General features: G+C 65.3%; 40 protein-coding genes and 1 pseudogene. 17 read left to right on the plus strand and 24 right to left on the minus strand.

The genetic code is table 11. The features are described from left to right. Nucleotides 1–1408: 1408 nt before the first annotated feature. The 3 genes and pseudogenes from ACN4F8_RS11950 to ACN4F8_RS11960 all read left to right on the plus strand — a co-directional run. A pseudogene (locus ACN4F8_RS11950) lies at nt 1409–1693 on the plus strand (VC1465 family Xer recombination activation factor); the annotation flags it as partial. Between the two features lie 194 nt (nt 1694–1887). After that, the gene (locus ACN4F8_RS11955; protein WP_419473804.1) at nt 1888–2175 is read left to right on the plus strand and encodes a toxin-antitoxin system HicB family antitoxin; all 288 of its coding nucleotides are present in this window, start codon (nt 1888–1890) and stop codon (nt 2173–2175) included. Between the two features lie 18 nt (nt 2176–2193). Further along, nucleotides 2194–2565 carry a hypothetical protein gene (locus ACN4F8_RS11960; RefSeq protein WP_419473805.1) on the plus strand — a complete coding sequence of 124 codons (372 nt, stop codon included), beginning with the start codon at nt 2194–2196 and terminating at the stop codon, nt 2563–2565. A gap of 309 nt (nt 2566–2874) precedes the next feature. Here ACN4F8_RS11960 and ACN4F8_RS11965 read toward each other — a convergent pair whose 3' ends face one another. The 8 genes from ACN4F8_RS11965 to mltG form a co-directional block, all read right to left on the minus strand. Further along, nucleotides 2875–4386: a tripartite tricarboxylate transporter permease gene (locus ACN4F8_RS11965; protein ID WP_419473806.1), complete on the minus strand. Its 1512-nt coding sequence runs from the start codon at nt 4384–4386 to the stop codon at nt 2875–2877. Between the two features lie 15 nt (nt 4387–4401). Continuing rightward, nucleotides 4402–4890 (minus strand): tripartite tricarboxylate transporter TctB family protein, encoded by a 489-nt coding sequence (locus ACN4F8_RS11970; RefSeq protein WP_419473807.1) that lies wholly within the window; start codon nt 4888–4890, stop codon nt 4402–4404. A gap of 84 nt (nt 4891–4974) precedes the next feature. After that, nucleotides 4975–5655, minus strand: coding sequence for an ankyrin repeat domain-containing protein (locus ACN4F8_RS11975; protein WP_419473808.1), 681 nt, complete (start codon nt 5653–5655; stop codon nt 4975–4977). Nucleotides 5656–5668: 13 nt separating this feature from the next. Continuing rightward, a complete protein-coding gene (locus tag ACN4F8_RS11980; RefSeq protein WP_419473809.1) occupies nt 5669–6490 on the minus strand; it encodes a TatD family hydrolase in 822 nt (273 codons plus the stop codon). Between the two features lie 78 nt (nt 6491–6568). Next, a complete protein-coding gene (locus ACN4F8_RS11985) occupies nt 6569–6940 on the minus strand; it encodes a PilZ domain-containing protein (protein WP_300653038.1) in 372 nt (123 codons plus the stop codon). 98 nt (nt 6941–7038) lie between these two features. Next, nucleotides 7039–8082 carry a DNA polymerase III subunit delta' gene (locus ACN4F8_RS11990; protein ID WP_419473810.1) on the minus strand — a complete coding sequence of 348 codons (1044 nt, stop codon included), beginning with the start codon at nt 8080–8082 and terminating at the stop codon, nt 7039–7041. Then, nucleotides 8079–8738, minus strand: a complete 660-nt coding sequence (tmk, locus tag ACN4F8_RS11995; protein ID WP_419473811.1) for a dTMP kinase — start codon at nt 8736–8738, stop codon at nt 8079–8081. The genes ACN4F8_RS11990 and tmk overlap by 4 nt, the downstream gene beginning before the upstream one ends. 26 nt (nt 8739–8764) lie before the next feature. Further along, complete coding sequence (gene mltG / locus ACN4F8_RS12000; RefSeq protein WP_419473841.1) at nt 8765–9754, minus strand: endolytic transglycosylase MltG; 990 nt, start codon at nt 9752–9754, stop codon at nt 8765–8767. A 160-nt stretch (nt 9755–9914) separates the two neighbouring features. On the opposite strand from mltG, the gene ACN4F8_RS12005 reads away from it, so the two are divergent. Together ACN4F8_RS12005 and ACN4F8_RS12010 are read left to right on the plus strand one after the other, a co-directional pair. Continuing rightward, nucleotides 9915–10871: a YgfZ/GcvT domain-containing protein gene (locus tag ACN4F8_RS12005; protein WP_419473812.1), complete on the plus strand. Its 957-nt coding sequence runs from the start codon at nt 9915–9917 to the stop codon at nt 10869–10871. A gap of 13 nt (nt 10872–10884) precedes the next feature. Next, the gene (locus tag ACN4F8_RS12010) at nt 10885–11712 is read left to right on the plus strand and encodes an NRDE family protein (RefSeq protein ID WP_419473813.1); all 828 of its coding nucleotides are present in this window, start codon (nt 10885–10887) and stop codon (nt 11710–11712) included. Nucleotides 11713–11721: 9 nt separating this feature from the next. Here ACN4F8_RS12010 and ACN4F8_RS12015 read toward each other — a convergent pair whose 3' ends face one another. Then, on the minus strand, nt 11722–12585 hold the full coding sequence (locus ACN4F8_RS12015; protein ID WP_419473814.1) for a YbgC/FadM family acyl-CoA thioesterase: 864 nt from the start codon (nt 12583–12585) through the stop codon (nt 11722–11724). Nucleotide 12586: 1 nt separating this feature from the next. Beyond that, nucleotides 12587–13570, minus strand: a complete 984-nt coding sequence (locus tag ACN4F8_RS12020) for an alpha/beta hydrolase (protein WP_419473815.1) — start codon at nt 13568–13570, stop codon at nt 12587–12589. A gap of 152 nt (nt 13571–13722) precedes the next feature. Here ACN4F8_RS12020 and ACN4F8_RS12025 point away from each other — a divergent pair, with 152 nt between their 5' ends. The 8 genes from ACN4F8_RS12025 (at nt 13723) to ACN4F8_RS12060 (ending at nt 23450) form a co-directional block, all read left to right on the plus strand. After that, entirely contained in the window at nt 13723–14859 is a 1137-nt protein-coding gene (locus ACN4F8_RS12025; protein ID WP_419473816.1) for an iron-containing alcohol dehydrogenase, read from the plus strand. Between the two features lie 303 nt (nt 14860–15162). Further along, nucleotides 15163–15420: a response regulator transcription factor gene (locus tag ACN4F8_RS12030; RefSeq protein WP_419473817.1), complete on the plus strand. Its 258-nt coding sequence runs from the start codon at nt 15163–15165 to the stop codon at nt 15418–15420. Between the two features lie 44 nt (nt 15421–15464). After that, nucleotides 15465–16952 (plus strand): hypothetical protein, encoded by a 1488-nt coding sequence (locus ACN4F8_RS12035; RefSeq protein ID WP_419473818.1) that lies wholly within the window; start codon nt 15465–15467, stop codon nt 16950–16952. A 59-nt stretch (nt 16953–17011) separates the two neighbouring features. Continuing rightward, nucleotides 17012–18481 (plus strand): hypothetical protein, encoded by a 1470-nt coding sequence (locus tag ACN4F8_RS12040; protein ID WP_419473819.1) that lies wholly within the window; start codon nt 17012–17014, stop codon nt 18479–18481. A gap of 12 nt (nt 18482–18493) precedes the next feature. Further along, a complete protein-coding gene (locus ACN4F8_RS12045; protein WP_419473820.1) occupies nt 18494–19141 on the plus strand; it encodes a glycoside hydrolase family 19 protein in 648 nt (215 codons plus the stop codon). Nucleotides 19142–19169: 28 nt separating this feature from the next. Continuing rightward, nucleotides 19170–20321: a hypothetical protein gene (locus ACN4F8_RS12050; protein ID WP_419473821.1), complete on the plus strand. Its 1152-nt coding sequence runs from the start codon at nt 19170–19172 to the stop codon at nt 20319–20321. 266 nt (nt 20322–20587) lie between these two features. Next, nucleotides 20588–22876 (plus strand): winged helix-turn-helix domain-containing protein, encoded by a 2289-nt coding sequence (locus tag ACN4F8_RS12055; protein ID WP_419473822.1) that lies wholly within the window; start codon nt 20588–20590, stop codon nt 22874–22876. 28 nt (nt 22877–22904) lie between these two features. Further along, the gene (locus ACN4F8_RS12060; protein ID WP_419473823.1) at nt 22905–23450 is read left to right on the plus strand and encodes a GNAT family N-acetyltransferase; all 546 of its coding nucleotides are present in this window, start codon (nt 22905–22907) and stop codon (nt 23448–23450) included. Here ACN4F8_RS12060 and ACN4F8_RS12065 read toward each other — a convergent pair. The 5 genes from ACN4F8_RS12065 to ACN4F8_RS12085 form a co-directional block, all read right to left on the minus strand. Then, nucleotides 23382–24329, minus strand: a complete 948-nt coding sequence (locus tag ACN4F8_RS12065; RefSeq protein ID WP_419473824.1) for a rhodanese-related sulfurtransferase — start codon at nt 24327–24329, stop codon at nt 23382–23384. The two genes, ACN4F8_RS12060 and ACN4F8_RS12065, sit on opposite strands and share 69 nt — an antisense overlap. Nucleotides 24330–24394: 65 nt before the next feature. Beyond that, a complete protein-coding gene (locus ACN4F8_RS12070; protein ID WP_419473825.1) occupies nt 24395–25468 on the minus strand; it encodes a patatin-like phospholipase family protein in 1074 nt (357 codons plus the stop codon). A gap of 37 nt (nt 25469–25505) precedes the next feature. After that, nucleotides 25506–26357: an HDOD domain-containing protein gene (locus ACN4F8_RS12075; protein WP_419473826.1), complete on the minus strand. Its 852-nt coding sequence runs from the start codon at nt 26355–26357 to the stop codon at nt 25506–25508. 83 nt (nt 26358–26440) lie between these two features. After that, nucleotides 26441–27268 (minus strand): HDOD domain-containing protein, encoded by an 828-nt coding sequence (locus tag ACN4F8_RS12080; RefSeq protein WP_419473827.1) that lies wholly within the window; start codon nt 27266–27268, stop codon nt 26441–26443. A 138-nt stretch (nt 27269–27406) separates the two neighbouring features. After that, complete coding sequence (locus ACN4F8_RS12085; protein WP_419473828.1) at nt 27407–29815, minus strand: Tex family protein; 2409 nt, start codon at nt 29813–29815, stop codon at nt 27407–27409. Between the two features lie 294 nt (nt 29816–30109). Between ACN4F8_RS12085 and ACN4F8_RS12090 the strand changes: the two genes are divergently transcribed. From ACN4F8_RS12090 to ACN4F8_RS12105, 4 genes are all read left to right on the plus strand, one after another. Then, nucleotides 30110–31900, plus strand: coding sequence for a sensor histidine kinase (locus tag ACN4F8_RS12090; protein WP_419473829.1), 1791 nt, complete (start codon nt 30110–30112; stop codon nt 31898–31900). 2 nt (nt 31901–31902) lie between these two features. Further along, nucleotides 31903–32868, plus strand: coding sequence for a response regulator (locus ACN4F8_RS12095; RefSeq protein ID WP_419473830.1), 966 nt, complete (start codon nt 31903–31905; stop codon nt 32866–32868). Nucleotides 32869–32934: 66 nt separating this feature from the next. Beyond that, the gene (locus ACN4F8_RS12100; protein ID WP_419473831.1) at nt 32935–33987 is read left to right on the plus strand and encodes a DUF72 domain-containing protein; all 1053 of its coding nucleotides are present in this window, start codon (nt 32935–32937) and stop codon (nt 33985–33987) included. Nucleotides 33988–34210: 223 nt separating this feature from the next. Continuing rightward, nucleotides 34211–35998, plus strand: a complete 1788-nt coding sequence (locus ACN4F8_RS12105) for a monovalent cation:proton antiporter-2 (CPA2) family protein (RefSeq protein ID WP_419473832.1) — start codon at nt 34211–34213, stop codon at nt 35996–35998. A gap of 5 nt (nt 35999–36003) precedes the next feature. Here the strand turns inward: ACN4F8_RS12105 and ACN4F8_RS12110 are convergent, their stop codons facing one another. The 9 genes from ACN4F8_RS12110 to ACN4F8_RS12150 form a co-directional block, all read right to left on the minus strand. Further along, entirely contained in the window at nt 36004–36555 is a 552-nt protein-coding gene (locus ACN4F8_RS12110; RefSeq protein WP_419473842.1) for a methylated-DNA--[protein]-cysteine S-methyltransferase, read from the minus strand. Nucleotides 36556–36562: 7 nt separating this feature from the next. Then, nucleotides 36563–37468: an SDR family oxidoreductase gene (locus ACN4F8_RS12115; protein WP_419473833.1), complete on the minus strand. Its 906-nt coding sequence runs from the start codon at nt 37466–37468 to the stop codon at nt 36563–36565. 27 nt (nt 37469–37495) lie between these two features. Then, nucleotides 37496–37954 (minus strand): GNAT family N-acetyltransferase, encoded by a 459-nt coding sequence (locus ACN4F8_RS12120; protein ID WP_419473834.1) that lies wholly within the window; start codon nt 37952–37954, stop codon nt 37496–37498. Beyond that, on the minus strand, nt 37951–38886 hold the full coding sequence (locus ACN4F8_RS12125; protein WP_419473835.1) for a glutathione S-transferase family protein: 936 nt from the start codon (nt 38884–38886) through the stop codon (nt 37951–37953). Before ACN4F8_RS12125 ends, ACN4F8_RS12120 begins: the two co-directional genes overlap by 4 nt. Before the next feature lie 170 nt (nt 38887–39056). Continuing rightward, on the minus strand, nt 39057–40685 hold the full coding sequence (locus ACN4F8_RS12130; protein WP_419473836.1) for an isovaleryl-CoA dehydrogenase: 1629 nt from the start codon (nt 40683–40685) through the stop codon (nt 39057–39059). A gap of 16 nt (nt 40686–40701) precedes the next feature. Next, complete coding sequence (locus tag ACN4F8_RS12135) at nt 40702–41718, minus strand: NADP-dependent oxidoreductase (RefSeq protein ID WP_419473837.1); 1017 nt, start codon at nt 41716–41718, stop codon at nt 40702–40704. A 31-nt stretch (nt 41719–41749) separates the two neighbouring features. Continuing rightward, nucleotides 41750–42178 (minus strand): PaaI family thioesterase, encoded by a 429-nt coding sequence (locus ACN4F8_RS12140; RefSeq protein ID WP_419473838.1) that lies wholly within the window; start codon nt 42176–42178, stop codon nt 41750–41752. A gap of 117 nt (nt 42179–42295) precedes the next feature. Next, nucleotides 42296–43087 (minus strand): SDR family oxidoreductase, encoded by a 792-nt coding sequence (locus ACN4F8_RS12145; RefSeq protein WP_419473839.1) that lies wholly within the window; start codon nt 43085–43087, stop codon nt 42296–42298. Between the two features lie 52 nt (nt 43088–43139). Further along, nucleotides 43140–44438 (minus strand): RNA polymerase sigma factor, encoded by a 1299-nt coding sequence (locus ACN4F8_RS12150; protein ID WP_419473840.1) that lies wholly within the window; start codon nt 44436–44438, stop codon nt 43140–43142. Nucleotides 44439–44552 lie beyond the last annotated feature (114 nt).

Consider the following 44552-nt stretch of genomic DNA (forward strand, 5'->3'; position numbering starts at 1 on the left):
CATCCCCTATGCATAAATACAAAACCACCTCCCCAAAAACTTGAGGCTTGTGCGTTATATTAATATGCTTGATTTGAGGCCGTGCTAATTTTTTTGATATCCATCAAATATAGATTATGCATTCATAATGCTTGCTCGAATTGCATTCAGGCTTACTACGCAAGTCAATCTCGATTTCGCGTTTGACACCTAAAATTCTTTCGAAACCTCAAGATGGATTCGGGTCTATTGTCAATAGAAAATTTACCGCTAGCTCTATGCGAGATCGGTGCAGCTACTTAATAGAATTGCAAAACTCGGACGTTTCTGATACCCCTGCTACTCCAGTATCGATTATTCTGCAATTGACGTACAGATCTTATAATTGGTTCAAAACATCTTAAATGTCTCTTGGTTGCAAGTCCATTTTCAGCTGCACCCCGCTTCTAGATCAGAAATAGCTCTTGCTCTAGGCGGGCCACGTGCAGGGTAAAAAGTTATGTCAGCGCGTGCGCCAGACGGCTCACCGGTCTCGCCTTCAGTAAGAGGGTTTGGCGCTCGTTGATCCATCGAGAAGCAGCCTGACCTTCGAGTCGACTATGAGGGATTGGGCAGTGCTAGCCAGCGTGACTCGCAGAGGTCGCAGACGACTGCGCTCGTCTTCTCATAAGACCCCGTTGTATGAATTCCAGACGTGGGCCCAGCTTGTTTTGCCGTTACATAGCTTGAACGTAAACATCCGTGCCTCGTTGACCTGCGGGACGCGGTGCTACATCAACTCCGTCCAGAACGAATCGACAAGCTCACAGCCGAACGCAGAAGGAACCCATTCGTCTCTCCACGTTCAAGCAAAGGACGGCTATGCATTGGTACGAACTGGGCTGAAGCTGGATGCTGGATGCTGGATGCTGGATGCTGGATGCTGGATGCTGGTCGGAGTTTCCACCATCGAACGTTACAAACTTGGCAATTGGGCTTGAGCCCAGTTCGAGACGATTGCGCAGGTACCGGTCAGGTTGGGCTTCGTCACAGACAGGGGCTTAGTTGTCTTTGGTCGGGCAGCCCAGGTGCTGGTAGACAGGTGGGCTGATCACCTGCCGCTGAAGCGTCAAAAGCATCCAAGGGGTGCAAGCATGTCCGTCGGAACCTCCGGCACAGGGTGATGAACTCAGGCTCCAGCCTCACCGCAGCTGATCAAGAGCATCGCTGAGGACTGGTCGTTGCGTTGCCAAATTCACCAGTCTATGGCTCGACAAGTTGAAGATCACATTTGCAGGCTGAGGAATCGCCAACATTGTCTCTCTTGGCAAAGCGGCAAACTTGGCAGCGACTGTCAGATAAAGCGAACAAAATCAACGAGTTACCTTAAGCCACCACTTGCTGGAATTGCATAAGCTAACCAGCCGCTTCTGGGCTGCGCTTCAAATCCATGTGCTCCGGCGCTGGCTTCAACCTGGCCGATGTTGCGCAACTTCTTCACGTGTCGCCACGCACTGTACATAACTGGTTTTCGGGCGCCTGCGCGGTGCCGTACAGCTCCTGGCGGTTGATCCGAATCCTGGGCCGCTACGAGCTGCCCGACAAGTCGTGGGCTGGCTGGCTGATGCACAGCGGCAAGCTCTGGACGCCTGAAGGCCACCCGATCGAACCCCGGGACGGTGCGTGGTGGTCGCTCTTGGTTCGGCAGGCCCGCTCGTTCAGAACGCAGTACTCTGAAAACACCCAGCTTCGCGCTCAGCTTCGCCTCGCTCGCCTAGAAGCTGACGCTCGCAGAGGGGACCCCGCACGCGGGGAGTCGCTGCGGGCTAAGCCGCTGGACCATGGGCTTGTCCCTAGTTTTAACAACGCGGAAACGGGAAAAGGCACATATGATGTCAATCTGATATCAGATTGCCACCACCAAAACCCATGGCCACTACCTTACGCCTCGCACCAGACCTGGAAAGCCGCGCTAAGAGCCACGCCGCCAGCATCGGCGTGTCCCTCAATGCCCTGGTCTCCGTCGCCCTGGACGCCTACCTGCGCCCCGGCCACAACGCTCCAATCGAACCCCGCAACAACGCGCCTGGTGCAGATCATGCTGCCCCAGTTCCAACCCTGCCACCCCCTGCGCACCCTGCCCCAACTCCCCAGCCAAGCCCACCCGCGCCCGCCAACTGGCGCCCCGGCAAGGCCAAGAAAAAAGCCCGTCGCTGACCTGGAAGGGGGCCAGCCATGAGCCCCACACCCCGCATCTGGACGCCCGAACGCAGGGCACAGGACACCTGGGATTGGGTGTCTGCCGAGGACGTGATCCGCCACGCCCTGGCGGCCTACACCCTGGCTCGAAAGCACGTTCACCAACCACCTGGACGCCGATTCTCCGAGCCCGATGGCACCAGTTGGACCACCCGCGAAGCCTTCGCCGACAACCTGGCGCTGCTCTTTGACATGCGTTTGAAGACCGAGGGCTACCAACTCGGTGTCAATGAAGCCTGGGCCACCGACGCCCGGTGCCTGCAAAAGTGGATGGCTCCCCGCACCTGGTCCCCGGACGAGTTGCTGCCCCCGGGCAGCGGCTCGGCAATCGTTCAGGGGGGTGCATGAGCGCGGGAAACAGCCGTCGCATACCTGTCCGGTGTCGCGGGATGGCGCCATCCGTTGCCACGTCAGTCCGTGAACCCGCATTGAAAGCTGGCGCGCTGATCTGCCATCCGCGGCCAATCCCTCGGCTCGCCTCGGGCCTCGTGCGTGCCATGAACAGCATTTCTTCGGCCTTCGAATGAAAGAATTTCCAATGAAATCAAAGACTTGTGAATCTATACATCGTAGAATATTTAAGAAGGACTTGTCGCGACCCAAAAAAGAAAGCCCGACTCAAGGTCGGGCTTTCCTCTCGAGGTAACTGAGCCGCTGTCAGTCTTCGACGAAAGCTTCTTCGCGTTTCTTCTTGATCGAAGGCAGCAACACGACGGCCAGCAACAAAAGCGCTGCCGCCAGCAACGACGCCGAGATGGGTCGGGTCACAAAGACCGACCAGTCGCCGCGCGAGATCAGCAAGGCGCGGCGCAAATACTCTTCCATCATGGGGCCCAGGATAAGGCCCAACAACAATGGTGCAGGCTCACAACCGAGTTTGATGAAGGTGTATCCGATCAGACCGAACACGGCCACCATCCAGATGTCGAAGCTGTTGTTGTTGGTCGAATAAACGCCAATCGCGCAAAACAGCAGGATGGCCGGGAACAGCCAGCGGTAAGGCACAGACAGCAGCTTGACCCAAACGCCGATCAGCGGGAGGTTCAGAACGATCAGCATCAAGTTGCCGATCCACATCGACGCAATCAGTCCCCAGAACAGCTCGGGGTTGGATGTCATCACCTGAGGGCCGGGCTGGATGTTGTGGATGGTCATGGCGCCGACCATCAGCGCCATGACGGCGTTGGGCGGAATGCCCAGGGTCAGCAGCGGGATGAACGAGGTTTGTGAACCCGCATTGTTGGCCGACTCGGGCGCCGCCACGCCGCGGATGTTGCCCTGACCGAAGGGCACTTCACCAGGTTTGAGCTTGGTCTTCTTCTCGATGGTGTACGCCGCGAACGAAGACAGCAGCGCACCGCCACCGGGCAGGATGCCGAGCACCGAACCCAATGCCGTGCCGCGTATGACCGCAGGCAACATGCGCTTGAAGTCTTCCTTCGTGGGCATGAGGCCCTGCACCTTGCCGGTGAAGACTTCCCGCTTGCTTTCGTCTTGCGACAGGTTGCTGATGATCTCGCCGTAGCCGAAGATACCCATGGCGATCACGACGAAGTTGATGCCGTCGGTCAACTCGGGAATGTCGAAACTGAAGCGGGCCACGCCGGAATTCACGTCGGTGCCGACGAGGCCGATCAGCAAGCCCAGCACGATCATGGCCAGCGCCTTGAGCAGCGAGCCCGATGCCAGCACGACAGCGCCGATGAGGCCCAGCACCATGAGTGCGAAGTACTCGGAAGGACCGAAGCTCAGTGCCACTTCGGTCAGCGGCGGCGCAAACGCGGCCAGCACCAGGGTACCGACGCAGCCGGCGAAGAACGAGCCCATGCCCGCGGCAGCGAGTGCAGGGCCTGCCCTGCCCTTGCGCGCCATCTGATAACCGTCGATCACGGTCACCACCGACGACGATTCGCCCGGCAGGTTGACCAGAATGGCGGTGGTTGAGCCACCATATTGCGCACCGTAGTAGATGCCGGCCAGCATGATGAGCGCGGCCACAGGCTCCAGACCGTAGGTCACGGGCAGCAACATGGCGATGGTAGCCAGCGGGCCGATGCCCGGCAACACGCCGATGAGCGTGCCCAGCAGGCAGCCCACGAACGCGTAGATCAGGTTCTGGAGGGTGAAAGCGACACTGAAGCCCAGTGCGAGGTTGTCAAAGAGTTCCATGAGGGTTGTCTCCGGTCAGGCGGTCAGGAAGGCAGGCCACACCGGGAACTGCAGATTGAGCATGTAGACGAAGGCGCCGTAGCTGCCGACCGCGAGCAAGGTCGCCAGGATCAGGGATTCCTTGATGTCGCATTTGGGGCGCGCGTAGCCGGCGATGATCACCAGGCCGTAGATGGCGACGATGAAGCCCATGGCCGGAATGCCCAAGGAGGGCAAACCCACCAGCAGGGCGCCGAAAGCCAGGTTGGCGCCAAGCACAAAGCCCAGCGGGCGCCAGGCGATCCTTCCAATGGGGTCGCCGTCGGGGGCCTTGCTGCGGAATGACTGGACCGTGATCAGAATGCCGAGGGCCGTGAGCAGGATGCCCAGCAGCAACGGGAAATACCCAGGGCCCATGCGAGCCGCACTGCCCACATCGAAGTTCGTTGCACCCACGGCGAACGACACGCCAACGATGGTGAACATCAAACCAGAGAAAAAGTCTTTTTGACTTGCCAGCTTCACAGTGTCTCCTCGGAATATCGGGTGTGGCGATTCTGATGCGATCGAGGGAATCTCCCCATGTGGGTTACACCTACATGGTTCCTGCTACCAGCGGCCCTGGGGCTGTCTGGCCCGTACAAAGGCGGCAATGATGTCGGCCGACTCGGCTCGCTGTGCTCGGTTGGCGAAGTCGATGGCGGTGAGGCCCTGCTGGTTCTTCAACAGGGGATCAGCACCCTCCTCCAGCAACAACTTCACCACCGACGGATGACCATAGTGCGCCGCCATCATCAATGGCGTGCTGCCGTTGGGCGACTCGGCGTCGATGTAGGCGTGGTGCTCCAGCAGGAGTCGGGTCATGGCAAGGCTGACCTCGTCGGCATTGGTGGCGGCGTAGTGCAGCGGTGTCCAGCCAGGTTTGTTCACTTCGGCCTTGCGTTCGATCAGGCGTCGGGCCAGTTCCAGTCGTCCCTTGAGGGCCGCCATCATCAGCGGACTTTCGTCCTGTTGGGTGCGCAACTCGACTTGCACACTGGCCTGCCCGAGCAGAAAGCTGGAAACGTCGGGCGCGTCGTCGCGCAAAGCGAGGAACAGGGCGTGTTCGCCTTGCTCGTTGCGCGTGTTGAGGTCAAACCCGCGCTGGGCGAGCTGGCGCAGGGCGTTGGCGTCATTGCGTTTGACTGCGGTGAAGAAATCGCTGAACGAATCGGCCCACACGGCTGTCGACAATGTCATCAACAGCATGAAAATCCATTGAAAAACAGCGATCTTTTTGAATGATTTCATGTGATTTCTGGATTCAGGATGTCTGCGTTGATGACAAGACCCGGTCAAAGAGGCGATCAAAATTGCCGCTGGTGGTGTGTGCAATGTCGGCCACATCCACGCCTTTGATTTCGGCAATCTGCTGCGCCACCCAGGGAACAAACGCCGGAGAGTTGGTCTTGCCGCGGTGCGGCACTGGCGCGAGATACGGGCTGTCAGTTTCGATCAACATGCGGTCCAGCGGCACGAAGGCCGCCACCTCGCGGATGTCGCTGGCACTGCGGAAGGTGAGGATGCCGGAAAACGAAATGTAGAAACCGAGGTCCAGGGCGGCACGGGCGACCTCGGTTGTTTCGGTGAAGCAGTGGAACACCCCTCGGGCCAGCGGCAGCGAGCCGGCATCACCCTCAAAGCCTCCAGCTTCCCGCAGGATGGCCAGGGTGTCGTCAGAGGCGCTGCGGGTGTGAATGACCAGGGGCAGATCGGTCATGCGCGCGGCCCGAATGTGGGTGCGATAGCGGGTGCGTTGCCAGGCCATGTCGGCCACGGTGCGCTCGCCCAGGCGGTAGTAGTCCAACCCGGTTTCGCCGATGCCCACCACACGTTGGCGGGCAGCGCGCTCGAGCAGATCTTCCAGCGTGGGCTCCTGCACGCCTTCGTTGTCGGGGTGCACGCCCACGGTGGACCACAGGTTGGTGTGCTCGCGCGCCAGTGTGTGGACGTCTTCAAATTCTTCCAGCGTGGTGCAGATGCACAGCGCCCGGTCGACATGGGCTTGTGCCATGGCGCTCAAGATCTCGGGCAACTGGCTCTTGAGCTCCGGGAAATTCAGATGGCAATGGGAATCGGTGAACATGCAGACCCTGGGAGTTCGGCAATGGAATGCGGGCCTTGTGGTTGGCCCGATCGACGGAGCTGCGGAGAAAGCGCAGCCTCAGAGCGTCTGGGTGGCGCGGTCCGAGCCGAGGCTGGCGCCGAGGATTTCCTCGATCTTCAGCTTCAACATGCGCGACTTTTCGTCGGACGGGAAACGGATGCCAACCCCCTGGGTGCGCCCACCGGAAGCCTTGGCCGGCGTGACCCAGGCCACCTTGCCCGCCACGGGGTAGCGCTGCGGGTCGTCGGGCAGGCTGAGCAACACGTACACGTCGTCGCCCAGCCGGTACTCGCGGGAAGACGGAATGAAGATGCCACCGTCTGCAAACAAAGGAATGTAGGCCGCGTAGAGCGCTGCCTTCTCCTTGATGGAGAGCTGGATCACGCTCGGGCGTGCCGCAGCTGCCGAGGGAGAAGGGGTTGTGCTCATCGGGTCGAGTTTAGCGGCAATATGTTGGCGGGTGCGCCTTGTTGCGGGGCCGCAAAACAATGCTCGGTTGGGTGTGCGCTGCGCTGCTTTTCAGCCACTCAATGCGCCCTGGCCGCGAGCACCTGGCGCGTGCGTGCAGCCCACGCTTCCTGCATGAGACCCGGGTTGTAGGGATGTTCCACCGAGCGTGCGGCCAGCATGAGTTCGCGTGACCAGGTCGCCAGTGCCGTCATGCGCGGGGCGGCGGGCAAACCGGTGGCGGGGAAAAACCGGGCCGGTGCACCCGAGGCATGGGCCATGAGGTCATGACACAGCTTCTGCAGCACGGCGAGTTGCTGCGCAGCCGGCCAGTCGGCCAACAAGGACCAGTCGCCACGGGCCAGCGCCTGCGGCAAGCCGGCCCAGGCTTTGGCGTCCAGCCCGCTGGATGCCCAGGTCAGTGCATCGTCGGGCCGCCCGCCCGCCGCCTGCAGCCACACAGCCGCCTGCCCGGGCGTGGGTGGCGGCACGGGTGACTTGCCACCCGCCTGCACAGCGCTCACCTGCTCCATCAACCAGCTCAGGGCTTCGGACTGCGGTGGCCAGACCATGGCGTGGGTCTGGCAGCGGCTGCGGATGGTGGGCAGCAGTTGGTGTGCCGACTCGGTGGCCAAGATGAAGCGCACTTCGCCCACCGGCTCTTCCAGCGTCTTGAGCAGGGTGTTGGCCGACTCCATGTTCATCCGCTCGGCCGGGTACACCAGGATCACCTTGGTGTTGCCCCGCGAGCGGGTGGTCTGCGTGAAAACGACCGCGTCGCGCGCGGCCTCCACACGGATCAGCTTGCTCGGTTTGCGCTTCTTGTCGTCGATCTCTTTTTGCGCGCTTTCGTCCAGCGGCCAGCCAAGTTCCAGGCTCAACACCTCGGGCATGAGCACGCACAGGTCGGCATGGGTGCGCACATCGATGGCGTGGCAACTGCTGCATGTGCCACAGGCGCCTTGCGCCGTGGGGTGTTCGCACAGCCAGGCGCGGGCCAGCGCCAGCGCCAGGTCGTACTGCCCCAAACCCGACGGTCCCGAGAGCAGCAAAGCATGGCCGCGCTGGGCCAGCAGGCTGGTCAGCTGGGTTTGAAGCCAGGGGGCCAGTGTCGTCCCGCTCATCGAGCGCCCTCCCCTTGCAGCCAGCCGCGCTGCTCGAACGCCTGGAGAACATGGCGCCAGACGGTGTCCTTGGGCTGGTCCGAGGGCACCCGGGCGAAACGCGCCGGGTCCTGCTGCATGCGATCGCGGTAGCCAGCGGCCACGCGCTCAAAGAACGCCTGCGGCTGGGACTCAAAACGGTCGGGCAAGCGCGCACCGGCCAGCCGCTCGGCGGCCACGGCGGGCGGCAGGTCGAACCACACCGTGAGGTCGGGCTGCCGCAACTGACCGCCCTGCTCGGGCATGGCTTGAACCCAGCGCTCAAGCTGGCCCAGCACGGCCAGATCAAAACCGCGCCCGGCGCCCTGGTAGGCAAAGGTGGCGTCGGTGAACCGGTCACAGAGCACCACGTTGCCCTGCAACAGCGCGGGTTCGATCACCTGCTGCAGGTGGTCCCGGCGCGCCGCAAACATCAACAAGGCTTCGCACAGCGGGTCCATCGGGTCGTTGAGCACCAGCTCGCGCAACTTCTCGGCCAGTGGCGTGCCGCCCGGCTCGCGGGTGAGCGTGACGGCGCGCCCTTGCGCCAGAAAAGCCTCGGCCAGGGCGGCGATATGGGTGGATTTGCCTGCACCGTCGATGCCTTCAAACGTGATGAAAAGTCCGGCGGTCTGCATGAAAAGAGAATGTTGTCGGGCGGGAATCAGCGGCGCAGGATGTAGCGGCGCACGGCGGCATTGTGCTCTTCGAGGGTGGCGCTGAACTGGCTCGATCCGTCGCCGCGGGCCACGAAATAGATGGCGTTGGTGTCGCCAGGCTGCACAGCAGCGCGCAGCGATGCAGCCCCGGGCATGGCAATCGGCGTGGGCGGCAGCCCGGCGCGGGTGTAGGTGTTGTAGGGCGTGTCGGTCTGCAGGTCGTCGCGGCGCAGGTTGCCGTCAAAGCGCTCGCCCAGACCGTAGATCACGCTGGGGTCGGTCTGCAGGCGCATGCCGATGCGCAGCCGGTTGGCAAACACACCGCCGATGCGCTTGCGATCACTCTCCAGGCCGGTTTCCTTTTCGATGATGCTGGCCAGGATGAGGGCTTCTTCCGGGGTGCGCAGCGGCACGGAGCTGTCACGCTGCGTCCACAGATCGGCCACACGTTTGTCCATGGCCTGCGCGGCCTGGCGCAACACGCTGGAGGCGGTGGCGCGCTTGGCCACCCGGTAGGTGTCGGGGAAAAACCGCCCTTCCGGATGGCGCCCCGGGTAGCCGATGAGGGCCATGACGTCGGCCGTGCTCATGCCTTCGATGTCTTGCGTCAGGTCGGGCGAGGCGCGCACCAGCTCAAACACCTGGCGGTGGTTCCAGCCTTCCAGCAGGGTGATGCTGCGAAAAGCCTGTTCGCCCCGCACCAGCTTCGAGAGCAGGCTGCGCGGCGTGGTGCCGGGCGCGAACTCGTAGCTGCCGGCCTTGATGTCGCGCGACTGACCCGACACCCGGAACCAGCCATACAACAGCACCCAAGGGGTCTGCACGCCCGCCGATGAAAGCTTCTCGGCAATGCCGCGCGCCGACTGCCCGGAAACCACTTCGACCTCCAGCGGTGTTTGCTCGGTCACACCGGGCGCCAGCGGCAGCGGTTCGTCGACCCACCACACGCCGAAGGCGCCTGCGATCAGCAGGGCCACCAACGGCAGCACGAACATGAGTTTGAACAGGCGCAACAAGGGGGTGATCTCAACAGGGTAATGGGGCCGGCATCGGGGACCCGGACCGGGCTCACGATGATAATCGGGCACCTCCCCATGGCGCGGCATGTCCCCAGCGCCGCTCCCGGCATATCGCAACCCACCCCGGGCGTCTCACATGAACTCCACCAGCACACCCACAACGCAGCCCTCCTTCACCGAGGCCACCCAGCCCCTTCACGGCATTGCCCGCCTGAGCCACCTGGGTGTGATCCAGGTGGACGGAGAAGACGCCGCGAAATTCCTCCATGGACAGCTCACGCACGATTTCGCGTTGCTGGGGTTGTCCGAGGCGCGGCTGGCCGCGTTCTGCTCGGCCAAGGGCCGCATGCAGGCCAGTTTCATCGGCTTCAAGCGCCGCCACGATCAAATCTTGTTGATCTGCAGCCGCGACCTGCTGCCCACCACGCTCAAGCGCCTGTCGATGTTTGTCTTGCGCGCCAAAGCCAGACTGAGCGATGCCAGCGAGGCGTTCGCCATCTGGGGCATCGCCGGCAACGCGGTGCCCGCCGCCCTGCCCGTTGCAGCATGGTCGCAGGGGCGCGAGGGTGATGCCAGCGTGGTGCGCCTGTACCCGGCCGACGGAACTCCACGGGCCTTGTGGGTCGCCCCGGTGGGCGCCCCGGCACCGCTCGGCGAAGTCTTGCCGGAAGACCTCTGGCACTGGCTGGAGGTGAAGAGCGCCGTGGCCACGCTGAGCCAGCCGGTGTTCGAAGCCTTTGTGCCGCAGATGCTGAACTACGAGTCGGTCGGCGGTGTGAACTTCAAGAAAGGCTGCTACCCCGGCCAGGAGGTGGTGGCGCGCAGCCAGTTCCGCGGCACGCTCAAGCGCCGCGCCTACCTGGTGCACAGCGACGAGCCCTTGGTGGTTGGCCAGGAGGTGTTTCACAGCAGTGACGCCGAACAACCCTGCGGCGCCGTGGTGCAGGCGGCCAGCCACCCGGCCGGCGGGTTTGACGCCATCGTCTCCATGCAGACCAGCGCGGCACTGGATGGCAGCATGCACGCCGGTGCGGCGGGTGGCCCGACGCTCACCCTTCTGCCCCTGCCCTACCTTCTGCTCGACGATATCTGACACGGGCTTGGTCATGTGCCTGATCGCTTTTGCGCTGAACGCCGATCCGGCTTGCCCGCTGCGGATTGCCTCCAACCGCGATGAATTCCTGGACCGGCCCACCGCGCCGCTGCACCGCTGGCTGCTGGCCGACGGCACCGAGGTGCTGGGTGGACGGGATTTGCGCGATGGCGGCACCTGGCTGGGCCTGAGCCCGCAGGGCCGCGTGGCAATGCTGACCAACGTGCGCCAGCCAACGCAGGCGCCCGCCCGGCGCAGCCGGGGCGAGCTGGTCACGCGCTGGCTGCAGTGCGACGCCGATGCACAGCGGTTCGCGCAGAGCATCGACCCGACCGCCTACGGTGCCTTCAACCTGGTGGTGGGCGACTTCCACGCCCGAGCCTGGCACTGGCTGGGCAACCGCGACCCCGCCGCCCCGCACGGCACCCAGGCGAGCACGCTCCACCAGCGCGCGCTGGCCGACGGGATCTATGGCCTGTCCAACGCCAGCCTCGACACCCCATGGCCCAAGACACAACAACTGAAGGCGGCGCTCGGCGAATCCTTGCTGGCGTCATCGGACTGGCTGGCGCCGCTGTCCCGAGCCCTCACCGACGCCCGGCCGGTGCCAGACCCGCATCTGCCACACACCGGCGTGCCTGCCGATCTGGAGCGCTCCCTCTCCAGCCCCTTCGTGCGCATGGCCGACCGCGCCTACGGCACGCGCACCAGTCAGATCGTCAGCTTGCAAGCCCGGGCGCAGGGCTTTGACGTGACCATGCACGAATGGACCCACGACCCGTTGGCGCCGGTGGTCCGCCTGGCGCCCGAACACGCACGCAGCGAAACGCTGGTGTGGTGAGGCGCAGCGTCACAGGCGCATGAACATGGTCACGTGCGGGATACCGGCCTCGTCAAACGGCTCACCCAGCACGGTGTACCCCAGCCGCGCATAGAAGCCCTCGGCGCTGCGCTGCGCGTTGAGCACCACCTCGGCATCGCCGCGCGCGCGCGACACGTCCATCAGGGCGTGCAGCACATCGCGCCCCAGGCGTCCGCCGCGCATGGTGCGCTCCACCGCCATGCGCCCGATCTTGGAGGTGCCCGGCTCATGGGCGAGCAGCCGGCCCGTGGCCAGCGGGCGGCCCAGGCGGTTGTAGGCCACGGCGTGCACCGCTGTGGCGTCGGCCGCGTCCCACTCCAGCTCTTTCGGAATGCGCTGCTCGTCCACGAACACAGTGGTGCGCAGGCGCTGGGCGTCCGCGCCGAGTTCGGCCCAGGACCCCACGCGCACCTCGGTCACGGTCTCGCCCGCTTCATAGCCGGTGAGGACGTCGCGCAGCACCGCCGGCACCGGGCGCGAGGTCTGTGTGGCCGGATCGGCAAACACGTAGACGATCTCGCTGGAGATCAGGTGCTCGTCGCCCCGGAAGATCGCACCGGTGAAGGTGATGGACGAGTTGCCGACGCGGCTGCACTTCATGGCCACCTCGATCTGGTCGTCCGCCCGCGCCGAGGCGTGGAATTCCACCGTGGCCTTGACCACATACAGATCACCATCGAGCTGGTGCATGGTCTCCTGGTACGGCAGACCCAACACGCGCCAGTAGTCGGTGATGGCGGTGTCGAAGTACATCAGGTAGTGCGCGTTGAAGACGATCTTCTGCATGTCCACCTCGGCCCAGCGCACGCGCAGGCGGTGGAAGAAGCGGAAGTCGGAGCGTTTCAAGGTCATGTCATGTCTCGGTGAAAGCCTGGCGCAGCGCACGGGCTGCGTCATGGTGGGCGGTCAGTGCCTGTGGAATGGCACGGCCGAAGTTGATGAAACCGTGCACCACACCGGCATAGATCTCGATGTCCACCGGCACACCGGCGTGGCGCAAACGGTCGGCGTACATCACGCCCTCGTCGGTGAGCGGGTCGCATTCGGCAAGACCGATCCAGGCCGGTGCCACACCGTCGAGTTCGCGCACATGGCCGTGGTCGTCCACGCCATCGAGCGGTGCAAAGCGCCAGTCGTCTCTGTCGGCGGCGCTGCGCAGGTAGTGGCCGAAAAAGTAGCTGATGTGAGGCTCTTCCAACAGGAAGCCTTCGGCAAATGTCTTGTGCGAAGCGGTGTCCTGATGCCCTGCGCAGCCGGGGTAGAAGAGCATCTGCAGCGCCAGCGGCAAGCCCGCGTCTCGCGCGGCAATGGCCGTCACCGCGGCCAGCGTGCCGCCGGCGCTGTCACCGCTCACCGCGATGCGGGCAGCGTCCAAGCCCAACGCGCCGCACTGCGCGCGCAGGCCCAGCAGGCTGTCCCAGGCGTCAAACACCGCGGTCGGAAACTGCCACTCGGGTGCCAGCCGGTAGTCCACCGACACCACGGCGCAATGCGCGAGATGCGCCAGGTGCCGGCACAGCGCCGCGTGTGTGGCCACGCTGCCCACGGTGAAACCACCGCCGTGAAAGTACAGCAGCACCGGCAGGGCGACCTCGGACGCCGGCGCAAACAACTGCGCGCGCAGCTCCGCACCGTCTCGCGCAGCGAAGCGAAGGTCTTCGACCCGGGCGAGTTTGTGTGAGGGAATCTCCAGCACACCGGCCCCGGCTTCGTAGGCCAGCTTGGCCTGCGCGGGCGTGAGCGCGTGCAGCGGCACATGACCTGCGCGCGCAATGCGCTCCAGCACATGGCGCATGGCCGGCGTGAGCAACGAGCGGGGATCGGGGTGGCGGGACATGGCCTCGATTGTCGCGGGCCTTGTTGCCGGATTCCACATCGCACGCCGCACGGCCTGTCTTGTGTGTGACGGCGCACGGGTTCACGCGATAGGTGGATCGCGGCGCGAGCCGTATAGTTTTCGCAACCACAAGAACCACCCCGGAGACCGCCTTGGCCCAGATCCTCTACATCACCAACATCCTGATCGACTTCGGCGTGCTCGCGCAGTTGCAGGCCGAGTGCGAGCGCGTGGGCATCCGCCGCCCGCTCATCGTGACCGACGCCGGCGTGAAAGCCGCCGGCCTGTTGGACAAGGCCACCGCCGCCCTGCCCGGCCTGCAACCCGCTGTCTTCGACCAGACCCCGTCGAACCCGACCGAGGCCGCCGTGCGCGCTGCCGTGGCGGTGTACCAGGCGCAGGGCTGCGACGGACTGATTGCGCTTGGTGGTGGCAGCGCCATCGACTGCGCCAAGGGCGTGGCGATCGCCTGCACGCACGAAGGCCCGCTCAAGACCTACGCCACCATCGAAGGCGGCTCTCTGAAGATCACCGACCGCGTGCCGCCGCTCATTGCCGTGCCCACCACGGCGGGCACCGGCAGCGAGGTGGCACGCGGCGCCATCGTGATCGTGGACGACGGCCGCAAGCTCGGTTTCCACAGCTGGCACCTGGTGCCCAAGACCGCCCTGCTCGACCCCGAACTTACGCTGGGCCTGCCGCCCATGTTGACCGCAGCCACCGGCATGGACGCCATTGCGCACTGCATGGAAACCTTCATGGCACCACCCTTCAACCCGCCTGCCGACGGCATTGGCCTGGACGGTCTGGCGCGCGGCTGGGCGCACATCGAGCGCGCCACCAAGAACGGGCAGGACCGCGACGCGCGCCTGAACATGATGAGCGCCAGCATGCAGGGAGCGATGGCTTTTCAGAAGGGCCTGGGCTGCGTGCATTCGCTCAGCCACAGCCTGGGTGGTGTCAACCCGCGTCTGCACCACGGCACGCTCAACGCGGTGTTTCTGCCGGCGGTGATCCGCTTCAACGCCGAGGCCGAGTCGATGAAGAAAGACAACCGTTTGCAGCGCATGGCCCATGCCATGGGACTGGCCAGCGGTGGGGATGTGGCCGAAGCCGTGACCGAGATGAACGCCCGCCTGGGCCTGCCCACGGGCCTGGCGGCCATGGGTGTCACGCCCGATCTGTTCGACAAGGTGATCGCAGGCGCCATGGCAGACCATTGCCACAAGACCAACCCGCGCCTGGCCAGCGCCGAGGACTACCGCTTGATGCTGCAAGCCGCCCTGTAGGCCTGCGCACGGCCCCGCCGGGCACACCACCGATCCCACCGCCGCGACAGCTTGCTGTCGCGGCTTTTTTTCGACCCTTGCAGGGGCGTTTCAGCGGTGTGTACCGCCCGTTTTTGGGGCATTTTCGAGTCATCGATTCATGAGCGTTTCATAACCTGTTCGTCAATCCTCCAAAGGGTGATTGCCGCAGACTGACCTCACTGAATTCGATGCCTCCACGCATGGAAGAAGCCCAGTCTGTTGCGGGGCTGCCGGGCGGTTGCATCTGAATTGAGTTCAGACCACCTCCAACCAGGGCAGATCATGACATTCGCATCTCTTCTGAACGCCACCGACACCAACTTGACCGCCAGGGAAACCGAGATCCTCGATTTCATCGCGCGCGGCCTGACGTCCAAACAGATTGCACGGGAACTGAACATCAGTCCCTACACGGTGAACACGCACCGCGACAACCTGCGCCGCAAGCTCGGCGCACACAACGGCGCGCAGCTCGCCTCCTGTCGGGCCACGCTGTCGTTCAAGGCGCCGGGCGAGGCCACCTTGGCGCACAAATTCTGATCACGCTGTCCATCCCATCCCACCCCATCGTCCAGGAGTCCTTCATGTCGACCACCATCCCCTACTCGCCCTCGCTTGTGCTGGGCAGCATCGTCGAGCCCGCAACCATGGACAATCTGCTGGCCATCTCGGCCGCACAGACGCCCATTGACGCGGCGCAAGAGACGCTCAACTCCTTCATCTCCATGAAGCGCAGCCTGGAGATGACCGTGCAGGAGCTCATCAACATGGGCCTGGACCCCAAGGACCTGGTGAAGAAGGTCCAGGAGGTGGGCACCGATGTCGACAAGGCGGCCACGGCCTACGCCACCACCCGGCTGGAGCAGGAACTCAAGCTGCAACCCCTGCGCGCCAAGGTGCAGATCGTCAACGCCGGCGTCGAGAGCCCGATCGACTACAACCGCACCCAGATCAAGGCCCTGCCACTGGCCGCCGACTCGCTGAAGATGGACGCCCAGTTCTTCACCTTCGACGACAACGCCGAGAACGACAGCGACACGCTCTCCAACATCAAGTCCTATGTGAGTGCGGCCACCTCGTTTCTGGGTCAGGGCGTTTCATTCGACATGGCCAAGACCGCCGTGAACCAGGTCGAGAAGCAGCGCCAGATGCACAAGATCTCCGGCACCCTGGTGCTCACCGCCACCTGCACCCACAAGGAGGCGCAGGTGCTCTCGCCCTTCTACCTCGATGTGGACAAGGCCATTCGCGTGTGGAACCAGCTGTTCCCGGGTGCAAAAGACAAGATCCGCATGGACGAAACCACCCTGCGGCAGATCGCCGAGACCGAAGGCTCCACCACCGAGAAGTCGTTCAACATCATTTCAGGCGCCTCACTGGGATCGAGCTTTGTGGGCATGGTGCATGTGCTCAACGCAGAAGAATCCACGACCAGCCAGGACGACGAGTCGCGGGCCAAGGACATGAAGGCCACGCTGTCGCTGGGCTCGGCGATTGCGTCGCTCAAGGGCGGTTTCGGCGTCGACAAGAACTTCGCCCAGGACGTCAAGCGCCTGCTCAGCACCCAGAACATCACCTCCCACGTCACCCTCATCACGGCGGGCTACATCCCCACGATCAAGGCCAACCAGGTGGCGCTGGGCGTGAAGCAGTTCGCCAATTTCGACCCCTCGGACATGATGACCAGCCTGGCCAAGCTCTCCGACTTCACCTCGGCCGACCGTGCCTCGCTCCAGCAGGCGGCCACGGCGGCCCGCACCAAAGGCGAATTCGTGGCCCTGAAGACCGCCAATATCGAGAGCGTGATGCAAAGCCTGGCCAAACTGGACGACGGGCAAAACAGCATGCTCGACATCTCCTCCATGGTGGTGGCCTTCGAGGACTACGTGAACACCGCTGCGGCCGCCACGCCCGAGGCCGCCATCGGCGTGCCGATCAACTACTACCTCAAGCCCATCACGCGCACCCAGCTGGCGCAGATGTGGGTCTCGAAGTACTACCCCAACAAGTACCTCGACATTCAGGGCGACGACACACCACGCCCCAAGCAAGACGCGGCCGCGACCACCTGAGCGCGCCGGTTGTGACACGCGCACCTTGACACCCGATCCACCCCTTCCGGAGCCCTCCCATGCCTTCCACCATTCCCTACTCACCGTCGCTCGTGCTGGGCAGCATCGTTCACCCCGCCGCCATGGAGACCCTGCTGGCCATGTCCGCGCTGCAAGCGCCGGTCGATGCGGCGCAGGATGCGTTGAATTCGTTCATCTCGCTCAAGCGCGGACTGGAAATGACCGCCAGCGAACTGGTGAACATGAACATCGACCCCAAGAACCTGGTCGCCAAGATGCCCGAGGTCAACGCGGATCTGGAGAAAGCCGCTGTCGACTACGCCACCGTGCGCGTGCAGCAGGAACTGCAGATGCAGCCGTTGCGCGCCAAGGTGCAGCTGGTCAACTCGGGCGTGGAGAGCCCGCTGGACTACCAGCGAACCGTCCCCAAGCAAATGCCGCTGGCGGCGGACACGCTGAAGATGGACGCCCAGTACTTCTCGTTTGACCAGAACGAGCAGAAGGCGGAGAACACCATCTCCAACATCCAGCGCTTCATCAGCCTGGCCGGCTCCGAGATCGACAAGAGCGCCGGGTTCGAGGTGGCGCAATCCGCCGTCAAGCAGATCAACCGCCAGCGCCAGATGCACAAGATCGCCGGCACCCTGGTGCTCACCGCCAACTGCACGCACCGGCAAGCCACGGTGCTGGCGCCGCTGTGCCTGGACGTGGACAAGGCCATCCGGGTGTGGAACCAGCTGTTTCCCGATGCCAAGGACAGGATCCGGCCCGACGCCACCACCATGGCGCAGATCGCCAAGCAGGAGGGCAGCCCCGGCGAGAAGTCGTTCAACATCATCTCCGGCGCCACCTACGGCTCCAGCTTCGTGGGCATGGTGCACATCCTGCGCAAGGAGACCACCGCCACCAGCCAGCAGATGGAGTCCGACGTGGGCGAGCTGCAGATCCGGGCGGAGAGGGCCGACTGGTTGAGCGCGGCCAGTGGCTCGCTCGGCGTTGAAGACACCGAGAGCGATGACGAGAAGAGCCTCACCAGCCGCCAGGAGATCACCTCGCACGTGACCGTGATCACCTCGGGCGTGATCCTGGGCATTGCCGGCACCGACGTGCAGATGGCCGTGAAGACCTTCGCCACCGAAGAGGGCAAAACCACCATGGACGCACTGGCTGCGATGTCCAACACCGCCAACACCGGCGTGCAATCGATGCAGACACTGGCCGCCAACGCGCGTTCGGGCCAGGAGTTCACCGAGTTGCAGGCCAGCACCGTGACCAGCGTGTTGAGCAAGCTCGGCGAGATCCAGGGCATGAAGGTCAGGGTGCTCGACGTGAACTCCCTGATGACGGCGTTCGACAACTACGTGGAGGCAGCCCGCAAGGGCGGCATCGGCGTGCCGATCAACTACTACCTCAAACCCATCACCCGCACCCAGTTGGCGCAGATGTGGGTCAGCAAGTACTACCCGGACAAATTCCTCGCGATCCAGGGTGATGACAGTGCCGCGGCCGCCAACGCCCCGCAGCAATAAGGGAGAGACCACATGAACGCCAACGATCTGGCGGCCCTCACCGGACGCCCGGCCGACGAAGTCGCTTCCTGGCTGCAGCCGATCCAGGCCGCCATGACGGAATTCGAGATCAACACCGCCGCCCGCGAGGCGGCGTTTCTGGCCCAGATCGTCCACGAGTCGGATGGTCTGCGCGCGACCGAAGAAAGCCTCAACTACAGCGCCAAACGCCTGCCCGAGGTGTGGCCCAAACACTTTTTTCTGCCACCCGACGACGCCAACGGCCGCCTCGATGCCACCCCGTTCGAGCACCACCCCGAAGCGCTGGCCAACGTGGTGTACGCCAACCGCATGGGCAACGGGCCCGAGGGCAGCGGCGATGGCTGGCGTTACCGCGGTCGAGGCCTGATCCAGCTGACCGGGCGGCACCTCTACACCGAGGCCGGCGCCGCCCTGCAACTCGACCTGGTGAACCAGCCCGACGCCTTGCTGCAGCCCGCCGCCGCCGCCCGGGCGGCCGGCTGGTACTGGCAACACATCAACGGCAACGCCCTGGCGGACACGGCCACACCGCAGTCCTTTGAGCAGCTCACCGTCGCCATCAACGGCGCGTTGCTGGGCGAAGAACACCGAGAGCAGCTGTGGAAGCAGGCGCAGGCGCTGCTCTGTGCATCGGCCTGAGCACTGACCAACCCACCGGGGTGAACGCATGGACCGCCTTTTTCCCTGCGCGCTGGCGTGTCTGCTCTCGCTGTTGTCGCTCATCACCCACGCCCAAACAGCGCCGCCCACCGCCACGCCCCCGGTGATCCCCGTGCCCACATGGCCCCATGTGAGGGCGATCGTGGGGGAGCTGGAAATAGACCGGATCGTCGAAGTTCAGGTCGATCACCTGGCAGAGTGGAACCTTGCCCTGGGCGGACCAGCCGCCACGCGCAGCGGGCCCGCGTCGGTCCACCCAGCCTGGCAGTTGGTGCCTTACCTCAATGGGCGTGCGCTCTCGGGCGTGACACCACTGGCGGTGGACCTCGGCAGCGGTCGGCTTCAGTTTCATCTGCGCATCACCGACCGCAACCGGGACATCTGGACCCACCTGCTCAGCCCGCTGACCTTCCGGCGGTCGGTGCAATTCAGCGTCGGCCTGGAACAGGTGGACCCGTTTGCGACCGACTTCACCCAGGCCAGCGGGCGCGCGCAGCTCACCGTGCTCAACTGGCGCTGGTTGCTCATCGCCTTGGTGATCGTGGCCACGATCAGTCTGGCTTTCTGCGCACTGGCCATGCACACCACCCTGCTGATGGAGCGCTACCAACTTCCCGCAGGCATCCTGTCGCACCGGTTCAGCCTGGCCAAGGTGCAACTTGCGCTGTGGTTCTTCGTGATCTTCGGTGCCTTTCTGGTGATCTGGGTGGCCACCGGCAACTTCGACACGCTGAACAGCTCCATCCTGTCGACGCTGAGCATCAGCGCAGGCACCGCGCTGGGCGACACCTTCGTGAAAGCGGCGGGCCCTCCCACAGCGGTGGCGGCCCTGCAGGCTGGCGACACCGACACCTTCAACGCACCCCGCTGGAAGGTGCGGCGCTTCATGCGCGAGCTGATCTCCGATGACGAAGGCTGCTCCATCGCCAGATTTCAGATGCTCGCGTGGACCGTCGCACTGGTCATCGTCTTTCTGGCCGATGTGTTCAACGACCTTCAGATGCCCGTTTTCGGTCCCGAACTGCTCTATTTGCTGGGCCTGAGCACGGGCACCTACGTCGCTCACCGCGTGCCGGAAATGCAGCGCGACCGCCAGCGCACGGACGCAGCCACCCAGGCTGCAACGCCCGGGCCGCAGTCACCCCCCCGGCCAGCTTGATTGGACTGGACGTCGGTGGACAGTGCGCTGTCGGAAAACGCCGATGAAACAGGCCAGGTCAGGTCATGGGTCGACAAACCCATGGTGTGTGCGGTTCCAACGTTCTATAAAGTCACAAACAGAACAATAAATACTTACATTTGGTTGTCTGGATTGCACCAAGGCCGCTGCGGGTGCGCCCCTTTTCGCCAATGCAATGCCCACAGCAAAGCGCACGCGCACAGCATTTTTGAACCTGTCGCCTCAAAACTCGGAGAAGTGGGGGCATGGCATCGCGAATCGTCCACAAGGAACCCAAGATGACGGAAAAAAGCAGCGCCTGGCGGGAGGAATACCACTTCGAAAATTGCGTCATCCGCAGCGACACGCGAGAACTTTTGCGGGACGGGGTCGTCCAGAAGATCGAACGTCGCTCCTTCGATCTCATCCTGTACCTGCTCAAGCTCGAGGGGCGGGTGGCCAGCAAGGACGAGCTGCTGGAACACGTGTGGGGCAATCACTTTGTTTCCGAATCGGTGATCGCGCAAAGCATCATGAAAGTGCGCAAGGCCTTGGGCATCTCGGGCAAGGAGCCCGGGCCCATCAAGACCATCCACCGGGTGGGCTACCGCTTCGCCAGCGAGGTGCGAAAGGCCATTGCCACGCCTGCGTCTGCCTCCCCGGCTGCCGAAATGGCATTGCGTCCGGCGGGTCCAAGCCGCGTGCTGTGGTTGCCCACCGACTGCACCTTGCCCCGCGAAGACCTTTCATGGGTTCGCTATGGCCTGCTGTCGGTGGCCAGCCATGTGTTGCACGGGCATGGTGTGGCCACCGTGCCGGCCAGCGAGGCGATCCGGGTGCATGAGTCGATGGAGGACGACCGGTACCGAAGTGCCAGCGTTGTGTGGCCCGGCACCCGCGAAATCGCCATACCGGTGGTGCGCAGCCGGATGACGGCGCAGGACGACCGGTTCAGGCTCGAATGGTGGATGCAGCTGGACGGCGTGGGCCACAGCAACCATGTGGAAGGCCCCGCCCCCGCCGAGCTCGCACTGCGGGCTGCGCGCGAGGTGTCGCTCATTGTCCGCATGAGATCGGGGTTGCAACCCAACGCCGGGCAGGAAACCAGGTTCTGGGAGGACGCGGACCAGCTGGTTTCGCTGGCGGTGTCCCTGGACCAGTCCGACAAGGCCTTGCCCCTGATGGCGATCTGCGTCGACATGCCCCACTGCCCGCTGCGCATCTGGGCCGAATACGCGCTGGTGATGGCCCAGCGCGCAGACCCATCCACCCTCCTGCGCACGCAGCGCATGGCCCAACTGGCCATTGAGGCCAAAGACGGCGCCCACGAGGGGTGGGCGAACCTGTGCAGCGCCCTGTACATCCTCTACCAGCATCGCACGGCAGAAGCCGTCGAGCGGGCCATGGCCGGCGTGGCGATGGTGCGCCAGGCCGCGCCTCACCCGTGCCATGCCAGGGCACTGCTGCTGGCATCGCAGGTGCTGGCCACCGCAGGCAAGGCCACTGAGGCGGTCGCGCTGTGGCGCGAAGCCGCCTCCCTGATCAACCCTTCGTCCTCCCCCGATCTCGTGTGTCGTGTGCACCTGCTGCGGTGCGAGCTGGACCACATCGCCACGGGTCAGACCGCCGGTGGCGACACGCACACCCATGCCGACCCAACCGCCAGCGCGCGCTGGCTCGGCCATGCACCCACCACCGCATGGCTGCAGATCCTCCATGGCGTCCGGGCCTGTGCTCGGGGCGAGTGGGAGGCGTGCCGACACCAACTTGAAAGCGGCCTCGAATCCAGTGAACGGGGTGGTCCTGCGCTTGCGCGTCTGTTCGCGCAGCTCCAGTTGGGCAGCCTTCACGCGCGCAGCGACGACCAGGCTGGCCTGAGTGCCAGCGTGATCGCGGTCGAGCATCCTGCCCTGCGCTCGGCCCCCATGGGCATCGCCGTGGGCCGATGGTTGCAAGCACGCTGTTGTTATCTGGCTGGTGATCCTGACAAAGCGCTGGCGCTGGCCGAGGACGCCATGCAAGACATGGCCGACTTTGGCATCTGGTGTTCCGAAGACCAATGGCTGTTCGTGGCCCAGCTCGCGCTGGTGGCGGGCAAACGGCGTGCGGCCAGGGCCTTGCTCATGCGCCTGCAGGCGCGACACGCGAGCCGCCCGCTGCAACCCCGACAGGCCACGGCGCTGGCGGTGGAGGGCATGGTCGAGTACGCCGAAGGCAACGCGAGCAAGGCCCTGGCGCTGTTCGACCAGGCCGTTCGCCTGGCGCGGGGGACCTTGATGTCCAACATCATCCTGTTTGGCCACACCTGGCTGGCGCTGGTCGATGGGCGCAACCCCACGCCTGTCCAGCTCGCGCCCGCCGGGCAATGGGTGGACGCCACGCGCGAAGGCCGGCACCTGCGCGCCATGCTGTTGAACAAACCCTACTGGGCCCTCGCGCAACGCCAGCATCCCGTGTTGCTGGGCACGGCGGCCCGCTTGATGACACACCGGGTGGCCGACGTGGGAGAACAAGGCCAGTCGAACTACGCGCACTACCTGCCGCTGCCCGTGTGATGGTGTGATGCCCAGGTTTTCCACCAGGATGCTGACGCCCGGGGAATGCGCTGCGTTCGCCGAATTCGAGCGAAACAACCGCGAACCTTTTGAACACTTCAACGAACCGAAGCCGGCGGGTTACTACAGTGAAGCCGGGATGGAGCAAGCCTTTGACAAGCTGCTTGCCCGGCAACACCCCCAGCGCCACCTCACCCGGGTGCTCACGGTGGCAGGGTCCACCCACTGGGTGGGCAAAGGCAGTCTCACCGTGCACCGGGGTGGTTCAGGCGAGTTCGCCAGGCTGGTGTACCAGACCGATCGACTGCACTGGCGCCAAGGCGCTGCCCGAGCGCTGCTCGACGCCCTGATCCATGAGGCGAATGCGCTGGACCTGCCTCGGGTGGACGCCTTGATTGCCAGCGACAACACCGTGTCTCTGCACTTGCTGCGCAGAGCCGGATTCAAGGTCGCAGGCTGGAGCTCGCCGGCTGCGCTGCTGCGTGGGCCGATCGACTGCCTGCAGCTAAGCCGGTCCTTGCGCAGTGCCGTCGGGCTGGCCCTGGCGCGCACCCACATGCACCTGCCCGCGTGACTGCGCCAGTTCAACCTGGCGCTGGCGCTCGGCAAGCTGGGCTTTCTCCTGCGGGCTGCGCTGGTCATGGCAGTGCGGGCAACTCACGCCCTTCACATAGTGCGCCGAAGCCTTCTCGGTTTCGCTCAGCGGCCAGCGGCACGAGCGGCACAACTCGTGAGGTCCGGGCTGCAAACCGTGACCCACGCTCACGCGTTCGTCGAACACGAAGCAGTCGCCCTGCCAGGTGCTTTGTTCGGGTGGGATCTCTTCAAGGTATTTGAGGATGCCGCCTTCGAGGTGGTAGACCTCATCAAACCCGCGCATCTTCATGAGCGCGGTGGACTTTTCGCAGCGGATGCCGCCGGTGCAGAACATCGCCACCTTGGGCTTCTTGCCGTCTTGCAAGGCCGGCTGTGCGTCCAGCCAGGCGGGCAGCTCGGTGAAGGTCTTGATGTTCGGATTGACCGCGCCAGCGAAGGTGCCGATGGCCACCTCGTAGTCGTTGCGGGTGTCGATCACGAGCACATCGGGGTCGGCCAGCAGGGCGTTCCAGTCTTGTGGTTTCACGTACTGGCCCACGGTCTTGTTCGGGTCCAGGCCGGGCACGCGCAGGGTCACGATCTCGTTCTTCAGGCGCACCTTCATGCGGTGAAACGGCGGGTGCCCGCTCCACGACTCCTTGTGCGGCAGACGGGCCAGGCGCTCGTCAGATCGCAGGTGCGCCAGCACGGCGCGCACGCCCGCCTCGGGGCCGGCGATGGTGCCGTTGATGCCTTCGCGCGCGATCAGCAGCGTGCCCTTGACACCGTTGGTCTCGCAGCAGGCCTGCAGCGGTTCGCGCAGATCGGCGAAGTCGGGCAGATCGACAAACTGGTAGAGGGCGGCGGTGAGGTACATGGGGGCAGAAATGGGGACGGAAGGCTCGGCGGACATGCCCGCAATTATCCCCCTGCCCCGCCCGCTCACAGCGGCTGCAGCCGGGTGGGGTCTGGCCGTTCAAGCCACTGCGCGAACTCGTCGGCCAGTTGCTGGCTGGCGGCGGTGGCACCGCTCCAGGCCTTCATGCGCCCGGCGAGGTCGGGGCCGTAGCGGGTGAAATCCTGGCGGTCGGGCAGCTTGGCGTCGGGCAGGGTCTTCACCCACGCCGGGTCGGGTGCGAGCATCAGCATGTGGTCCAGCGCGGGGCTGCTGCGGTGGCGGCCCTTCCAGGCCTTGTCGAGCCAGCCCGGCACCACCGCTTGCTGGAAGTGGGGGTACAGCACGATGGGCGCCTTGGTCGGCGGCTGGTAGTCCAGATGCAGGTGGTAGTCGGTGATGCCGCCGTCCCAGTAGGCGCCCGGTGGCGCGCCGGCAATGCCGTGCACCGGGCGCAGCACGAAGGGAATGGAACAACTGGCCTGCAACGCGTCCATGAAGTTGGCCTCGCTCAGCATCACCTGGCGGGTGCGGAAATCCTGCGTGGCAAACGGCAGCTCGGCGGTGGTGGAAAACACCACCCGCTCCAGCCAGGCTCCCAGCGCCTTGCGGTGCAGCGCATTGGCAGCAAACGCACCCAGGTAGCCCAGCGGAGTGCGCACGCGGCCCTCTCGGCCCAGCACATGGCGCCCACGCGAGGTCACGATGTGCAGGTGGTAGCGCGGGTGGTGCAGCACCTGCGGGATGCGTCCGCCATAAAACAGCTTCAGGCTGCCGCCGAACTGCTCGCTCACCTGGTCGGGTGTGGGGCGCTTCTGGCCCGGTGGCAAGGCGTAGTGCTGGGCGATGTAATCACGCTCCAGCCGCTCGAAGCCGGCCACCGACGCGTCCAGGCAGGCCGTGGCCATGCGCCACGCACCGATGGAGGCTCCCACCAGATGCACCGGCTGTGCGCTTTGGGGCAGCCAGTGGCCGAAGAGGAAGCGGTCGAGCGGCCCCAGGATCAGGCCTTTGGGCCCTCCGGCGGCGGCGGGGATCACGCCCACGTCCTGCGGGCGAAGACCGTGTTGCTCGATGTGCTGGCGGGCGCGCGGGCCGGCGTAGAGGCGAAGGGCTTGCATGGCCGCGATTGTCTCGCAGCCTGTTTTCAGGGCGGGTTCAGGTGATGACCGAATCGTCCGGCGTTTCTTCGACTTCCGTGATCTCGGTGTGGCGCGAGATTGAGGGAATTTCCTCGGCCACCACGGTGTCCGGGTCGATGCCCAGCACCAGGCCCACCGGATCGGGGTAGGTGTTGATCAGCAGCTCGGAGCGCATGGCCTGCTCTTCGGCCCGTGCGCGCCACGAGCCGATGTGAATGACGCCGGCGATCGGCTCGTAGACCTCGTTTTCGAACGGCGCGGTCTGGTGCTCGATGGCGTTGATCATGCGTTTCGGAAAATTCCACTCGCGCGCCAGGGCGGCACCCACCTCGGCGTAGCTGTAGCCAAAGAGGCCACGCTCGGCCGCCGAGCGTTTGAGGTCGAGCATGGGCACGCTGCGGTCCAGGTCGATCATGGCCTCGGGCATGCCCACGTGCATCACGAGTTCGCCGATGCCATGGATCAGGCCGGCGGTGAAGGCGGTGTTCTCGTCGATGCGGATCGGCAGCGCGATGTAGCGCGAGAGGTTGGCGGTGTTGAGGCTGTAGCGCCAGAACTGGTTTAGGTTGACGCCGCCCACGGCGTGAAACCCTTCCCCCAGCGAGGCGGCAATGACCAGCGCCCGCACCTTGATCAGACCCAGCACCTGGATCGATTCGCGCGCGTTGGACACCGAGCGGTGCAGGCCGAAGAAGGCCGAGTTGGCGGTCTTGAGCAGTTTGGCGGTGAGCACCGGATCGTCTTCGATGTAGGCCGCTGCCTGCATCGCATCGACATCTTCCTGATCGAAAGTTTCGATCAGCTTGCGCACCACCTTGGGGGCAGATGGCAACGCATCGGGTCGTTTCAGAAGCTTCTCGAGATGCATGTCATTCCCCCAACTTGTATGCCCACCCGATTGGGGTTTGCTGATTTTTTATCGCCTGAAAACCTGCGCACTTGAGTTCTTTTTCAGTCAATGAACGCACCCAGGGCCTGGCTGAACGACCACTCGGAGGGGTCCTTGCCCAGCACACTGTCCAGGTCAAGCCCCAGCGACAGGCCCACCAGATCGGGAAAGGTGGCCACGAGTCCGTTTTCGTCGAGCTGGATCTCTTCGGCGCGTGCGCGCCAGGAGGCCAGGTGCAGCACGCCCCCGAGGGGGTCGTAGGCCTCGCCTTCGAAGGGGCTGATCTGGTTGTTCAGCGCAGAGACGATGGTGGTGGGGAACTGCCACTTCTCGGCCATGCCCGCGCCCACCTGGGCATAGGTGTAGCCGAACACCGACATCTCGGCCTGTGCGCGGTTCAGATCCAGTGGCGGCGTGCCCATGTCCAGCGGCGCGACCAGATCGGGCATGGCGATGTGCATGATCAGGTCGCCAATGGCGTGGATCAGGCCGGCGGTGAAGGCGTTGCTCTCGTTCTGACGCAGCACGCCCGCGAGCGATTTGGAGATGTCGGCCACGCGCAGGCTGTAGCGCCAGAACTGCGGCAGGTTCACCCCGGGCACATTTTTGAAACTCGAACCCAGGGCTGCAGCCATCACCAGCGAGCGCACATGGGTCATGCCCAGCATGGCCACGGCTTCTTCGGCGCTGCCGATCTTGCGGCTGACGCGGAAAAACGCCGAATTGGACAGGCGCAGCACCCGCGTGGTGAGCGACGGATCTTGCGAGATCAGGTCGGACACCCGCTTGGGACTCGGATCGTCCTTGTTCATCTCCGCCAGGAGGTCGGACACGGTGCGCGACATGGCGGGCAGCGCGCGGGGAAAGTTCAGCAGGGCTTCGAGTTGCATGGGGTGAAGTCCGATGGCGGCTTGGGGTCGTTGCGGGCAATGACCTGATGATTGCCCGTCCCAAGGTGTATCGGCGGCAATGCCCCCAACTTGAGCCCCTACCCCAGCCACGAACTGGCCGGGTTCAATCCGGTTTTCTCAGCCCTTGCGGTCTTTGCCCGAGCCCTGCAGGCGGGCAAACGCGGACGCCATGGCCGACGGTGCCGCTGCCCCCGAGCCGCCGGTCGCGTTGCGCCCGTCCGGGCGACCCGATCGGACCGGCTCGAAGCGGTTGTCGCGCGGGCCGGCGCCCTGCCCTGCACTGCGCCCCGGCGCATCCCCCAGCTTCATCGACAGGCCGATGCGCTTGCGCGCCACGTCGACTTCCATCACCTTGACCTTGACGATGTCGCCGGTCTTGACGATCTCGCGCGCGTCGTTCACGAACTTGTGCGCCAGCTGGCTCACATGCACCAGACCGTCCTGGTGAACGCCCAGGTCGATGAAGGCGCCGAACTGGGCGACGTTGCTCACCGTGCCTTCGAGGATCATGCCCTCGCGCAGGTCGCTGATGTCGTCCACGCCGTCGTTGAAGCGCGCCACCTGGAAGTCCGGGCGCGGGTCACGGCCGGGCTTCTCCAGTTCGCCCAGGATGTCCTTGACCGTGATCACGCCGAAGCGCTCGTTGGCGAACAGCTCGGGCCGCAGGGTCTTGAGCATGTCGGCGCGGCCCATGAGCTCGGCCACCGGCTTGCCGGTGGTTTTCATGATCTGCTCCACCACCGGGTAGGTCTCGGGGTGCACGCCAGTCATGTCCAGCGGGTTGTCGCCACCGCGGATGCGCAGGAACCCCGCGCTCTGCTCGAAGGTTTTGGCGCCCAGGCCCGCCACGTCCATGAGCTGCTGGCGGTTCTTGAAAGCGCCGTGTGCCTCGCGCCAGCGCACCACGGCCTTGGCCACGCTGCCGGAGAGACCCGACACCTTGGAGAGCAGCGGCACGCTGGCGGTGTTGAGGTCCACGCCCACGCCGTTCACGCAGTCTTCCACCACCGCGTCCAGCGTGCGCGCGAGTTCGCTCTGGTTCACGTCGTGCTGGTACTGGCCCACGCCGATGCTCTTGGGGTCGATCTTCACCAGCTCGGCCAGCGGGTCTTGCAGGCGGCGCGCGATGCTGGCCGCGCCGCGCAGGCTCACGTCCACGTCGGGCATTTCCAGAGACGCGAATTCGCTGGCCGAATAGACCGAGGCGCCCGCTTCGCTCACCACCACCTTCTGGATCTCGGGCCGGGCGAGCTGCTTCATCAGGTCGGCGGCCAGCTTGTCGGTTTCGCGGCTGGCGGTGCCGTTGCCGATGGCGATCAGGTTCACGCCGTGTTTCTCGCTCAGCAGGCGCAGCGTGTGCAGCGCACCGTCCCAGTCGCGCCGGGGTTCGTGCGGGTACACCGTGGCGGTGTCCACCAGCTTGCCGGTGGCGTCCACCACCGCCACCTTCACGCCGGTGCGGATGCCCGGGTCCAGGCCCATCACCACCTTGGGGCCGGCGGGTGCGGCCAGCAGCAGGTCGCGCAGGTTGTCGGCAAAGACCTTGATCGCCACCGCCTCGGCGCTTTCGCGCAGGCGGGCGAACAGGTCGCGCTCGCTGGACAGAGAAAGCTTCACGCGCCAGGTCCAGGCCACGCACTTGCGCAGCAGGTCGTCGGCCTTGCGGCCCTGGTGGCTCCAGCCCAGCTGCAGGGCGATGCGGCCTTCGGCGAGGCTCGGCACAACCACCGTTCGGGCTGAGCCTGTCGAAGCAGGCGTGTCCACAGGTTCCGGCAGCACCAGCTTGGCATCCAGGATCTCCAGCGAGCGGCCACGGAAAACGGCCAGCGCACGGTGCGAAGGCACGCGCGCGATCGGTTCGTCGTAGTCGAAGTAGTCGCGAAACTTGGCCACCTCGGGCGCGTTCTCATCTTTGCCAGCCACCAGCGTGCTCTTGAGCAGGCCTTCGTTCCAGAGCCATTCGCGCAGGTTCTGCAGCAGCGCGGCGTCTTCGGCCCAGCGCTCGGAGAGGATGTCGCGCACACCGTCCAGCACGGCCGGCACGGTGGAGAAATCGGCGCCGGGTTTGCCGTCGTCCAGCACCTCGGGTGGGCGGGTGAAGGCCTGGGCCTCGGTGGCGGGGTCCAGCGTGGGGTCGGCCCAGAGCTGGTCGGCCAGGGGTTCGATGCCGAATTCGCGGGCGATCACGCCTTTTGTGCGACGGCGCTGCTTGAACGGCAGGTAGAGGTCTTCCAGCTCCTGCTTGGTGGCTGCCAGCAGCACGGCCGCGCGCAACTCGGGCGTGAGTTTGCCCTGCTCGTCAATGCTTTTGAGAATGGTTTCGCGGCGCGCTTCGAGTTCACGCAGGTACTCCAGCCGGTAGGCCAGTTCGCGCAGCTGGATGTCGTCCAGCCCGCCGGTGGCTTCCTTGCGGTAGCGCGCGATGAAGGGCACGGTGGCCCCGCCGTCGATGAGGTCCACGGCGGCCTGGACCTGGTGAACGCCAACCCGGATTTCCTGCGCAATCTGCGCAACGATGTTCTGCATCTGTGGCTCTGCACGCCTCTGGGGCGCTTGTCGGTGTGGTTGAAAAAGCGGGGGGAGTGTGCCACACGCCACGAGGCGGGTCTGGCAGGCAAACAAGGGCATCTGCGGAGAACTTTTTTCTCATGAACGCATGACTTTTGTCACCATCCGATCCCTGTCTGACCACGAAATACCTCCATTGAAGTATGGGTTGTTTTGATACCCCTACCTAGTATCTCAGCCGGCCCGACACGGCCCCCGTGCGAGATCTCTCCCGCACTGGTGGCCCCGGTTTCACATCCCGCTGGAAATTTCATGAACAACTACTTCCGCCTCACCCGCTACTTCACCGCCACCAGCCTGGTGGCGTTCGGCGTGGTGACCACCACCCTGATGTACTTCGAACACCGCCAGTCTTCTTTCTTCCAGGAGGTTCAGACCAATGAAGCACAGATACTGAATGACATTCAGAGCGACTTCGTGAACCGTGCCGATGCCGTGGCCCGGCGCGACCTGCTGGCCGTGAACGAGCAAGGCAACGTGAACTTGACGCGGCTCTTCTCCAACGCGCTCTGGACCAGCGATCTGACCCCGTACCTGGCCGAGATCGGCTCGGTCGATTTCGCGCTCTGCAGGGCCATGCCCGATGGGGTGGACGCCCAGGGCAAGTCGGGCGCAACACCTGAGAAAAAAACCTGCTTCAAGGAGGTCGGTGCAAAGCTGAGGGCGTTGAAAAGTTTTGATCCGCTGGATGCGCGCGTGCGTGAAGCCATGCAGGGCAGCACCATCTACAAGATCAAGGTGTACGACCTGAGCGGCATCACGGTCTATTCCACCGAGCTGGCGCAGATCGGTGAAGACAAGTCGGGCAACGCCGGCTGGAAGAGCGCGGCCCTGAACGGCAAGGCCATCAGCGAGCTGACCTTTCGCGACAAATTCAGCGCATTGCAAGGCATGGTGGAAAACCGCGACCTGATCGCCAGCTACCTGCCGGTGATCGAACCCGGCACCCAGAAGACCGTTGGCGTCTTCGAGGTGTATGCCGACGTGACCCCGTTTCTGGGCCAGATCAAGGCCACGTCCGGCGAGTTCAAGCAGGTGGCGCAGGCCAACCAGACCCGTCTGGCAGAGCAAGCCGCATCAAACCATTTGAAAGTGCAAAGCAGCTCCAACCGGCAACTGGCCATCGTGGCGGGGCTGCTGGCCCTGCTCTATGTGGTGTTGCTGAGCATCGTGCGCCGGGCACAGACCGTCATCGAGCGGCAGGCGCGCGAGAGCGACGCGACCAAGCAGCGCCTGGCGCAGTCGGAAAAAATGACCTCGCTGGGGCAGATGGTGGCGGGTGTGGCACACCAGCTGAACACGCCGCTGGCGTTTTCAAAGAACAACGTTCTCATGTCGATCCAGGCACTGGACCAGCTCGAAGGCGCCGTGCACCGCCAGATCCGCCATTCGATCTTCCGCACCGAAACCGTGAGCGAGTCCGACACCGTGATGGCGCCGGTGGATGCGGAGAAGCAGGCGCGGGAGCTGGCCTCGGCCATGCTCGAAGTGCGGGAGGCGCGCGAGATGCTGGGCGACGTGCTCATGGGCATGGGACAGATGAACGAACTGGTGGACAACCTGCGCAGCTTCACACGCCTGGACCGCGCCCACACCGCCGAAGTCAACCTCAACACCGCGTTGGACAGCGTGTGCTACATCGCCAAAACGGTGATCTCGACCAAGGTCACGCTGGAGCGGGCGTTTCAACCCCTGCCGGCCATCGAGTGCAATGTGTCGCAGCTCAACCAGGTGTTTCTCAACCTCATCAACAACGCAGCGCAGGCCATCGAAGGCGCAGGCACGATCACGGTGTCCACCCAGGCCGACGCCCGCCACATCACGGTCAGCGTGCGCGACACCGGCCGAGGCATCCCGGCCGACGTGCTGCCCCGCATCTTCGAGGCTTACTTCACCACCAAGCCCGACGGCGAAGGCACAGGCCTGGGCCTGGCCATCGCCCGCAACATCGTGGAAGAGCACGGAGGCGACATCCAGGTCAGCAGCGAAGTCGGCATGGGCACCGAGTTCAGGGTGCGGCTGCCGATCGACAAGGCAGCGTGACCATGAGCCAGGTTTCACTGCCCAAGGTGCTGTGCGTCGACGACGAGCCCGGCCTGCTGCGCTCGCTGCGCTGGTTGCTGCGCGGCCAGTACGAAGTGGCCGTGGCCTCCAGCGGGATCGACGGGCTGGCGCTGCTGAGCGCCGAAAACTTCGACGTGGTCATCAGCGATCAGCGCATGCCCGGCATGACCGGCACCGAATTCCTGGAGCGGGCGCGACAGGTGTCGCCGCGCAGCATCCGCTTGCTGCTCACCGGTTACTCCGACTTCAATGCGGTGTTGAGTTCGGTCAACGACAGCGAAGTCTTTCGTTTCATCTCCAAGCCCTGGGACAACCAGAAGCTGCTGGAGACCGTGGGTGATGCGGCCAAGGTGGCCCGCATGACGCAGGCATCCTGGGTTGATTTTCAGGACACCGTGGGGGCCGATGGACCCGACGCATTCGACGAAGGCGTGCTGGTGTTCGACAGCGATGGCAGCGCGGCTGCGCAGTGGCAGTCGGCCGTCAAGCGCGCGAACAACATGGTGTGTACCAACGACATCGGCGAAGCGGTCAGCCAGCTCACCCGGCAGAAAGTGGCCGTGCTGATCACCGACATCCAGGGCGCGCGCTCGCAGCAGATGGACCTGATACGTGCCGTGCGCCGCAACCAGCCGCAAGTGGTGGTGCTGGTGTACAGCCAGGAGCGTGACAGCGCCGTGATCGGTCGGCTGATCAACGAAGGTCAGATCTACCGCTTCATTGCCAAACCCGCTGGCCCCGAGTACCTCAACCGCACGCTGCGCTCTGCCCTGGCCAGGCACCGCCAACTGCTCGCGGTGCCCGAACGCGCCACGCGCCACCGGGCGCAGGTGTCGGAAGACGTCGACTTCGAGCTGGACTTTGCGTCGGCCGCCGGTCATCTGCCCGCCTCGATGCGCAAACCCCTCACCGGTGCGCGGGCCTGGCTGCAGCGGCTGTTTCGCTGAACACCCCGCGCTACCATCAAAGCCACCCGGGTGGCGGTCGTGCCAGGTACCCGGCACCCGCCCACCATGCAAGACCAGCTCTTCGGCGACCCTCGCGCACCCGTGCCGCCATCGGCAGACCCGCCGGTGCGCAAACGTCGGACAGAGGTGTCCCCTGCCCCACCCGACGAAGCTTTGCAAGCCCTGGCCCCGCTCATGCCGGCCAGGGCGCGCCTGGGCACGTCGTCATGGAACTACCCCGGCTGGGCCGGCCTGGTGTGGGATGACGACTACCCCGATGCGCAACTCTCCAAAGACGGTCTTCGGGCCTACGCGCAGCACCCGCTGATGCGCACCGTGAGCCTTGACCGCGGCTTCTACCGCCCGCTCACCGAAGGCCAGTACGCGCGCTACGCCGCCCAGGTGCCCGACGATTTCCGTTTTGTGGTGAATGCGCCCAGCCACGTGACCGACGCGCTGGTGCGCGGTGAAGACGGACGCGGCCGCCAGCCCAACCCGGCGTTTCTGGACGCAGCCCTGGCCACGCAAGACTTTGTGGCGCCCGCACTCGCCGGCCTGGGCCACAAGGTGGGCGCCCTGGTGTTCCAGCTCAGCCCCATGCCGCGCCACCTGCTGCACAACCTGCCGCTGGTGCTGCAACGCCTGCGCACCCTGCTGCTGGCCCAGCCGCCGCTCTCACCCACCGCACCCGACGGTGTGCTGGCGGTCGAAGTGCGCGACCCCGAGTGGCTGGACCCGGTGTTCATCCCCGAACTCGCTGCCGTGCTGCGCGAAGCCGGGGCCACCTGGTGCCTCTGCCTGCACGCCAAGATGCCGCGCCTGGCCGAGCAGCTGCCCCTGCTGCGCAAGCTCTGGCCCGGACCCATGGTGTGCCGCTGGAACCTCAACCCGCTGCACGGCGCCTACGGCTATGAAGACGCGCGCAAGGAATACAGCCCCTACGACCGCATCCACGACGCAGACGACGAAACCCGCGCACTGCTGGTGCGCACCATCGCCGGCGTGACCGGCGCCGGGCAAAACGCCTATGTGACGATCAGCAACAAAGCCGAGGGGTGCGCGCCGCTGTCGGTGCAGGCGCTGGCAGAAGGGTTGGCGGCTTGCCCTCACGCGAGGTGAGCTGCGCCTCGGGGATCGGCAACGTGCCCACCAGCAGCGCCAGGATGGGCGAGACGCTGGCCAGCGTGAACCGGCCCTGACCGAGGGCCAGGAAAAAGGCGGTGAGGCTGAACTGCACCGGGCCGATCTCGGCACCCAGGCTGCGGCCGATCCGCTCTGGCGCAGGCGTTGGGCGTGTGCGTCACAATTTCGCGGTTCATCGATTCACCCACTGGAGTTCCCCATGGCCGTTGAAGGCAGCGCAGGCGATCTGCTGAAAGTTGTGACCCTGCTCGGCGCCGCGGTGGTGGCCGTGCCCCTGTTCAAACGCCTCGGTCTGGGCTCGGTGCTGGGTTATCTGGCCGCCGGGCTGGCCATCGGGCCGTTCGGCATGTCCCTCATCAGCGACCCGGCCACCATCCTGCACACGGCCGAACTCGGTGTGGTGATGTACCTCTTCGTCATTGGCCTGGAAATGCAGCCTTCGCACCTGTGGAGCCTGCGCCGCGCGATCTTCGGCCTGGGCAGCCTGCAGGTGGTGGTGTGTGGTCTGCTGCTCACGGGCGTGGGCCTGGCGTTCGGCTTCTCGTTGCCGGTGTCGTTCGTGAGCGCCATGGGTTTTGTGCTCACCTCCACCGCCGTGGTCATGCAATTGCTGGGCGAACGCGGCGACATGGCGCAGCCGCGCGGGCAGAAGATCGTGGCCATCCTGCTGTTTGAAGACCTGCTGATCGTGCCGCTGCTGGCGGTGGTGACCTTCATGGCGCCAGCCGATCTGGCGGGCACAGTGGCGGTCACGTCCTCGCGCTGGGCCACCATCGGCCTGGCACTGGGCTCGCTGGTGGCGCTCATTGCCGCGGGCGTGTGGTTGCTCAACCCCCTCTTCCGCGTGCTGGCCAACGCCAAGGCGCGCGAGGTCATGACCGCCGCCGCCCTGCTGGTGGTGCTGGGCGCCGCGCTGCTCATGCAGGTGGGCGGCCTGTCCATGGCCATGGGTGCTTTCCTGGCGTGCGTGCTGCTGTCCGAATCCACCTTCCGCCACCAGCTCGAAGCCGACATCGAGCCCTTCCGCGGGCTGCTGCTGGGCCTGTTCTTCCTGAGCGTGGGCATGTCGTTGGATCTCGCTGCGGTGGCGAGCAACTGGCCGCTGATCGTGGCCGGCGTGGTGGCCATGATGGTGGTCAAGGCGCTGTGCATCTACGGCGTGGCGCGGTTTGCCAAGAGCTCACACGCCGACGCGCTGGACCGCGCCGTGCTCATGGCGCAGGGCGGTGAGTTCGCCTTTGTGCTGTTTGCTGCGGCGCTGGGCGCCAAGGTGATCGACCCGGTGGTCAACGCCAACATGACCGCCATCGTGGTGCTCTCGATGGCGCTCACGCCGCTGGTGGTGCTGGTGCACCGGCGCCTGGCCACGAAGCCGGGCGTGTCCATGGAAGGCATCGAGGCGGTGAATGGTCAAGCCGCCAGCGTGCTGGTGATCGGCTTCGGCCGCTTCGGGCAGATTGCCAGCCAGGGCGTGATCGCGCGCGGCGCCAGCATCACCATCATCGACAACAACGTGCAGATGATCCGCGACGCCGAGGCCTACGGCTTCAAGGTCTACTACGGCGACGGCTGCCGCGCCGACGTGTTGCACGCCGCGGGCGCGCACACGGCGCAGGCCATCCTGGTCTGCATCGACAACAAGGAAGCCGCCACGCGCGTCGCCGAGCTGGCCAAAACCGAGTTCCCCCAAGCCGAACTGCTGGTGCGGGCCTTCGACCGCGAGCATGTGCTGGCTCTGCGAAAGGCCGACGTGAGCTACCTCGTGCGCGAGACCTTCGAGTCCGCCATGGCCATGGGTCGTCAGGCCGTGCTGACGCTGGGCGCGCAAGAGGAAGAAGCCGACGAGGTGATGGAGCACCTGCGCCAGCGCGATGCCGAGCGCATGGACATGGAAGCCGCCGGTGGTTTGTTTGCCGGGCGCGCACTGGTGCTGGGCAATCAGGTGAAAAAGTCGGCTGCGCACCAGACCGCGCAAGACCCGGCCTGACCAACTCAGGCGTCGTCGAACAGCGACGCTGTGCCCGTGGGCCGAGCGCCCTCGATCGCCAACATGCGCAGCTTGGTGATCGCACCCCCGTTGGCCGAAAAACCACCCGGCTGGTTGCCTGCCGCGAGCACGCGGTGGCAGGGCACGATGGGCGCGAACGGGTTGTGGCCCAAGGCCTGCCCCACCGCGCGCGACAAACCCACATCGCCGAGTTCGCGGGCGAGTTCGCCGTAGGTGCGGGTCTGGCCGGGCGGAATGGCGCGGGCCAGGGCGTAAACGCCGCGCTGGAACGGGGTGAGTCTGCTCATGTCGAGCGCCACCTCGCACAGGTCGCGTGCTTCGCCGTTCAACAGGGCTTGCACACCCTTGATGGCGGCCTGCACCGACGCTGGTGGCTGGTCCACCTCGGGCAACGTCGGCAGGCCTTTGAGCAGCCTCGCCCGGGTGCGCTCCGCATCGGCCTCGGGCAACTGCACCGCGACCACACCCGCAGCGCCCCAGGCGATGCCGCAGACGCCGATGGCGGTGTCGAACAGCGCGTGGCCGCCCTCGCCCATGGCTTGTTCAGGCTGCGCGCAGCGCCGCGCGCAAGGCCACACCGATTTCCGGCCGCTCATGAAACGGGTCCGCCGGGTTGGTGATGTTCACGATGCCTTCCATGCGCGCGCGCACATTGCCCAGCGCGCGCGGGTGGCTGAAGATGTAGAACTGGTCGGCGGTGATGGCGTCGAACACCAGCTGCGCCACCTGGGCGGCGGTGACCTTGCCCGAGCTCACGGCCTTGTCGCTCTGGGCCTGGCCGATCATCTGGCTTTGCGTGGCCTTCTCGTCGGCCAGTTCAGCCGGCTTGTTGAGGTGGCTCTGGCTGATGCCGGTGGGCACAAAGTACGGGCAGAGCACGCTGGCACTCACCTGGTCGCTCACCAGCTTCAGGTCCTGGTAGAGCGTTTCGGTGAGGCTGACCACCGCGTGTTTGCTCACGTTGTAGATGCCCATGTTGGGCGGCGTGAGCAGGCCGGCCATGCTGGCGGTGTTGACGATGTGGCCGCGCCAAGTGGGGTCGGCTTTTGCGGCCGCCAGCATCATGGGGGTGAACAGGCGCACACCGTGCACCACGCCCCAGAGGTTCACGCCCAGCACCCACTCCCAGTCCTTCACCGAGTTTTCCCAGATCAGGCCGCCTGAGCCCACGCCCGCGTTGTTGAACACAAAGTGCGGCGCGCCGAAGGTTTTTTCCACATCGGCGGCCAGTGCTTCCATCTGCTTGGTGCTCGACACATCGACCTTGCGCGACAGCACGCGCGCGCCCGTGGCGGTGATCTCGGCCGTGGCCTTGTCCAACGCGTCCTGTTGCACGTCGACCAGCACGAGGTTCATGCCGAGCCTGGCACCGATGCGCGCGCACTCCAGGCCGAAGCCCGAGCCCGCGCCGGTGAGCACGGCGGTTTTGCCTTGGAAGTCTTGAATCATGTGGGTCTCCTCGGTGGGTATGAAAAATCAGGCAGCTCTGACCATCTCGATGTGGTCGATACCGTCTTCGATGTAGATCGGGCCGGACGGCTCAAAGCCGTGTTGTTGGTAGAACGGTTGCAGGTGCGCCTGCGCGCCGATGCGGATGGGCTGCGTGCCCCAGAGGCCGTGCAAGGCCTGCACCGCCTCGCGCATCAACACATGGCCCAGGCCGCCACCGCGTGCTGCCGGCAGCGTGACCACGCGGCCGATGCTGGCCTCGGTGAATTTCAGGCCTGCCGGCACCAGCCGGGCGTAGGCTTCGAGCCCCCGGGCTCCTTCGCCCAGCAGGTGAAAGCACTGCGCATCAGCGCCGTCCATGTCCTGGAACACGCAGTTCTGCTCCATCACGAACACCTCGGTGCGCAGTTGCAGCAGGGCATACAGCGTGCGGGCATGCAGGGCATCAAACGGCAGGCAGCGCCAGGTCAGGGTCGGGGCATTCAAGCGCGCACTTCCCTCAGCACAAAACCGATGCGCGGGAAATGCACATGCAGCAGCCCGGCGCGTTCGTCGGTGCGCTCCAGCGTGTAGCGGGTTCGGGTGGCGGCGCGCAGGATGCCTTCGGTGGGTTCCTGGCCAAAGGTCTCGGCGTTGATGGTCACGCGGCTGCCCAGCGCAATGCCGTGGTCGTCCTGGAAGGTGTCGTCGGTGTGCGGCGCGGGCTGCGCAGCAGCGGCGATGGCGATGGCCTCGGTGGACGTGAGCTTGGTGAGGTGGCCGTGGCCGATGGCGGCCATGCGGTCCATCCACTCGATGACGTGGGGCGTGGCGTCCAGGATGCCGGCCATGGCGGGGTTGACCACGCGGCTGAACCACAGCGGGTGGTAGGCCGCGAAATCGGCGACGCAGGGCGCGTCACCCAGCAGGAAGGGGTGCATTTCCACCATGGTCGAGAGGCGGCGCAGGTAGCTCTTGTAGGCGGCGGTGGCGTCGCCCGGGCGCAAGCTGGTCATGCCGGTGCGCATGGCGCCGCGGTCGGCTGCGAAGGCCTGCGCGGCTTCGGGTGGCTGGCCGGCAAACAGGGCCGCTGCGCCCTTGGGGCTGAGGTTGTGGCCCATGGCGGCCCAGAAGAGCGTGCTGTCGGCCCACTGCGCGAGCACGCGTGCGGCGCCCTTGAGGTGCTCGGGGTAGAGCGTGGGTGTGGGCTGGTGGTGTTCGAGCACGTCGCAGATGAGCGCGGTGTCGCAATAAATGTCGGCGCCGATCTGCAGAAACGGCGTGCGGCGGTAACCACCGGTGAGGGTGATCACATCGGGCTTGGGCATGATGCGCGGGATGTTCACGCTCTGCCAGCTGAGCTTCTTGTGGCCCAGGATCAGGCGCACTTTTTCCGAGAAGGGGGACGTGGGGTAGTGGTGCAGGATGAGGTCGGACATGGTTCAGCGGTCTCCGGGTGATGTGATGTCCGTTCGCCCTGAGCCTGTCGAAGGGCTGGCCCAGGTGCTGGCGAGGGCTTCGACAAGCTCAGCCCGAACGGGGGTGTTGGTATTCCGATCGTCCTGAGCTTGTCGAAGGGCAGGCTCAGCCCGAACGGGAATTTGGGCGGTCATGAGGGTTTGGCGCGTTCGAGTATGGCGCCGAAGTCGACCCCGGCGCCCAGCGAGCCAAAGCTGTGGCCCCACGCACCGCCGATGCGCGAATCGCAAAACGCGCTGAACACGGCGGCGGGTGCGGTCTGTGCGAGCAGCGCGGCCTGCACGGCCAGGGCCACGTCTTGCGCGAGGCGGCGCGCTTCCATTTCGCTGGCCATCTCTTCCACGCGAATCGGCAGTTGCGCGGCCAGGCGGTCCAGCGCGGGGTGCATGCCTTTGGCGGGGGCGAGTTCGTGCGCGAGTGCGGCGGCGGCGTCGGCCTTGCGCAGCGCACGCAGCAGATCGATCGCCATGATGTTGCCCGCGCCTTCCCAGATGGAATTCAGCGGCATCTCGCGGTAGATGCGCGCCATCACGCCTTCACCGCCCTCTTCCACATAGCCATTGCCGCCCAGGCATTCCATGGCTTCCTGCGCAAAGTGGCTGCCGCGTTTGCAGATCCAGAACTTGGCCACGGGGGTGAGCAGGCGGTTCATCACCTGTTCGTGGGCGTTGTCGGTGCGGTCGAAGCTGCGCGCCAGGCGCAAGGCCAGCGCGGTCGCGGCTTCGGATTCGAGCGCCAGGTCGGCCAGCACGTTCTTCATCAGCGGCTGGTCGATGAGCAGCTTGCCGAAAGCCTTGCGTTGGGCGGTGTGGTTGAGCGCAATGCTCAGCGCCTGGCGCATGAGGCCGCTGGTGCCGAGCGCGCAATCGAGCCGCGTCATGGTGCCCATGGCCAGGATCTGCGGAATGCCACGCCCCTCTTCGCCCACCAGCCAGGCGCTGGCACCGACGAACTCCACCTCGGAACTCGCGTTGGCCTTGTTGCCCAGCTTGTCCTTCAGGCGCTGGATGAAGAGCTGGTTCATTGAACCGTCGGGCAACACCCGCGGCAAAAACAGGCAGCTCAGGCCGCTGGTGGTCTGCGCGAGGATCAGGAAGGCGTCGCACATGGGTGCGGAGAAAAACCACTTGTGACCAGTAACGCTGAAGCGCTGGCCCCAGGCGTCATGGCCGGCCGGTTCGGCGCGCGTGGTGTTGGCGCGCACGTCGGAGCCGCCCTGCTTCTCGGTCATGCCCATGCCCATGGTCAGGCCGGTCTTGTCGTGCCAGACCTTGAGCGTGGGGTCGTAGCTGCGGCTGGTGAGGCCGGGCGCCCAGTCGTTGTGGATGGCGGTGTTGTCCTTGAGTGCCGGGGCGACCGCGTAGCTCATGGAGATGGGGCAGAGGATGGAGGGCTCGAGTTCGGTGAAGAGCATGAAGCCGGCGGCGCGCAGGAGGTGGGGGCTCCCCCAAGCCGCACCATGCAACCCAGCACCCACAGCCTCGGCCATCAACACGTGATAACTCGGATGAAACTCCACCAGGTCCACCCGCTGCCCAAACCGGTTGTGCGTCTTGAGCTGCGGCGCGTGCACATTGGCCAGCCGCGCATGCGCCTGCATCTCGCCGCTGCCCGCCACAGCGCCCAAAGCGTGCAACGGAGCCGTGTCCAGCGCCGGGGCGTTGAACTTCAGGGCCGCCTGCATCGGCCGGTTGGTGGCGAACAGGTTCACGTCCACCAGCGGCGCGGGCTGGTTGAACACCTCGTGCGTGGCGGCCATGGCGCCCTCCGTCAGTTCAGATCAGCCTGACCAGTTGCTTGCCGAAGTTTTTGCCTTTCAGCAAACCCATGAAAGCCTCGGGTGCCGCAGCCAGACCTTGCGCCACGGTCTCGCGCGGGCGCAACTTGCCGGTGGCCACCAGGGTGCCCAGCTCGGTGAGCGCCTCGGGCCACACCTCCATGTGTTCGCTGACGATGAAGCCTTCGATCTTCAGGCGGTTCACCAGGATCAGCGCGGGGTTGGTCAGCGGCAGTGGCTGGCCGTCGTAGCCGGCGATCATGCCGCACACGGCGATGCGGCCAAAGGCGTTCATGCGCAGCAGCACGGCATCCAGCACCATACCTCCGACGTTCTCGAAGTAGCCGTCAATGCCTTTGGGGCACACGTCTTTCAAGGCCTTGGCGAGCGAGTACGCGTCCTTGTGCAGCTTGTAGTCGATGCAGGCATCAAACCCGAGTTCTTCCACCGCGTACTTGCACTTGTCGGGGCCACCTGCAATGCCCACCGCACGGCAGCCGCGCGCCTTGGCCAGCGCACCAAAGGCACTGCCCACCGCGCCCGTGGCTGCGCTCACCACCACGGTGTCACCGGGCTTGGGGTTGATGATCTTCACCAGACCGTACCAGGCGGTCACGCCCGGCATGCCGACCGCACCCAGGTAGTACGACAGCGGCACGTGCGTGGTGTCGACCTTGCGCAGCGCGCCGGGCTGTGCGGCGTCGACCACGCTGTACTGCTGCCAGCCGCCCATGCCCACGACCTTGTCGCCGGGCTGGAACTTGGGGTGCTTGGACTCGACCACCTCGCCCACGGTACCGCCGATCATGACTTCGCCCAGCGGCTGCGAGGCCGCATAGCTCTTGCTGTCGTTCATGCGGCCACGCATGTAGGGGTCCAGGCTCAGGAAGTGGTGGCGCACCAGCACCTGGTTGTCGGTGAGCGCATGCGTTTCGGTGGTGACCAGTTTGAAGTTGTCGACGGTGGCTTCGCCTTGGGGGCGGTTGTCGAGCACGATCTGTTGGTTGGTGGGCATGGTGTGTCTCCTGAAAATTCGGTCAGTGAAATCAGTCGGTCGAGATGCGGTTGAGAGCTTGAACGCTGCCCGCGCCCACCGGCAGCCGGGCGACGAACTTGAAGGTGCCGGTGGCGTGCGCGCAGAGCTTGCCGGCTGCGTCGAAGATGCTGCCTTCGGTGAAGGCCATGGTGGCGGTGCGGTGCAGCAGCTTGCCCTTGGCGGTCAGCGGCCCCTTGGCTGCGCGCATGAAACTGGTCTTCATCTCGATGGTCACGCAGCCCATGTCGACCTCCACCGAGCGCGCGGCGTGCGCCATCACCACGTCGAGCAGCGTCATGCTGGCGCCGCCATGCACGACGTCGAAGGAGTTCAAGTGATCTTCGGAAGGCTTGAACGTGATCTCCGCCTCGCCGCCTTCGAACTTTTGCAGTTCGAAGCCGAGCAGTTCGACGAAGGGGATGCGGACGCTGAATTTCATGGCATTGAAGTGATATCCGTTCGCCCTGAGCCTGTCGAAGGGTTCTTGCAATGTGTGTGCGAGGGCTTCGACAGGCTCAGCCCGAACGGTGTTGTGCTCAGTACCAAAAGAGTGTGCTCAGCCCCCGGTGATGATGCTGACGCCGCCGTCCACCGCCAGCCACTGGCCCGTGATGTGTTTGCCGGCGTCGCTCGCGTAAAGCAGCGTGAGTCCCTTCAAGTCTTCGTCGTCGCCCAGGCGGCCCAGCGGCGCATGCGCGGCCAGGCGCTCTTCGCCCATGGCCTTGAGCGTGCCCATGGTCATCTTGCTCGGAAAGAAGCCGGGGCAGATGGCGTTCACGCGGATGCCGTGCGCGCCCCACTCGGCCGCCAGTGCGCGGGTGAAGTTGATCACCGCGCCCTTGGAGGTGTTGTACGCAATGGTCTTCATGTCGCGCGGGTTGCCGCCCAGGCCGGCAATCGACGCGGTGTTGATGATGCTGCCGGTTCGGCGCGCGATCATGCTGCGCTTGGCCACGATCTGGCTCAGGATGAAGTAGCTGCGCACGTTGAGGTTCATCACCTTGTCCCACGCGTCCACCGGGTGGTCTTCGGCGGGTGCGCCCCAGGCGGCGCCGGCGTTGTTGATCAGGATGTCGATGTCGCCCAGGCGCTGCAGGCTTTCATCAGCCAGGCGCTGGATGTCTTCTTCCTTCGAGCAGTCGGCCGCGATCCAGCGCGCGTCGATGTTGGCGGCCTGCAGCTCGGCGGTGGCGGCTTCCAGGTCGTCGGCCTTGCGCGAGCTGATCACCACGCGGGCGCCGGCTTCACCGAGCGCGTGGGCCATCTGCAGGCCCAGGCCACGCGAGCCGCCGGTGATCAGGGCGGTCTTGCCTTTGAGGTCGAAGAGTTGGTGGATGGTTCGGGTCATGTTGTCGTCCTCGGGGAGTTTGAGAAATTTGTTGTGTGGCATTGTGGGCGCATCAAGCAGCGGTGTCTGTCACCGGCGCGGCCTGCAGTGCTTGCAGCTTGAGCCAGAGGTGCGCCCGAAGGCGTGGGTCAACGGTCAGGCCCATGCCGTGACGCAGCGCTTCGGCGGCCTCGACCCACTGGCGCTGTTGCTCCAGCAGGTGGGCACGCGCCACCCACCAGGGCGCGTGGTTGCGCACGTCGGCCTCGGGCAACGCGTCCAGCGCGGCCAGACCGTGCTCGGCGCCGTGTGCGGTGCCCAGCGCCACAGCATGACCGATCTGCGCACCCACGGTGGGCGCGATCTGCAGCAAGCCGTTGTAAAGCTGGGCGATGCCACCCCAGGGCACGCGCCCCGTGATGGCGCGTTGCGCGTGGGCCGACTGGATCGCGGCCTCCAGCTGGTAAGGCCCCAGCTGGCCGAGTGCTGCAGCTTCGCGCAGCAGGCTGTTGGCTCGGGCGATCTGCGCGTGATCCCAACGAGCTGTGTCTTGCTCGTGCAGCGGCACAAAGCGCTCGCTGCCATCGGCGGCCGCTTCGAACCGTGCACGACGACGCGACTCGCAAAACAACATCAACGCCCACAGACCACGCGCCTCCGCATCGTGGGGCAGCAAGGCCACGCAAAGCTCGGCCAGATACAGCGCCTCGGCGGCCAGTTCGGTGCCCATCGCGGCATCGTCCCCTGCGGCGCCCAGGCGCTCCCAGGCGAGTCCGTAGGCGGCGTACACCGCCTCCAGCACGGCATGCGTGCGCTGAGGCAGGTCGGACGGATCGGGCTCTTCAAATCGAATGCCGGCCTGCGCAATCTTCTGCTTGGCGCGCACCAGCCGCTGCGCCATGGCAGAGGGCGACACCAGAAACGCGGCGGCCATGCGCTGTGCGTCAAGCCCAAGCACGGCCTGCAGCATCAGCGGCGTGCGAACCGAACGATCGATGGCTGGATGAGCGCAGACCAGCATGAGGCGCAGGCGGTTGTCGGGAATTGGATTTGCCTGCAAAAAAGGCTCGGGAGCCGTGTCGTCTTCGCGTGGCAACAGCTCGCGCACCAGCGGGTCGTCAGCCAGGCGCTGCACCACGCCCCGGTGGCGCGCCGACTGCAACAGCTCACGCCGCGCCACGGTGAGCAACCACCCTTCGGGCTGCGCCGGCACGCCGTCCAGCGGCCAGCGCTCCAGCGCCTTGAGCAAGGCGTCGCCGAGCGCATCTTCGGCGGCGGCCAGGTCGCTCCAGCGCCAGGCGAGGTAGGCCACCAGGCGGCCGTAGGCATCCCGCGCCGTCAGCGCAGCCGCCTCGGCCGCCGGGGTGTTCATGCCTGCGGAGCACCCATGGGCGGGAGCACGGGGCGCACCTCCACGCTGCCGGTGCTGGCACAAGGGGCACGTGCGGCCCATTCCAGTGCCTGGTCGAGCGAGGGCTCGTCGATC

The organism is Hydrogenophaga sp. (genome assembly GCF_048549895.1).
Classification (GTDB): Bacteria; Pseudomonadota; Gammaproteobacteria; order Burkholderiales; family Burkholderiaceae_C; genus Hydrogenophaga.

Coding starts and splice junctions, on each gene's coding strand:
- ACN4F8_RS12015 (WP_419473814.1), bottom strand. CDS start 12,585: ATGACCTTGAAACGCTCCGACTTCCGCTTCTTCCACCGCCTGCGCGTG.
- ACN4F8_RS12055 (WP_419473822.1), top strand. CDS start 20,588: ATGGCATCGCGAATCGTCCACAAGGAACCCAAGATGACGGAAAAAAGC.
- ACN4F8_RS12040 (WP_419473819.1), top strand. CDS start 17,012: ATGCCTTCCACCATTCCCTACTCACCGTCGCTCGTGCTGGGCAGCATC.
- tmk (WP_419473811.1), bottom strand. CDS start 8,738: ATGCAGACCGCCGGACTTTTCATCACGTTTGAAGGCATCGACGGTGCA.
- ACN4F8_RS12110 (WP_419473842.1), bottom strand. CDS start 36,555: ATGGGCGAGGGCGGCCACGCGCTGTTCGACACCGCCATCGGCGTCTGC.
- ACN4F8_RS11960 (WP_419473805.1), top strand. CDS start 2,194: ATGAGCCCCACACCCCGCATCTGGACGCCCGAACGCAGGGCACAGGAC.
- ACN4F8_RS12130 (WP_419473836.1), bottom strand. CDS start 40,685: ATGGCCGCCACGCACGAGGTGTTCAACCAGCCCGCGCCGCTGGTGGAC.
- ACN4F8_RS12075 (WP_419473826.1), bottom strand. CDS start 26,357: ATGCATCTCGAGAAGCTTCTGAAACGACCCGATGCGTTGCCATCTGCC.
- ACN4F8_RS12125 (WP_419473835.1), bottom strand. CDS start 38,886: ATGTCCGACCTCATCCTGCACCACTACCCCACGTCCCCCTTCTCGGAA.
- ACN4F8_RS12080 (WP_419473827.1), bottom strand. CDS start 27,268: ATGCAACTCGAAGCCCTGCTGAACTTTCCCCGCGCGCTGCCCGCCATG.
- ACN4F8_RS11985 (WP_300653038.1), bottom strand. CDS start 6,940: ATGAGCACAACCCCTTCTCCCTCGGCAGCTGCGGCACGCCCGAGCGTG.
- ACN4F8_RS12030 (WP_419473817.1), top strand. CDS start 15,163: ATGACATTCGCATCTCTTCTGAACGCCACCGACACCAACTTGACCGCC.
- ACN4F8_RS12145 (WP_419473839.1), bottom strand. CDS start 43,087: ATGACCCGAACCATCCACCAACTCTTCGACCTCAAAGGCAAGACCGCC.
- ACN4F8_RS11975 (WP_419473808.1), bottom strand. CDS start 5,655: ATGAAATCATTCAAAAAGATCGCTGTTTTTCAATGGATTTTCATGCTG.
- ACN4F8_RS12090 (WP_419473829.1), top strand. CDS start 30,110: ATGAACAACTACTTCCGCCTCACCCGCTACTTCACCGCCACCAGCCTG.
- ACN4F8_RS12115 (WP_419473833.1), bottom strand. CDS start 37,468: ATGATTCAAGACTTCCAAGGCAAAACCGCCGTGCTCACCGGCGCGGGC.
- ACN4F8_RS12050 (WP_419473821.1), top strand. CDS start 19,170: ATGGACCGCCTTTTTCCCTGCGCGCTGGCGTGTCTGCTCTCGCTGTTG.
- ACN4F8_RS12045 (WP_419473820.1), top strand. CDS start 18,494: ATGAACGCCAACGATCTGGCGGCCCTCACCGGACGCCCGGCCGACGAA.
- ACN4F8_RS12005 (WP_419473812.1), top strand. CDS start 9,915: ATGAACTCCACCAGCACACCCACAACGCAGCCCTCCTTCACCGAGGCC.
- ACN4F8_RS12010 (WP_419473813.1), top strand. CDS start 10,885: ATGTGCCTGATCGCTTTTGCGCTGAACGCCGATCCGGCTTGCCCGCTG.
- ACN4F8_RS12065 (WP_419473824.1), bottom strand. CDS start 24,329: ATGTACCTCACCGCCGCCCTCTACCAGTTTGTCGATCTGCCCGACTTC.
- ACN4F8_RS12140 (WP_419473838.1), bottom strand. CDS start 42,178: ATGAAATTCAGCGTCCGCATCCCCTTCGTCGAACTGCTCGGCTTCGAA.
- ACN4F8_RS12150 (WP_419473840.1), bottom strand. CDS start 44,438: ATGAACACCCCGGCGGCCGAGGCGGCTGCGCTGACGGCGCGGGATGCC.
- ACN4F8_RS12070 (WP_419473825.1), bottom strand. CDS start 25,468: ATGCAAGCCCTTCGCCTCTACGCCGGCCCGCGCGCCCGCCAGCACATC.
- ACN4F8_RS12105 (WP_419473832.1), top strand. CDS start 34,211: ATGGCCGTTGAAGGCAGCGCAGGCGATCTGCTGAAAGTTGTGACCCTG.
- ACN4F8_RS11980 (WP_419473809.1), bottom strand. CDS start 6,490: ATGTTCACCGATTCCCATTGCCATCTGAATTTCCCGGAGCTCAAGAGC.
- ACN4F8_RS11965 (WP_419473806.1), bottom strand. CDS start 4,386: ATGGAACTCTTTGACAACCTCGCACTGGGCTTCAGTGTCGCTTTCACC.
- mltG (WP_419473841.1), bottom strand. CDS start 9,754: ATGTTCGTGCTGCCGTTGGTGGCCCTGCTGATCGCAGGCGCCTTCGGC.
- ACN4F8_RS12060 (WP_419473823.1), top strand. CDS start 22,905: ATGCTGACGCCCGGGGAATGCGCTGCGTTCGCCGAATTCGAGCGAAAC.
- ACN4F8_RS12020 (WP_419473815.1), bottom strand. CDS start 13,570: ATGTCCCGCCACCCCGATCCCCGCTCGTTGCTCACGCCGGCCATGCGC.
- ACN4F8_RS11955 (WP_419473804.1), top strand. CDS start 1,888: ATGGCCACTACCTTACGCCTCGCACCAGACCTGGAAAGCCGCGCTAAG.
- ACN4F8_RS12085 (WP_419473828.1), bottom strand. CDS start 29,815: ATGCAGAACATCGTTGCGCAGATTGCGCAGGAAATCCGGGTTGGCGTT.
- ACN4F8_RS12095 (WP_419473830.1), top strand. CDS start 31,903: ATGAGCCAGGTTTCACTGCCCAAGGTGCTGTGCGTCGACGACGAGCCC.
- ACN4F8_RS12035 (WP_419473818.1), top strand. CDS start 15,465: ATGTCGACCACCATCCCCTACTCGCCCTCGCTTGTGCTGGGCAGCATC.
- ACN4F8_RS11990 (WP_419473810.1), bottom strand. CDS start 8,082: ATGAGCGGGACGACACTGGCCCCCTGGCTTCAAACCCAGCTGACCAGC.
- ACN4F8_RS12100 (WP_419473831.1), top strand. CDS start 32,935: ATGCAAGACCAGCTCTTCGGCGACCCTCGCGCACCCGTGCCGCCATCG.
- ACN4F8_RS12135 (WP_419473837.1), bottom strand. CDS start 41,718: ATGCCCACCAACCAACAGATCGTGCTCGACAACCGCCCCCAAGGCGAA.